This is a genomic window from Micromonospora rifamycinica, from assembly GCF_900090265.1.
In the GTDB taxonomy this organism is placed as follows: Bacteria; Actinomycetota; Actinomycetes; order Mycobacteriales; family Micromonosporaceae; genus Micromonospora; species Micromonospora rifamycinica.
Map to the genome: position 1 here is coordinate 6376747 of NZ_LT607752.1, position 57671 is coordinate 6434417.

A 57671-nucleotide genomic window follows, 5' to 3' on the forward strand; every position below is an offset into this window, starting at 1 on the left:
TGATCTCATAGCGTATGGGCATCGATCGATGGTCCGGAGTGCCCCGGACGACGGATGTCGATGACACCGCCCGACGGGTACGGTGGCGCTGCGTGACATTCCGTTCACCGGAGGTCGGGCATCATGCCACAGCCCATCTCGTGAGGAGCGCCATACCCCCGGCACATGTCGCCAGGTGGCGCGCCCTAGCATCGGCCCATGACACCCGGAGAGGGGAGTCCGTTGGTGACTGCTGATCATGCACACGCAGAGGGGGACGGGGCCGGTTCGGCGGCGTCCGGAAGCGTGCTCGACGAGATCCTGGCCGGCGTCCGCGAGGACGTGGCGCGGCGGCAGGAGCAGGTTCCGCTGGAGCGGATCCGCGAGCTGGCCGCCGCCGCGCCGCCGCCGCTGGACGCGTACGCGGCCCTGCGCAAGCCCGGCGTGGCCGTGATCGCCGAGGTGAAGCGCTCCTCACCGAGCCGGGGCCGGCTGGCCGAGATCGCCGACCCGGCCGAGCTGGCGGGGGAGTACGCCTCCGGCGGCGCCCGGGTGATCAGCGTGCTGACCGAGGGACGGTGGTTCGGCGGCTCGCTCGACGATCTGGCCGCGGTCCGTGCCGCCGTCAACGTGCCGGTCCTGCGCAAGGACTTCGTGGTCTCCAGCTACCAGGTGCACGAGGCCCGGGCGCACGGGGCCGACCTGGTGCTGCTGATCGTCGCCGCGCTGGAGCAGAACGCCCTGGTCGGGCTCCTGGAGCGGATCGAGTCGCTCGGCATGTGCGCGCTGGTCGAGGTGCACACCGAGGAGGAGGCCGACCGGGCGCTGGAGGCCGGCGCGCAGGTGATCGGGGTCAACGCCCGCAACCTGCGTACCCTGGAGGTCGACCGGTCCGTGTTCGAGCGGATCGCCCCCGGCCTGCCCAGCAGCGTCGTCAAGATCGCCGAGTCCGGCGTGCGGGGTCCGCACGACCTGATCCGGTACGCCTCGGCCGGCGCCGACGCCGTCCTGGTGGGCGAGGGACTGGTCACCCAGAAGAGCCCCCGTGAGGCGGTCGCCGAGCTGGTCAACGCCGGGAACCACCCGGCCACGCCCCGCCCGGCGCGCTGACCCGACGGGCAGATCCGCGCAGCGAGAGGACATCGCGATGAGCGAGCGTGAGCGATTCGTCACCGGCGACACGACGGCGCGTCGGCACGCGACCGGCCGGGGAGCGGCGGCATGAGCGCCGACGTGTCGACCCCGGCCGGGCAGTTCCCCGACTCCGCCGGCCACTTCGGCCGGTTCGGCGGCCGGTTCGTCCCCGAGGCGCTGGTCGCGGCGCTCGACGAGCTGGACGCGGCATACCGCAAGGCGATGACCGACGAGGAGTTCCGCGCCGAGTTCGACGCCCTGCTGCGCGACTACGCCGGCACCCCCTCGCTGCTGTACTCCGCCGAGCGGTTCTCCGCCAAGGTCGGCGCCCGGGTGCTGCTCAAGCGGGAGGACCTCAACCACACCGGCGCGCACAAGGTGCGCAACGTGCTGGGCCAGGCGCTGCTCACCCGACGGATGGGCAAGCGGCGGGTGATCGCCGAGACCGGTGCCGGCCAGCACGGGGTGGCCACCGCCACCGCCGCCGCCCTGTTCGACCTCGAGTGCGTGGTCTACATGGGCGAGGTGGACACCGAGCGGCAGGCGCTCAACGTGGCCCGGATGCGGATGCTCGGCGCCACCGTCGTCCCGGTGACCACCGGCTCGCGCACCCTCAAGGACGCGATGAACGAGGCGATGCGGGACTGGGTCGCCAACGTCGACGACACCCACTACCTGATCGGCACCGCCGCCGGCCCGCACCCGTTCCCGGAGCTGGTCCGGGACTTCGTGCGCGGCATCGGCGACGAGGCCCGCCGGCAGTGCCTCGACCTCACCGGGGGGCTCCCGGACGCGGTCCTCGCCTGCGTCGGTGGCGGCTCCAACGCGCTGGGCATCTTCCACGCCTTCGTCCCCGACACCGACGTGCGGCTGTACGGCTTCGAGGCCGGCGGCGAGGGCGTGGACACCGACCGGCACGCGGCCAGCATCACCGGCGGCACCCCGGGGGTGCTGCACGGCGCCCGCACGTACGTGCTCCAGAACGCCGACGGTCAGACCATCGAGTCGCACTCGATCTCCGCCGGCCTGGACTACCCCGGCGTCGGCCCGGAGCACGCCTGGCTGCACGACAGCGGCCGGGCCCGCTACCTGCCGGTCACCGACCGGGAGGCGATGGCCGCGTTCGAGCTGCTCTGCCGCACCGAGGGGATCATCCCGGCGATCGAGAGCGCGCACGCGCTGGCCGGCGCGGTGCAGGTCGCCCCGCAGCTCGCCGCCGAGCTGGGCCGGGAGCCGGTCCTCGTGGTCAACCTCTCCGGCCGGGGCGACAAGGACGTGCACACCGCCGGTGAGTACTTCGGCATCCTCGACAAGGAGCAGTGAGACCGTGAGCCGGATCGGGGTGGCCTTCGACAAGGCCCGTGCCGACGGGCGGGCCGTCCTGGTCGGCTGCATGCCGGCCGGGTTCCCCACCGTCGAGGGCAGCATCGCCGCGATGACCGCGATGGTCGAGGCCGGGGTGGACGTCATCGAGGTGGAGATCCCCTACTCCGACCCGGTGATGGACGGCCCGGTGATCCAGAAGGCCAGCGACATAGCGCTGGCCGGTGGGGTCCGCACCGCCGACACGCTGCGCATCGTCGAGGCGGTCGCGGCCACCGGCGCCCCGGTGGTCACCATGACCTACTGGAACCCGATCGAGCAGTACGGGGTGGACGCGTTCGCCCGGGACCTGGCCGCCGCCGGGGGCACCGGACTGATCACCCCCGACCTGATCCCCGAGGAGGCCGACGGGTGGCTGGCCGCCTCGGACGCGTACGGGCTGGACCGGACGTTCCTGGTCTCCCCGTCGTCGACCGACGCCCGGCTGCGGATGACCGTCGAACACTGCCGGGGCTTCGTCTACGCCACCGCCATCATGGGGGTCACCGGGGCCCGGTCGCAGACCTCGGACGCCGCGCCGGTGCTGGTCTCCCGGCTGCGGGAGGTCACCGAGCTGCCCGTCGGGGTGGGGCTCGGCGTCGGCACCGGCCCGCAGGCGGCCACCGTCGCCGGGTACGCCGACGGGGTGATCGTGGGCAGCGCGCTGATCCGCCGGCTGCTCGACGCACCGGATCTCGACGCCGGGCTGACCGCCCTGCGTACCCTCTCCGCCGAACTCGCCGAGGGCGTCCGGGCGGTCGGGTCGGGGGCGTGACCGGACCGGGGTGCCACGGTGGGGCGCCGCAGCGGTAGCCTGTGCACCCGTGACCCTCGTCTCGATGACGCCCCTGGCGGCGCTGCCCAGCCCGACGACCGCCGTGTGGCAGCTCGGGCCGGTCCCGCTGCGGGCGTACGCCCTCTGCATCGTCGCCGGCATCGTGGTCGCCTGTCTGGTGACCGAGTACCGGCTGCGCCGGCGCGGGGTGGCCCCCGGCGCGGTGCTCGACATCGCGGTGTGGGCGGTCCCGACCGGCATCATCGGGGCCCGGATCTACCACGTGATCACCTCGCCCGAGAAGTACTTCGGCACCGGTGGCGACCCGTGGAAGGCGTTCGCCATCTGGGAGGGCGGCCTCGGCATCTGGGGGGCGGTCGCCGGTGGCGCGGTCGGCGCGTGGATCGCCGCCCGGCAGCTCGGCATCCCACTCACGGTGGTGGCCGACGCGCTGGCCCCGGGCCTGCCGCTGGCCCAGGCGGTGGGCCGGCTCGGCAACTGGTTCAACAACGAGCTGTACGGCGGGCGGACCAGCCTGCCGTGGGGCCTGGAGATCCACCGGATGGACCCGGACAATCCCGGGCACGCGCTGCGCGACGACGCCAACCAGCCCATCCTGGAGCCCGGTCTCTACCATCCGACGTTCGCCTACGAGGCGCTGTGGAACCTCGGCGTCGCCGGCCTGGTGTTCGCCGTGGACCGCCGGTTCAAGCTGGGGCGCGGCCGGGCCTTCGCGCTCTACGTGATGGGCTACACCGCCGGCCGGTTCTGGATCGAGCTGATGCGCAGCGACGAGGCGAACCGCATCCTCGGCGTACGGCTCAACGTGTGGACCGCCGGGCTGGTCTTCGTCGGCGCGTTGATCTACTTCCTGCGGGTACGGGGGCCGCGCCAGTTCCTGATCCCGATCGAGGCTCCCGCCCCCGCCGTCGCGGCGACCGGCGCCGACGTCTCCCAGGTCGACCTGTCCCGCACCGGAAAGGGATCCCCGGCGGCGGTCGCCCCGGTGGGGTACCAGGTGGTCGACGAGGAGCAGTTCACCACGTACCGGGAGACCGGGGTGCGGCCCGACGAACCCGGCGCGGACGACGTGCCGGCGACCGGCGACGGGGTCGCGGAGCCGGCCCCGGACGACGCGGCCCGGACCTCGGTGACCACCGACCGCCCCGCGGACGCCGCCGACCCGTCCGCCGCGACGACCGACCCGTCCGTCGCGACCGGTGACGTCCCGACCGCCGGCGGCGACGGCCCCGCCGCCACCGGCGACCGGCCCACCGTCGGCGGCGACGGTTCCGCCGCGACCGGCGACCGGCCCACCGTCGGCGGCGACGGTTCCGCCGCGACCGGCGACCGGTCCGGTGCCGGCAGCGGCCCTGCCGGTGCCGGCGGCAGGGGCGACCGCCCCACCGACCGGGACAGCTGAGCGGGCGCGGCATGCGCAGCGCGGTGGTGGTCGGGGCGGGGCTCGGCGGTCTGGCGGTGGCCGGTGCGCTGGCCCGCTCGGGGTGGCAGGTCACCGTGCTGGAACGCGCCGACCGGGTGCGCCCGGAGCCCACCGCCGTGGTGCTCTGGCCCAACGGGGTACGCGCGTTGCAGGTGCTCGGCCTCGGGGCCGGTCTGGATGCCATCGCCACCCCGCTGCCCGACGGGGGCATCCGTCGCCCCGACGGCCACTGGCTGGTGCAGCCCCGGCCCACCCCGGCCGACCGGATGCCGGTGGTCGTCCACCGGGAGGATCTGCACGACGCCCTGATCGCCGGCCTCGGGGAACGGGTCGAGCTGCGGACCGGGGTCGGGGTGGACAGCGTCCGGGCGGATGCCGGGGAACGGCCCGGGGTGGGGTGCAACGGGCGGTTCGTCGAGGCGGACCTGGTGGTCGCCGCCGACGGCACGGACAGCGTGCTGCGCCGCCAGCTGGCCCCGGAGGCCTCCGTGGTCAGCTCCGGCTGTGCCGCCTGGCGGGCGGTGATCCCCTGGTACCGGGCGAGCCTGCCGGGCGACCAACCGGTCGGCGGTGAGGTGCTGGGCGCGGGCTACCGGTTCGTGGCCGCGTCGCTGGGCGAACGGGGTTCCTCCGGGGGGTCGCGTCGGGGCGGGATCTACTGGGTCGCCACCGCCGCCGGAGCGCCCCGGCCTGAGCCGCCCCGGACACAGCTCGCCCTGCTGAAACGCTGGTTCGCCGGCTGGCCCGCGCCGATCGGCGAGCTGTTGGCGGCGACCGAACCCGCCGACCTGGTCCAGCAGGAGATCCGCGAGCTGCGCCCGCTGCCCCGGTCGTACGGCTTTCCGGCCGGGCCGGGCGGGGTGGTGCTGCTCGGCGACGCCGCCCACGCCATGCCGCCGCACCTGGGACAGGGCGCCTGCCTGGCCTTCGAGGACGCGGCCACCCTGGCGTCGCTGCTGCGGGAGTCCCGTCTCCCCGACGCCGTGCAGGCGTACGACCGGTTGCGTCGTCCCCGCGCGGCCACCGTGGTCCGGCAGACCCGCCGGATGTCGGCGGTGCTCCAGACCCGGGGCCGGCTGGCCCTGCGCGCCCGGGACGCGGCCCTCGGCACCCTCAGCCCCCGCCTGCTCTCCGGCGCCGCCACCACCGCCGCCGCCTGGCGCCCCCCACCCTCCTCCTGACCCTCCCCGCGCCGCCGCTCCTTCCCCGCGCCGCCGCTCCTTCCCCGCGCCGCCGCTCCTTCCCCGCGCCGCCGGCCTCGGTGATCAAGAGCTTTACGTCACCCCACCCGCCCCAGGTGACCCGAACCTCTTGATCACCCGTTCAAGCCGGCTGGGTGCGGGGGTGATCAAGAGGTTCGGGTCAACCCGCCGCCCCCACGTGACGTAAAGCTCTTGATCACCTGCTCAGGCCGGCTGGGTGCGGGGGTGATCAAGAGGTTCGGGTCAACGCGCCGCCCCCACGTGACGTAAAGCTCTTGATCACCCGAATCCGGGCCGGCCGGCGGGGCGAAGGGTGGGGGGCACGGTGGGGGAGGACGAGGGGGTGGGGGGTCAGAGGAGGGCGGTGGGTTCGGCTATGCAGGCGGTACCGATGCGGCGGAAGCCGACGCGGAGGTAGACCCGGGCGATCTCCTCGCTGCCGGCGGAGAGGAACACCAGGTCGGTGCCGGCGTCGCGGAGGGCGTGGGCGAGGGTGGCGGTGACCGCCGAGGCGAGCCCGCGACGGCGGGCGGCGGGCAGGGTGGCCACCCCGGCGATCTCGGCGACGTCGTCGACCCGCATGGCCATGCCGCTGGCCAGCGCGCCGTCGGCGGGGGTGCCGGCGACGACCGACAGCCGCCGGCCGTCGGCGATCCGGAGCCGCTCCTCGTCCAGCGCGGCCACGTCGAGTTCGGTCATGGCGGCGTCGCGCTGCTCGGGGCCGGCGTCGCCGCGGGCGGTGCCGGCGGCGGAGAACCCCACCGCGGCGACCGCGCGCCGGGCCGCCACGTCGAGCGCGAAGCCGGGTGCGTCCGGGTCGAGCACCCGCACGGGTACGTCGGTGAGCGTCGCCGGGTCGGGCAGGGCGGCCGGATCGAGCACCATCAGCGGTGCCTCCAGCACGCTCAGCCCGGCGGCGCGGGCGGTGGCGAGCAGGTCCGGGGTGGTGTCGTGCACCCACTCGAACGCCTCCGGCAGGCCCAGCTCCCGTTGCCGTTCGCGGACGGCGTGCACGTCGGCCAGTGAGGGTGCCGTGGTGGTGTCGAGGCGCGGCCGGGCGTAGAACGGCCAACCCTCGCCATCCCGGACAAAGAGCACCAGCGCGCCGTGTTCCTCGGGGTGGGCGGCGTCCCGGGGCACCGCGTCGTAGAAGCGTTCCAACCGGTCGAACAGATCGCGGTGTGCAGGATCCACCGCGCGAGACTACACGTCCCAGAGTCTGGACGGTGTGATCAATCCGCACTGGCCCCGCCCGGGTCGCCCTAACGTAGACTCAACAGACTGCCAAGGGCCGACGTCGTCCCGACCATGAAACAACCTGAGTGACGACAGGAGACCCGGTGGCCCTTCCGTACCCGCACACCCCGCAGCCGGTCCCGTCCGCGACCGGTCTGTACGACCCGGCGCACGAGCATGACGCGTGCGGGGTGGCCTTCGTGGCCGACCTGTACGGACGGCGTTCCCATGCGGTGGTGGCGAACGGCCTCGGTGCGCTCTGCCGGCTTGACCACCGCGGCGCCCGGGGCGCCGAGCAGAACACCGGCGACGGCGCAGGAATCATGATCCAGGTTCCGGACGCGTTCCTGCGCGCGGTGGTGGACTTCCCGCTGCCGCCCGCCGGCCAGTACGCCACCGGCCTGGTCTTCCTCCCCGACGACGACGGCGGCGAGGCCCGCGCCCGTCAGGTGGTGGAGAAGTACGCCCTGGTCGAGGGGGCCGAGGTGCTGGGCTGGCGCGACGTGCCGACCGACCCGAGTGGGCTGGGCGAGACGGCGCTGGCGGCGATGCCCCGGATCCGGCAGCTCTTCCTGGCCGCGCACCGGCTCACCGACACCCCGGCCGGTCCGGCCGGCTCCGCGCTGGCCGGCATCGACCTGGACCGGGTGGCGTTCTGCGTGCGCAAGCAGGCCGAGCGGGAGACCGCCGAGCGGGGGGTGACGGCCTACTTCCCGTCGCTGTCGGCCCGGACGATGACCTGGAAGGGCATGCTCACCCCCGACCAGCTGCCGGAGTACTTCCCGGAGTTGACCGACGAGCGGGTCGACAGCGCGATCGCGCTGGTGCACTCCCGGTTCTCCACCAACACGTTCCCGTCCTGGCCGCTGGCCCACCCCTACCGGTTCATCGCGCACAACGGCGAGATCAACACGATCCGGGGCAACCGGAACTGGATGCAGGCCCGCGAGGCGCTGCTGCGCAGCCCGCACCTACCGGGCAACATCCGTCGGGTGTTCCCGGTCTGCACCCCGGCGGCCTCCGACTCGGCCAACTTCGACGAGGTGCTGGAGCTGCTGCACCTGGCCGGCCGGAGCCTGCCGCACGCGGTGCTGATGATGATCCCGGAGGCCTGGGAGAACGACCCGGCGATGCGCCCGGACAAGCGCGCGTTCTACCGGTTCCACGCCAGCCTGATGGAGCCGTGGGACGGCCCGGCGTCGGTCGCCTTCACCGACGGCGAGATCGTCGGCGCGGTGCTCGACCGTAACGGTCTGCGGCCGGGGCGCTGGTGGCATACCGCCGACGGGCTGGTGGTGCTGGGCAGCGAGGCGGGCGTGCTCGACCTCGACCCGGCCACGGTGGTCGCCAAGGGCCGCCTCCAGCCGGGCCGGATGTTCCTGGTCGACACGGTCAACGGCCGGATCGTCTCGGACGACGAGATCAAGACCGAGCTGGCCGCCGCCCAGCCGTACGACGAGTGGCTGCACGCCGGCCTGATCGAGCTGGACGACCTGCCGCCCCGCGAGCACGTGGTCTACACCCACGATTCGGTGCGTCGCCGGCAGCAGACCTTCGGCTACACCGAGGAGGAGCTGAAGATCCTGCTCGCCCCGATGGCCCGCACCGGGGCGGAGCCGCTCGGCTCGATGGGCACCGACACCCCGATCGCGCCGCTGTCGACCCGGCCCCGGCTGCTCTACGACTACTTCCACCAGCTCTTCGCCCAGGTCACCAACCCGCCGCTGGACGCCATCCGGGAGGAGCTGGTGACCAGCCTGGCGTCGACCATCGGCCCGGAGGGCAACCTGCTGGACCCGGGCGCGGCGAGCTGTCGGCAGATCGTGCTGCCCTATCCGGTGATCGACAACGACGAGCTGGCGAAGCTGCTCGACGTCGACGAGGACGGCGACCTGCCCGGCTTCAAGGCGGTCCGGGTCTCCGGGCTCTACCGGAGCCGCGACGGCGGGGCCGGCATCAAGGCCCGGCTGACCGAGATCTGCCGGCACGTCTCCGAGGCGATCGAGGACGGCGTACGCATCCTGGTGCTCTCCGACCGGGACTCCAACGCCGACCTGGCGCCGATCCCGTCGCTGCTGCTCACCGCGGCGGTGCACCAGCACCTGGTGCGGGAGCAGACCCGGACCCAGGTGGCGCTGATCGTGGAGTCCGGTGACTGCCGCGAGGTGCACCACGCGGCGGTGCTCATCGGGTACGGCGCGGCGGCGGTCAACCCCTACCTGGCCTTCGAGTCGGTGGAGGACATGATCGCCACCGGCGCGCTGGTCGGGGTGGAGCCGGGTAAGGCGGTCCGCAACTACGTCAAGGCGCTCGGCAAGGGCGTCCTGAAGATCATGTCCAAGATGGGCATCTCGACGGTGTCGTCGTACTGCGGGGCGCAGGTCTTCGAGGCCGTCGGCCTGGACACCCGCCTGGTCGACCGCTACTTCCGGGGCACTCCCAGCACCATCGGCGGGATCGGGCTGGCCGGGATCCACGCCGAGGTCGCCGCCCGGCACGGGCAGGCCTGGCCGACCCCCGGCACCGCCGGCTCCACCCGCCTGGAGGTGGGCGGCGAGTACCAGTGGCGGCGCGAGGGCGAGCTGCACCTGTTCAACCCGGAGACGGTCTTCCTGCTCCAGCACGCCACCCGCAGCCGCCAGTACGACGTGTTCCGCCAGTACACCGCCAAGGTCGACGAGCTGGCCGCCCAGGCCGGTTCGCTGCGCGGGCTGTTCACCCTGCGGACCGGGCTGCGCCCAGCGGTGCCGATCGAGGAGGTCGAGCCGGTCACCGAGATCGTCAAGCGGTTCGCCACCGGGGCGATGTCGTACGGGTCGATCTCGGCCGAGGCGCACGAGACGCTGGCCATCGCGATGAACCGGCTGGGCGGCAAGTCCAACACCGGCGAGGGCGGTGAGGACGTCGACCGGCTGCACGACCCGGCCCGCCGCTCGGCGGTCAAGCAGATCGCCAGCGGGCGCTTCGGGGTGACCAGCGAATACCTGGTCAACGCCGACGACCTCCAGATCAAGATGGCGCAGGGCGCGAAGCCCGGCGAGGGCGGGCAGCTGCCCGGCAACAAGGTCTGGCCGTGGATCGCCCGGACCCGGCACGCCACCCCGGGCGTCGGCCTGATCTCCCCGCCGCCGCACCACGACATCTACTCCATCGAGGACCTCGCGCAGCTCGTGCACGACCTCAAGTGCGTCAACCCGGCCGCCCGGGTGCACGTCAAGCTGGTCAGCGAGGTCGGCGTGGGCACGGTCGCGGCCGGGGTCGCCAAGCTCAAGGCCGACGTCATCCTGATCTCCGGGCACGACGGCGGCACCGGCGCGTCCCCGCTCAACTCGCTCAAGCACGCCGGCACCCCGTGGGAGCTGGGCCTGGCCGAGGCGCAGCAGACGCTGCTGCTCAACAAGCTGCGCGACCGGGTCACCGTGCAGGTCGACGGCCAGCTCAAGACCGGCCGGGACGTGGTGGTGGCGATGCTGCTCGGCGCGGAGGAGTTCGGCTTCGCGACCGCCCCGCTGATCGTCGAGGGCTGCGTGATGATGCGGGTCTGCCACCTGGACACCTGCCCGGTGGGCATCGCCACCCAGAACCCGGTGCTGCGGGAACGCTTCACCGGCCGACCGGAGTTCGTGGAGAACTTCTTCCTCTTCCTCGCCGAGGAGGTCCGGGGCTACCTGGCCGAGCTGGGCTTCCGCAGCATCGAAGAGGCGATCGGGCAGACCGAGGTGCTCGACGTCGTACCGGCGATCGAGCACTGGAAGGGCCACGGCCTCGACCTGGCCCGGGTGCTGCACACCCCGCAGCTGCCCGAGGGCGCGGCCCGGCGCGGGGTCCGCGCCCAGGACCACGGCCTGGCGCAGGCGCTGGACAACGAGCTGATCGCGCTGGCCCAGCCGGCGCTGCGCGACGGCAGCCCGGTCCGGGTGGAGGTGGCGGTGCGCAACGAGCACCGCAGTGTCGGCGCGATGCTCGGCGGCGAGGTGACCCGCCGGCACGGCGGTGCCGGCCTGCCGGACGACACTGTGGAGTTCGTGCTGCGGGGCACCGCCGGGCAGTCCTTCGGCGCGTTCCTGCCGCGCGGGGTGACCCTGCGGCTGCACGGCGACGCCAACGACTACGTCGGCAAGGGGCTCTCCGGCGGGCGGATCGTGGTCCGCCCGGACGCCGCCGCGCCGTTCGTCGACCCCGACGCCACCGCCGGGCAGCGCGCCGAGGACCAGATCATCGCCGGCAACACCATCCTGTACGGGGCCACCGGCGGTGAGCTGTTCCTGCGCGGCCGGGTGGGGGAGCGCTTCGCGGTCCGCAACTCGGGCGCGGTGGCCGTCGTCGAGGGCGTCGGCGACCACGGCTGCGAGTACATGACCGGTGGCACGGTGGTGGTGCTCGGCGAGACCGGCCGCAACTTCGCCGCCGGCATGTCCGGCGGTACGGCGTACGTGCACCGGCTGGACACCGGCCGGGTCAACGCGGAGCTGGTCGACCTGGCCCCGCTGCGCGACGCCGAGCGGGAGCTGCTGCACGACCTGGTGCAGCGGCACGTCGCGGAGACCGACTCGGCGGTCGGCGCGGAGCTGCTCAAGCGTTGGCCGGAGGCGGTCGGGGAGTTCACGGCCGTGGTCCCCCGGGACTACCGCCGGGTTATGGAGATCATGAAGGCCGCCGAAGCCGCCGGCCGCGACGTCGACGACGCGGTGATGTCTGCGCTGACCGCGTCGGTGCCGCCCGCCACGCGGGTGGTCGCCCAGGAGGTGGCTCGTGCCTGACCCGAACGGTTTCCTGCGCTATGACCGGCGGCTGCCGGCCCGTCGTCCGGTGGCGGTGCGGATCAGTGACTGGCGTGAGGTCTACCCGCCCGCCGGTGAGGAGCTGATCCGCGAGCAGGCCACCCGCTGCATGGACTGCGGCATCCCGTTCTGCCACGACGGCTGCCCGCTGGGCAACCGCATCCCGGACTGGAACGACCTGGTCCGCACCGGGACCTGGGACGCCGCGGTGGAGTCGTTGCACGCCACCAACAACTTCCCCGAGTTCACCGGTCGGCTCTGCCCGGCGCCCTGCGAGGCGGCCTGCGTGCTGGGCCTGGGTGGTCAGCAGCCGGTCACCATCAAGCAGGTCGAGGTGGAGATCGCCGACGCGGCGGTGGCCCGGGGCGGGCTGAACCCCCGTCCGGTGCCGGCGTCGACCGGTCGTTCCGTGGCCGTGGTCGGCTCCGGTCCCGCCGGGCTCGCCGCCGCCCAGCAGCTCGCCCGCGCCGGTCACGCCGTCACCGTCTACGAGCGGGACGACGCGATCGGTGGCCTGCTCCGGTACGGCATCCCCGACTTCAAGCTGGAGAAGCAGCACATCGACCGGCGGCTGGCCCAGCTCGCCGCGGAGGGTGTGCAGTTCCGCACCGGGGTGGACGTCGGCGTCGACGTGACCGCCGAGGAGCTGCGGTCCCGGCATGACGCGGTGCTGCTGGCCTGCGGCGCGCTCCAGGGTCGGGACACCCCGGAGACGCCCGGTCGGCAGTTGCGCGGCGTCCACCAGGCGATGACCCACCTGGTCGCCGCCAACCGGGTGGTCGCGGCGGCCGGCGGCGGCCGGCCCGCCCCGGCGGTGCTGCCCGACGGTACGCCGATCGACGCGGCCGGCAGGCACGTGGTGATCATCGGTGGTGGCGACACCGCCGCCGACTGCCTGGGCGTGGCCCACCGGCAGGGCGCGGCCGGGGTCCACCAGCTCGACCTCTACCCGGAGCCGCCGCACGGCCGGGACGCCGCGCGGGATCCGTGGCCGACCTGGCCGTGGGTGCTGCGTAACTACCCGGCACACGAGGAGGGCGGCGAGCGGGTCTTCGCGGTCGCGGTGCAGGAGTTCGTGGACGACGGCACCGGCCAGGTCAAGGGCGTCCGGATCGCCGAGGTGACGGTGGAGCGGCGGGACGGCCGCCGGATCGTCACCGCGCTGCCCGGCTCCGAGCGGGAACTCCCGGCTGACCTGGTGCTGCTGGCCATCGGCTTCGAGGGCACCGAGGAGCAGCCGCTGCTGGCCCAGTTCGGGGTGGTCCGCAACGCCCGGGGCGCGGTCGACGCCCGCCCGGACTGGCAGACCGACGCCGACGGCGTCTTCGTCGCCGGGGACATGCACCGGGGCGCATCGCTGATCGTCTGGGCGATCGCCGAGGGGCGGGCAGCCGCCGCGGCGATCCACTCCTACCTGGGCGGGGTCGGTTCGCTGCCGGCTCCGGTCGATCCGGCCCGGCAACCGCTCGCGGCCCGCTGACCCCCGCCCGCTGACCCCGACGGCTCCGGCCGGCGCGCTGGTCTGTCGGACCTGCTGGTCTGTCGGACCTGTGGTCTGTCGGACCGGCCCGCTGTTGCATCGTTTCCGGCAGTTCGATCGGTGGCCGTCAGCCGACCTGGTCTGCAGGTCGGCTGACGGTCCGCCCCTGCGGCTCCGCCGCCGTTCGCCGGTGCGCTGGGTCGACTCGGCCGCCGTTCGCCGGTGCGCCGGGTCGGCTCGCAGCCGCTTCCGCTGGCACGACCTGTCCGGGCTCCTGGTGTCGCGGGGCGTCGGGCCAGCTCTCCGGAAGCATGTGACTCCAGGAGGGGATATGCCTGGCAGGCATTTTTATGACCGCCAGGCATATTGCTCTCCGGAACCATTGTTCCGGCCAGGCTCGAGCCCGCTCCGATCGAGCCCGCTCCGATCGAGCCCGCTCCGATCGAGCCCGCTCCGATCGAGCCCGCTCCGATCGACGCCGCTCCGATCGACGCCGACCAGGGTCGGCCCGAACCTGACCCCGTTCTGACCTCGATGTCAGCCGTCCCGGGCCGAAGCGGTCCCGGGCCGAAGCCGTCCCGGGCCGAAGCCGTCCCGAGGGCCGAAGCCGACCCGAGGGCCGGAGGTGGCGGTTCCGGGCCGGTCCGGGCTGCCCGCCCCGGTGCCGGGGGCAGGCAGCCCGAACCGGGGTCGGTCAGCGCGCCAGCAGCTGGTGCGCCGACCGGATCCGTGACCACGACGTCGGCTGCGCCGGGGAGGTCGCGGTGCGGGTGGCGGTGGCCGGGGTGGGGCGGCCGGGGGTGAACAGCCAGGTGGTGAAGACCGGGTCCAGGTCGACGCCGGAGATCTGCTCGGCGAGCGCCTGGAAGTCGGCGATGCTGCCGTTGCCGTACCGGTGCGCGGCGGTCCAGGCCGGCAGGATCCGGAAGAACGCGTCGTCGCCGACGGCCAGCCGGATCTGGTGCAGGGCCATCGCGCCCCGGTCGTAGACCGCGTCGTCGAAGACCGCGCCGGCACCCGGGTTGCCCGGCGGGACCTGCCAGAACCCGTCGTCGGCCGGGTAGCTGGCGTAGGTGAAGTCGAACAGCTCCTGCGCGCTGCCCTCACCCTGCGCCTCCGACCAGAGCCATTCGGCGTACGAGGCGAAGCCCTCGTTCAACCAGATGTTGCTCCAGTTGGTCACCGAGACCGAGTCGCCGAACCACTGGTGGGCGTTCTCGTGCACCACTACGTACGGGTTGCTGCCGCGTCGCCAGAAGCCGGGACCGTACACCGGGCGGGTCTGCGTCTCCAGCGCGAAGCTGATGCCGTCGATCGGCCCGGCGACACCCCCCAGCGCCTCGAACGGGTACGGCCCGAAGATGCCGCTGGCCCAGTCGACGATCTCGGCGGTCCGCTCGATGCTGGCCCGGGCGGCCGGAGCCCGGTCGCCCAGCGTGGTGCTGTAGGCGTTGATCACCGGTAGCCCGCTCGGGGCGGTGTCGGTGACGATGTCGTACTGGCCGATCGCCAGGAACGCCTGGTAGGTGGCCCCGGGCCTGGTGCTGCGCCAGCCCCACCGCAGCCGGTTGCCGGCTTCGGCCAGCGGGGGCCGGGGCTGGACGCCGTTGCTGATCACCTCGACGCCGGTGGGCACCGAGACCGAGATGTCCCAGGTGGCCTTGTCCAGCGGGTGGTCGTTGGACGGGAACCACCACCAGGCCGACTCGGGCTCGTTGACGGCCAGCGCGCCGTCGGCGGTGCGGGTCCAGCCGGAGTAGCCGTCGACCAGGGTCTCCGACGGGACGCCGGAGTAGGTGACCACGATGGTCAGCGCCTGGCCGGTGCTGATGCCGCGCGGCGCGGTGACCGCCAGCTCGTGGACGCCCTCCCGGGCGAACTGGGCGGTCCAGCCGTTGACCCGCACCGACTCGACGTCGAGCAGGAAGTCGAGGTTGAAGCGGGAAAGGTCCTGGGTGGCGGTGGCCAGGATGGTGGTGGTGCCGCTGAGCCGGTCGCTGGCCGGTTCGTAGCGGAGCCGGACGTCGTAGTGGTCGACGTCGTAGCCGCCGTTGCCGTAGTCGGGGAAGTAGGGGTCGCCGAGCCCGGCGCTACCGGGTTTCGGGGCGGCCGAGACCGCGACCGACCGGCTCTTGCCCGGTCGGGCGTCGGCCTGGCCGGGGGTGCCGGTCACCAGGGTGCCGGCGGTGGTGACGGTCAGGGCGGCGATGGCCGCCGTGAAAACACGTCGCACGGGGTGGACTCCCTCCATCGGGGTGTTCGCACCGACAACCTAATCGACGCCGGTGGAACCATGCGCGCCGGACGGGTGGGGATCGGCTGTTCTCTTTGTGTCGATGTTTCGCTAGCATTACCGACTAGTAACAAAGCCTCACCCCCTTGGCCACGCGCGCGGTCCAGAGGCTTCACCGTTCCTGCCCCTGGAGGATCGTCATGCCCCACCGCGCCCTACCCCGCCGCGCCCTGGCCCGTGCCGTCACCGCGCTGACCGCCCTGCTCGCCACCGTCGTCGGCGTCGTGCTCGTCCCCACCGCCGCCCAGGCCGCCACCGTCCACTACGTGGCGCTCGGCGACTCCTACTCCTCCGGCGTCGGCGCCGGACCGTACGACCTGTCCACCTGCCTGCGCAGCCAGAAGTCGTACGCCCCGCTGTGGGCCGCCGCCAACGCGGTCACCAGCTTCGCCTTCCCCGCCTGCGGCGGCGCGGTCACCGCCGACGTGATCAGCAAGCAGCTCGGCGCGTTGAGCGCCACCACCACGCTGGTCACCATCACCATCGGCGGCAACGACGCCGGCTTCGCCGACGTGATCACCAGTTGCCGGTTCGGCAGCACGGCGAACTGCACCGCAGCGGTCGACAAGGCCAAGAGCTTCGCCACCGCCACGCTGCCCGGCCGGCTCGACGCCACCTACGCCGCGATCCGTGACCGGGCCCCGAACGCCCGGCTGGTGGTGCTCGGCTACCCCCGGCTCTTCGAGACCGGCTCCTGCGGTGTGCTGGCGATGAGCAGCTACAAGCGGACCATCCTCAACGAGGCCGCCGACGTGCTCGCCACGGTCACCGCCGCCCGGGCCGCCGCGGCCGGGGCCACCTTCGCCGACGCCCGCCCGTTCTTCACCGGGCACGGCGTCTGCGCCGCCGCCCCGTGGATCCGCGACGTCAGCGGCGTCATCGAGGCGTACCACCCGAACGCCGACGGCTACCGGTACGGCTACCTGCCCACGTTGGACGCCGCGCTGCGCTGACCGGCGCGGCCGGGGTCACCGGCGGCACCGCACCGGGCACGGTCTGTTGCCGACGTCGTCGACAATGGGAGGCCTGTGGTCTCCCGGACGACGGTGGAGGTGCCCGTATGCGCGAACCGGTGACCCCGCCGCCGCCCCGGCCGCCGGCCGCGGACGACCCGCAGCCCCGGCCGCCCACTGCGGACGGCCCCCCGGTCGGCGGCGCGGAGCTGCTCGCCCTGCTCACCCGGCTGCTGCGCCGGCCCCGCCGGGACGACCGCCGGCTGCCGGTGCTCTGGCTGGTCCGGGCGGCCACCGGCGGCGACCCTGGTCTCCTGCTGCGCCGGTTCGTCGGGCGGGGCGCGGGTCGCCAGGTGCCGCACGCCGTACTGGACCTGGCCGCCCGCCCCGACCTCGCCGACGTCCCGGCCCTGCTGCGGGAGCTGCGCCGACAGTTGTCGTTGGAGGCGTTCGGGGCGGCCCGGCTGCGGTTCCGGCACTATCCGCTGGCCGACTGGCTGATGCAGCAGACCCTCGAGGTGGGCGTCGACGGCGCCGGCAGCGGGCGGGCCAACCTGGTCCGTCGGCTGCGTGACCGGCGCGGTCAGCGTCCCGTGGAGGAGCCGCAGGTCAGCGGGGAGTCGGGGGTCGGCACGGCGCTCCAGGTGCTGCTCTGGCTGCTGCGCCGGGCGGTGCCGAGCGTGGTGTTCCGGATCGCCGTCTCCGGCCGGGTGCCGGCCGTCGGGAGCCAGTACCGCTGGTTCATGCGGCAGCAGTACCTGGCCCCCCGCCAGTCGGTGACCTTCCTCGGGTTCGCCGAACGCCTCACCGCCGGGTGGCGCGACGGCGAGCAACCGGCCCAGGTGGACAAGCTGCTGCTGCACGCCTTCCTGGAGGACCTGCGGCAGGCGTACCGGCGACGGGTCTGGCGGCCCGGGGACTGGCGGCGTACCGCGTACCCGGTGCTGCTGCTCGACGGGGTGACCGTGGGCGGCGTCGGGCACACCCTGGTCCGGCTGCTCAACGACGTCCGCAACGAGACCGGGCGCAACGATCCGCTGCTGGTCGTGGCGCTCGCCGCCGAACCGCCACCGGAAACGCCCGGCACCCGCCCGCTGCGGGAGGCGGACAAGGCGTGCGACGAGTGGGCCGAGGCGGTGTCCGAGACCCGCCGGTTGCGGCGGCCCGCCGCCTGGCTGGTGGTGCTGCGACCGGACGCCGACGACGCCACCCCGCCCCGCGGGGCGGTTCCGCCCGCGCTGGTCGCGCCCGACCCGCCGTGGTGGTCGCGCCGGTTCCTGCCGGCCGCCGTGGTGCTGGTCCTGCTGGCCGGGGTCGGGGTGTGGGCGGACAGCCGGTGGACGACCGACTGCCATCCGGCGCTGGCCGGTCAGGTGCGGGTGCGGTTGATCGCCGAGGAGTGCGTCGGCTACAGCGACCATGCGGCGCAGGTGTTCAACAGCGAACCCGGCCAGGAGCGGCTGCGGGCGGTGCAGCGGCGGATCTTCGCGCAGAACCGGGCCGCCGAGGAGGTGTGGCGGCGCAGCGACCACCGCCGCCCCTACCTCACCCTGGTCTACCTGGGCACCCTCACCGGCAACCGGACCCGGCCGGACGAGGAGTCGTACGTCTCCGAACGGGAGGAGCTGGAGGGCCTGGCCACCGCCCAGTACGCGCTGCTCAAGGAGTCGGCGGCGGCCGACGGCGCGGCCCTGCTGCACGTGGTGGTCGCCAACGGGGGCCGGCAGATGCGCCACGCCGGGCCGGCGGTGGCCATGCTGGAGGAGTTGGCCCACGACGATCCGACCGTGCTCGGGGTGGTGGGGCTGGTGGAGAGCCGGGCCAGCACCGCCTCGGCGTTGCGGGAACTCAACCGGGTGGGGCTGCCGGTGCTCGCGCCCACCCTGTCGGCCGACCGGATGTCGCAGAACTCCAGCCTCTACCTCCAGGTGTCCGCGCCGAACGCCGATCAGGCCCGGATGATCGAGGTGTACGCCCGGCAGGTGCTGCGGGTGACCGAGGCGCACGTCTACTACACCACCGGCGAGCGCAGCTCCCTGACCGAGGATCTCTACGTCGGCACCCTGGTCGACGGGCTGCGCCAGCGGTTCGGCACCCGGCTGACCCGGCTCGACGAGTGGAGTGTCGGGCGACGGTTGACCAGCGAGTGCGGCTACCAGGGTGTGCTGGTGTTCGCCGGCCGCTGGTCGGAGTTCGACGGCTTCCTGCGGGCGTTGAAGGAGTGCGGCGGCAACCCGCCCCGGCACCTGGTCGGCGACGACTCGGTCAACCGGTACATGGCCAACCCGGGGTTGCGGGTCAACGCCCCGGGCAACCTGCCCGTGACGTACGTGTCGAAGGCGGCACTGGCCACCTGTGCCGTGCTGCGGGCCGCACAGGCCGCCGGGGACGACGCCCGGGGCAGCTTCCTGAACTGGGTCGGCTCGGCCGACCTGCTCGACCCGCCGCGCTGCCGCGACGGTGCCGGCGTACCGGTCGGCGAGCGGGTCAGCCTCGCCTACGACGCGGCGATGATGATGGTGCGGGCGGTGGAGAGCCTGGCCGCCCGGCTGCGGCACGCCGACCCCGGCTGGCGCTGGGATCCGCACGCGGTCAACCCGGTCGGCGTGCACGCCGAGGTGCTGCGCCAGAACGCCGCCACCGGCTACCCGGGGGTGGCCGGGGTGATCCGGTACGCCCCCGACTCGGGCGAGCCGGTCGCCAAGCGGCTGGCGCTGCTGCGGGTGGCCCGGGTGCCGGACGTCGCCGCCGAACCGGTCGAGGTGTTCCACTGCGGTGCCGCCGACGGCGGGCCGGACCCGGGCTGCCGGCCGGTCTGACCGGCGGCGGGCCGTGCGTCGTGACCCGGCGGGGCGTTAGGGTTCCCTCGTTTCGTCCGCGCGTCGGTGGGGGGCAGTGGGTGGGCAGGCTCGCGTCCGCGTACGGGCAGGCGGTCGCCGTGCACCGGCAGGCCCGGCAGCGGTGGACGGCGGCCGGCGCGGCGCTGGCCCGGCTGTCCCGGCGGCCCGTCCCGGAAACCACCGCCGATCTGGTCGCCCGGCTGTCCCGGCTGGCCAACGTGCTGGCCGCCCCGTCGGCGTCCGGTGCGCCGGCACCGGTGCGGATCGGGGAGGCGTCCACGGCGGAGGGCCGGTTCCCGCTGCTGCTGCCGTTGGGCGCGGGCCGGCACCTGGCGGTCGACCGCGACGCCCGCGATCCCCGGGTGGCGGTGCTGCTGCGGCTGCTGGTGCTGCGGCTGCTCAGCACGGCCGCGCCGGGCACCGTGCGGGTGGTCGGCATCGACCCGGCCGCCTGGGGGGCCACCTTCCTCCCGCTGCGCCCGTTGCGGGACGCCGGGGTGCTCGGCGCCGTCGCCACCACCGGGGTGGAGATCGCCGCGCTGCTGGACGCCGCCGAGGCGCACGCCCACGCCGATGCGGGGGAGGCGGAACTGCTGCTGGTGGTGGCCGCGTCCGCGCCCGGCCCGAAGGAGCTGGCCCGGCTCGCCGCGCTCACCCACGCCGGGCCGGCGGCCGGGGTGTGCGTGCTGTTCGCCGGGCGCGCGGTGACCACGCCCGGCCAGGCCGCACCCGCGCTGGGCGGCACCACCGAGGTACGCCTCGACGAACGTTACGCCCGCATCGGCGACCCGCCGGGGCAGCCGTTCAGCGACGACGGCACCGGGTTGGCCGTACCGGTGCTGCTCGACGACGACCCGCCCGCCTCGGCGGTGCGGGCGCTGGCCGACCGGCTGGGCGCGCAGGTGCGCCGGGAGACCGCCGGGCACCCGGCCGACCCGCTGCCCGGGCAGCGCCGGACCGGGTCCACCCGGGCCGGTCACCAGCCCGGGGAGGGGCGCTGAGTGGCCGACTACGACGAGTACGCGGCGGCCGTCCGGCAGCTCTCGACGCGGATCCGGGAGGGCGGGTCAGGTGCCGCCGCCGAGGCGGAGCGCCGCCGTGCCCTGAGCGCCGGGGTCGACCAGCTGGGCCAGCGGCTGGCCGCCCAGGAGCAGCGCCTCGACCAGCTCGGCGCGGCGGCCGGCCTGTCCCCGGTCGTCGACGCCGCCGACCGTGGCCCGGCCGCTGACCGTGCCCCCGGCTCCGGTCCGGCGTCCGTCGCCGGTAGGGACATTGCCGCGACCGCCGGGGCGTCCGCCGCCGGTAGGGACGCCGCCGCGACCGTCGGGGCTTCCGCCGCCGGTAGGGACGCCGCCGCGACCGTCGGGGCGGACGGCGACGCGGACGGCGATCCGGCGGTCGCGTTGGCGCAGGCCCGCCGCCTGGTCGACGAGGCGGACCGGCTGGGTGGGCGGGCCGAGGCGCTGGCCCGGCGGCCCGCGCTGCTGCCCACCTGGTCGCCGACGGCCCGCGCGGTCGCCGTCTATCTGGGCTGTGCCGCCACCGGCGCGCTGGCCATGCTGGCGCTGGTGGTCGCCAACGGCTCCGGCCTGGTCGACGGCGTGACCCTCGGCGCGTTGACCTGCGCCGGGCTGCCGTTGATCTCCTTCGTCACCGGCTGGCTGGTGCTCGGGCGGTGGGGACGACCGGCCCTGGCCGGTGCCGACGCGTCCCGGTTCGCCCCGCTCGGCTTCGTGATCTGCGCGCTGCTGCTGCCGTCGACGTACTGCGTCGTCCTGCTGCTGGTCCGCTTCCTGGGCTGACCGGACAGCCGGCTTTCGTCCTGGGTGGACCGGTCGTGGGTCGCTCACCCGGCGGTACTGGAGCGGATCTGCGATGCTGACGGGCGTCGGCCCCCCACCACGGCCGGATGCTCGCGGCGGTGACGCCTGCCGGGCGTACGGCCACAGGGGAGGGACGGCCGGGGTCACGTCGACCACCGTGCCCCCGCCGTGTTCACCGCGATGAGACGAGAGCCCTATGCCATTGAGGAAAGTCATCGCCGCCGCGTCGATGGCGGCGGCGCTGGTGGGTGTCAGCGCCGTGCCAGCCCAGGCGGCGACGGGCTACAACCGTTGCCCGCAGTTCAGGATGTGTGTGTTCACCGGCCCCAACGGCTCCGGCACCATGGCGGCCTTCGCGGTCGGCGACGGTGACCTGGGTGACAGCAACGGCCCGACCGGTATGAACAACAACATCGAGAGCTTCTGGAACAACAGCGGTCACCACTGGGACTTCTGGGACCTGCCCGGCTACTCCGGTGACGTCCGGCACTCCGAGCCGTACGTCGGCGGCAAGAACTTCGGTTCCGCCTGGGACAACCGGGTCTCCTCCCTGCACGACTACTGACCGGCACCGCGCCCGCCCGCAGCCGGGGAAACACCCCGCGGCCGCGGGCGGGCCGCGTCCGTCTCGGAACGGGCCGCACCATCGTCGCCTTGCTCCCTTGTCCGACCCTCTATCGTGGACGGCGCACCACGCGGTGTGGCCAATGACCGTCCGATCCGGGTGGTGTCGATGAGGTGTCAGCGTGATTGACGGCGGTCGGCGTGAGAAGCTCCTCCGGGAGTTGTCGATATCGCTGGTCAGCGGACTGATCCTCGCCGTCGCGGGTAAGGCGTACGCGTCGTGGGCGGCCACCGCGTGGGCCAGGTCGGCCTGGCTGGTGCTGCCGGCGGTCGTCGCGGCCGCGGGGACCGCGTTCGCCGTCACCCGCTACCGCCATCACTCCGGCCGGCGACAGGTGTTCCTCCTGGTCTCGGCGTTCGTGCAGAAACACTGGGTCGCCGAGCTGGTGGAGAACCTGGTCCGGTCGCTGGACCGGCACGGTATCGACCTCGTCCTCAAGATCCCACCGTACGAGTACGGCGGGCACGGCCAGCTGCAACAGCTCGCTGAGCTCAAGCGGAACTCCCGGGCCTTCCTCGGTGGCTTCGTCATGGCCGCCGACAGCGCGGCCAACCGGGTCGAGTTCGAACGGTTCTGCCGGAGCCTGCGCATCCCGATCGTGTTCATCGACTCGTCGCCGTTCGAGCACGTGCGCGACTTTCCGCCGAACGCCGCCTTCGTCGGGTGCGAGGATGCCGAGATCGGTGCCCGGTCGGCCGAGTCGGTGGCCCGGATTCTGCGGGACCGGGGTGTGCCGTCGCCGAGCGTGCTGGTGGTCGGCAGCAACGAGCACTCCGGCCGGCAGGACGCCTTTGCCGCCCGGCTCCGGGCAGAGGTGGCAACCGTCGAGATCACCGTCAACGGCCAGGGCCGGTTCGATCGTGGGCGGGCCGCCGGGATAGTCGGCCAGATGTTGCAGGAGGCCCACCGCAGAGGCACCGCCGTGGACGTCGTGTTCTGCACCAACGACGAGATGGCTCTCGGGGCGGTGGACGCGGTGCAGAAGCGGGCGGCCGCGGGCGAAGGCATCGGTGATCCGGTCATCGTCGGGGTGGACGGCACCCGTGAGGCGATCGCGACGATCGACGCGGGCGGCACCCGGTTCCGGTCGACCGTCGTGCAGGAGTCCGGCCGGGTGGCCGAGGTGGCGGTGAGCAACCTGCTCAGGCTCCGGGACCATGAGCCGCTGGACGTCAGGACGTACATCCCCACGATGATCTATCCGCTCGGCGACGCCTCCACGGCGGTGTCCGGCCCGAGGGGTGTCAGGCAGCACGACGCGTCCTGAGCGGCGTACCGACCGGACAGGGTGGAGGAGATGGTGTGGTGGCGATGACCGGCCCGGGTGGGCGCGACGGTGGCGAGCTGGACGGGTTCCACGTCGGGTGGGTGCCGGCCGCGGCGGGCGACATGGTGTCGGACTTCGCGTCCGAGTGGGAGGACGTCACCTTCGCCACCCGGGTGTGGGAACGTGCGGTCGAGGACGGTTACCAGGTGGACCTGCGGGTGCACGTGCTGCGGGGGGACCGGCTGGCCGGCCTGGCGGAGCTGCGCGACTACCTGGCCGAATACCACGAGCGCGATCCCGTCGACTGGCCGCTGACCGGGTTCGACCACGGTCAGGGGGCCGGGTTCGTCGGTGACGGTGAGGCGTTCTGGCTGGTGGAGCCGGGCCTGGCGGTCGACGTACTGGTGGATGTGGAGCGGTTCGGCGCGGACGCCGCACGTGTCGTCGCCGCATCGGTGGTCACCACCGGCTGAGGGTCGAGCGCGGCGGTAGTTCCAGCGGCAGGCTCGCTCGCGATCGACGGAGATGCATGGTGTCGGAAACCCGATAACGTGCGGCTACCCGCAGAGGGATTCGCATTCATATCCTGACGTGTTCACCGTCGCATATGGACGTGGAGAGTCGTGGATCCTCGACAGGTACGCCGCCTGGCGGAGCAGTCTGCCAATTTCGGGTTCTTGACGAACCACCCGCTGCTGGTCTGGTACGGCGCGGGTGCCGAATCGCTGGTCTATGTCGATGCCCAGGCGGCGATGCTCAAGACGCGCAGCTTCGGTGAAGTGCTGGCCAAGGACCTGGTACGACGTACCAACGCCAAGGCGGTCAGTGGCAGGTTCGTCCACCAGGTCCAGGCGCTCAACGCCGACGGCACCCTCGTGCAGCATGTCCACGCCGCGTTCGAGCGGTTGCGTAACGTCGGCAACGAGGCGGCGCACGAGCACTTCAGCGAGGTCCGCGAGGCGTTGGTGCTGCTGCGTACCTGCTTCGAGTTGGGGTTGTGGTACCACCGCGCGTTGACCGACGACCGTACGCCGAGGGGGTTCGTGCCGCCGAGCCCGCCGGCGGCGCAGGTTCCCGCGTCCATCGCGGCGAGCCTTCAGGCCGAGATCGACCGCTACAAGCGGGAGCTGGCCGACGCCAAGCTGTTGCTGGCGGGTAAGCCGTCGCTGGCGCAGGCGCAGGCCGATGCGGTGCGTGACGCCGACGCGGCGGTGCGGGCCGCCGATGCCCGACGCGGGGAGACTGCCGCGCTGGTGGCGAGCCTGGAGCCGGCTGCCCAGGCGGCGCAGCAGGCGTTCGACAGCGCCCAGCCACGCCGGGTGTCCGCCGGTAAACGCGAGGAGTTCATCGCCCGCGCCCGCCGCGCCTCCCACGAGCCACTGAACGAGGTGCAGACCCGGATCGAGATCGACCGTCAGCTCACCGCCGCCGGGTGGCAGGTCCAGGACGAGAGCCAGCTCAACCTCTTCGCGGGCAGCGGCGTCGCGGTGCGCGAGGTGACCCTGGCGACGGGCCGGGCCGACTACCTGCTCTACGTCGACCAACGCCTGGTCGGGGTGATCGAGGCCAAGCGGGAGGGCACCGCCCCGCGCGGGGTGGAGGCGCAGCTCGACCGCTACCTCGACGGGTTGACCGCGGAACAGCGGCTCAGCGCCTGGCGGCGGGAGGCGGCGCTGCCCTTCGGGTACGTGGCCACCGGCACCGAGACCGCGTTCGTCAACCGGCTCGACCCGTTTCCGCGTACCCGGGAGGTGTTCGCGTTCCACCGGCCGGAGACGCTCGCCCGGTGGATGCGGGAGGCGGACGACGAGCCGGCCGCGCCGACGCTGCGCGCCCGGCTGCGCCGGATGCCGGCGCTGGACCGGCTGGGCCTGCGCCCGGCGCAGATCGACGCGGTCGAGGGTCTGGAACGCTCGCTGGCGGATGCCCGGCCCCGGGCGTTGATCCAGATGGCCACCGGGGCGGGCAAGACCTTCACCGCGGTCACCAGCAGCTACCGGCTGCTCAAGCACGCCCGTGCCCGCCGCATCCTGTTCCTGGTCGACCGCAACAACCTCGGCAAGCAGACCCTGCGCGAGTACGCCGGCTACCAGACCCCCGACGACGGGCGGAAGTTCACCGAGCTGTACACGGTGGACCGGCTCTCCGGTGCCGGCCTGCTCGACTCGTCCACCGTGGTGATCTCGACGATCCAGCGCCTGTACGGGGCGTTGCGCGGCACCGAACTGCCCGACGTCGACCTCGACGACCGGGCCTTCGACAGCTACGACCTCGACGAGCCGGCCGAGGTCGGTTACAACCCGCAGCTGCCGCCGGAGACGTTCGACCTGATCGTGGTGGACGAGTGTCACCGGTCGATCTACGGCAAGTGGCGGGCGGTCATCGAGTACTTCGACGCCTTCGTGGTGGGGCTGACCGCGACCCCGGTGAAGCAGACCCTCGGCTTCTTCCAGCAGAACCTCGTCTCGGAATACACCTACGAGCAGGCGGTCGCCGACGGGGTGAACGTCAACTTCGACGTCTACCGGATCAGGACCGAGATCACCGAGGGCGGGCAGAGGATCGAGGCCGGCACCGTCGTGCCGCTGCGCGACCGCCGCACCCGGGCCGAGCGCTACCAGGAGCTGGAGGACGACTTCACGTACGCGGGCCGCCAGGTCGGCCGGTCCGTGATCTCCAAGGGGCAGCTCAGGCTGGTGCTGGATACCTTCCGCGAGCGGCTGTTCACCGAGATCTTCCCCGGCCGTTCCACGGTGCCCAAGACGCTGATCTTCGCGTGCGACGACAACCACGCCGAGGAGATCGTCGCCATGGTCCGGGAGGTGTTCGGGCGCGGCAACGAGTTCGCCAGGAAGATCACCTATTCCTCCCGACGGGACGGCGACAACCCCGACACCCTCATCCAGGCGTTCCGCAACAGCCCGGAGATGCGGGTCGCGGTCACCGTCGACATGATCGCCACCGGCACCGACGTACGCCCGCTGGAGTGTGTGTTCTTCCTCAGGCCGGTGCGCAGCGCCACCTACTTCGAGCAGATGAAGGGGCGTGGGGCGCGCACCATCGACCCGGCCGACTTCCAGTCCGTCACGCCTGACGCGAGGGTGAAGGACCGCTTCGTCATCGTCGACGCGGTGGGGGTGACCGAGGCCGACCTGGACGAGGCGGTGCCGCTGCAACGGCACACCGAACAGCAGATCTCGCTGCGTGACCTGCTGCGCAAGGCCGGCACGCTGACCGCCGACGTCAACGAGGTGGCCACCCTGGCGTCCCGGTTGTCGCGCCTCGACCGGCAACTCACCGACGACGAACGCGCCGAGCTGGCGGAGCTGGGCGGGCAGCCGCTCACCGGCATCGTCCGGGGCCTGGTCGACGCGGTGGCTCCCGAGCAGCTCAACCCCGCCACCCAGGCCGGGCCGGACGCCGTCCGCGACCTGCTGGCCGGCGCACTGCGCCCGCTCGCCGCGAACCCGCAGCTCCGCGACCGCATCCTGGAGATCCGCCGCGCCCATGACATCACCATCGACGAGGTCAACGTCGACAAGCTGGTGTCGGCGGCCGGGGTGCCCGCCGCCGAACGCGCCCAGGTGACCGTGCGGAGCTGGCACGACTACCTGGAACAACACCGCGACGAGATCACCGCGTTGCAGGTGTTCTACGAGGGCAAGGGTCGGGTCAGCTACGACCAGCTCAAGGAGCTGGCGGCCCGGATCGCCCGGCCCCCGCAGGCGTGGACCCCGGATTCGCTGTGGCAGGCGTACGTGCTGCTCGGCCGCACCGCCGAGCAGGCCGGGTCGCGCGGGGTCACCGACCTGGTCGCCCTCATCCGCTACGAACTGGGCCTGGACCAGGAACTACGTCCATTTCGTACGGCCACAGAGGAGCGTTTCCGTGGGTGGCTGCTGCGGCAGGAACAGGCGGGCGCTACCTTCACTGCCGATCAGGTGTGGTGGCTGGAGAGGATCAGGGACGTGATAGCGGTCAGTGTGGAGATCACCCCCGACGACCTGGAAGGGGCACCCTTCACCGAACGCGGCGGCATCGACGGGTACGCGGGTGCCTTCGGCAACCGCGCCGAACCCCTCCTCACCGAACTCAACCAGGAGCTGTCCGCGTGACCGACCTTTCTCCGGGTTGGATTGTCGCGCCGCTGGGTGAGCTTGTCGACGTCCTCGATAGTCATCGGATCCCGGTCAGCGCCAAGGAACGCGTGGAACGGTCTGGTTCGGTGCCTTACTACGGGGCAGCCGGACAAGTAGGATCTATCGACTCTGCAATCTTTGACGAAGATTTGGTGCTGCTCGGCGAAGACGGTGTGCAGTTCTTTGATCCTCACAAAGACAAGGCATACCGGATTTCAGGTCCGGCATGGGTGAACAACCACGCCCACGTTTTGCGTCCAAGGGAGTTGCTTGAAATCAGCTACCTCCATCACTACCTGAACTCGTTCGACTATCGCGGCTATGCCAATGGAACGACCCGCCTCAAGCTGACGCAGGCGGCAATGAACCGGATTCCAGTCAGGCTGCCACCCCGCGCGGAGCAGCGGCGTATCGTCACTGCCCTCGACAGTCACCTCTCTTGCTGGGAGATGGGCTCCTCTCAGCTTGTCGGCACGCAACGAAGGATCAATCGCTTTCGGGATCAGGTGATGATGCTCGCCGGGGTGGGCGCGTTGGGACGTGACGAGCCCCAGTTCCGAGCGCTGCCCCCCGAGCCTGCGGGGGTGCAGGATGGCGAGTTGCCGGCAGTCCCGGACACCTGGCATTGGATGCGGTTGGAGGAGTTCGCGGAGGTCGTAGGTGGGGTCACCAAGGACAGCAAGCGGCAGTCCGATCCCGAGTTCGTGGAGGTGCCCTACCTGCGGGTGGCGAACGTGCAACGTGCCCGGCTCGATCTGTCGGAGGTAGCCCGCATCAAGGTGCCGCCGAAGAAGGCCGAGCAGTTGCGCCTCCGGCCGGGTGACGTGTTGCTCAACGAGGGCGGCGACCGTGACAAGCTCGGCAGGGGGTGGGTCTGGGAGGGGCAGATTCCCGGGTGCATCCATCAGAACCACGTCTTCCGCGCCCGGATCAAGGATGAGGTGCTGCACCCTAAGCTGCTGGCCTGGCACGCGAACGGCTTCGGTCGTCGGTGGTTCGAGGTGAACGGCCTCCAAAGCGTCAATCTGGCGTCGATCAGCCTCGGGAAGATGAAAAAGTTCCCGGTGCCGATTCCGCCTCGTGCCGAGCAGGACGCCCTCGTCCAGTCGGCTGAGAAGTACCTCTCCTTGCTCGATGGCATGGAGCGGGCGGTGACCTCGGCCCGCGAAAAGGCGAACCGGCTGCGGGCGTCGCTGCTCGCGGAGGCGTTTGCGGGGCGACTCGTGCCGCAGGACCCGGACGACGAGCCGGCCGCCGAACTGCTCGCCCGGATCAGGGCCGAGCGGGCGGCCACCATCCCGACGCAGCGGACGCGCTCCCGGCGTACCCCGAAGGAGTTGGCGGCACCGCCGACCAGGGTGACCGGCGACGACTATCAGCAGGAGACCTTGCCACTGTGAGCACTGTGGATTCGCGCCGTCTGGTGCAGAAGCTCTGGAACTACTGTGACGTGCTGCGCGACGACGGCGTGTCGACGATCGATTATGTGGAGCAGTTGACCTATCTGCTGTTTCTCAAGATGGCCGACGAGCGGGCCAGGCGGACGTTCCGGCCGGAGCAGATCGTGCCCGCCGAGCTGAGCTGGCAGACCCTGCTGGACGCCGAGGGCGACGACCTGGAGGTGCAGTACCGGCACATCCTCACCGGGTTGGCCCGGGAGGGCGGCACCCTGGGGACGATCTTCCGCAAGGCGCAGAACAAGATCCAGGACCCGGCGAAGCTCAAGCGACTGATCGTCGACCTGATCGACAAGCAGGAATGGTCGGGCACCGGGGTCGACGTCAAGGGCGACGCCTACGAGGAGTTGCTGGCCAAGGGCGCGGAGGACGCGAAATCCGGCGCGGGGCAGTACTTCACCCCGCGTGCGTTGACCGCCGCGATGGTCGACTGCATGCTGCCCACCCCCGACGACACGATCACCGACCCGGCCTGCGGCACCGGCGGATTCCTGCTCGCCGCCTATGACCACATCCAGCGTCACCACGGCAGCACCCTCACCCCCGACCAGCGGCGACGGCTCGCTGGCGGTGCGATCACCGGCACCGAGCTGGTCGACGGCACCGCCCGGCTGGCGGCGATGAACATGCTGCTGCACGGGATCGGCACCCCCAACGGCCCGTCGCTGATCGCCGTGCGCGACGCCCTCGGCCGGGAGCCTGACCAGCGGGTCAGCCTGGTGCTGGCGAACCCGCCGTTCGGGCGCAGCTCGTCGATCCGGATGGTGGGGGAGGACGGCCGGTCCTCCCGCGAGGAACGCGAGATCGAACGCAACGACTTCTGGGCCACCACCGCCAACAAACAGCTCAACTTCGTCCAGCACATCGCCGCGCTGCTGGAGATCGACGGCCGGGCGGCGGTCGTCCTGCCCGACAACGTGCTGTTCGAGGGCGGCGCGGGGGAGACCATCCGCCGCCGGCTGCTCAAGCAGTACGACCTGCACACCATGCTGCGCCTGCCCACCGGCATCTTCTACGCCGGTGGCGTCAAGGCCAACGTGCTGTTCTTCGAGCGTAAGCGTGCCCGCGAGGAACCCTGGACCCAGAACCTCTGGGTGTACGACTTCCGCACCAACCAGCACTTCACGCTCAAGCAGAACCCACTGCGCCGGGAACACCTCCAGGACTTCGTCGACTGCTACCTGCCCGGCAAGGACCGCGCCGAGCGGGTGGAGACCGAACGTTTCCGCCCCTTCCCGTACGACGAGTTGATCGCCCGCGACAAGGTGAACCTGGACATCACCTGGCTCAAGGACGCCTCCCTGGAGGACGCCGACGCGCTGCTGCCACCCGAGGTGATCGCCCAGGAGATCGTCGAGGACCTCCAGGCGGCCCTACGCGAGTTCGCCGCCATCGCCGAAGCCCTCGGCGCGACAGCCTCCCGGGTCGACACCGACTGACCGTGTATAGCATCAACTACATGCGATGGAACGACATCCGTGCCGAGCATGTGGAACGGGCCGGGGGTGAAGGAGCTGTCGAGGCCGGCAAGCGGGAGTTGCTCGCCGAGGTGGTCGGGCACCGCCTCGCCGAGGTGCGTCGTGCCCGCAGCCTGACGCAACAGCAGGTCGCCGACCGCATGGGTGTCACCAAGGGGCGCGTGTCCCAGATCGAGCAGGGTAGGGTCTCCGGACAGGACGTCCTCGCCCGCTATGCCGCTGCGCTCGGCGGTCGCCTCCATCAGGCGATCTACTTCGACGACGGGGACATTGCCGCCATCGCATAGCCCTCACTGCTCGGTAGGTCCGACCGGCTTCCGCCATATCGCTCGTATCAGCCACGATCGAACGTGTGCTGTGCTGTCGTGCGCCGGTTACTGCGGGGTGTCATTTCCGCTGGGGCGTACTGCTGGAAAAGCCCGGGTGTTCCGGTGGCCCTTCGGGTAGGGTCGCCGTCGCGCCTTGTGGTCGGCCTGTGGTAGCCGTGACCTGCCCGGCTTCCTTCCGGTTGCCGCCAGCCCGCCGTTTCGATGTCGTCGTCCAGCTGGAGCCGGAGGTCCCAAGATGGCCGAAAAGACCTATCAGGTCATCGTGCGCGGCAGGTTCGCGCCGCTCGATGACGTGCAGCGTGCCGCGCTGCTCGCCAGGGCGGACGAGCACGATGTTTTCCAGGCGAAGTTCACCGAAGAAGGCACCGTGACCTATGAGCGCTCCCTGCTCGGGTTCACCTTCCGCTGCCTGGTCCCGGCCACTCGGGAGGAGGCGGAATCGGTGGTGATCGGTAGGGCGGAAGCGCTGGCCGCCACCGCCGTCGCGGAGCTCGGTGCCGGCCACCGGGACCTCACGTCGGTCTCCACCGACCTCGACGACATCAAGATCCGCCACCGTGCACGCTCGTAACGGCCGGCCAGCCCTCAACGGCGTCGCCACGCGGCGAGCTGCTGTCTCCTTCGTGGAGAGTTGTTGTCGCCCTGGGCGCAACAAGTCTCCACAAACCTGGGCTGGTTGTCGGTGTGGGCTCCGGCGACCCCACCCAGGAGCAGATTGCCGACCGCCGGGGGTGGCAGAGGTGCGCGTCTCGTACGCGCTCCAGCAGGGCGGGCGGTTACTCCGGGGTGTCGTCCTCGGTGGGGCGTGGGGGCCGGTGCTTGGTGATCCACTCTTCGACGTCCACGGCCAGCCACACCTTCATGCCGCGTAGCTCCTGGTAGGGGCGCGGGAAGGTGGGATGCCGGGTGAGCTGCTGGAACCGCTGCCGCGAGACACCCATCCGCTGGGCGATCTCGTACGGACCCATCAGCAGCACCGGGTCACGACTCATGTTGCCAAGCGTAGTGATTCGCTGACTTTCCGATCGGCTATTGCCAGCTGACTAAACCTCCACCAGGGACCGTGTCGGTATGTCACGACGGGTGTCCTACCACGAGTATCTCCTCGCCACGGCAATGACGTTGGCGCGGCGGCACCGGCCGGCGTGGTCGTGGCGGCGGTGGCGGTTCGTCTGCCGGTGCGGAAACGAGCTGCCCTGCCGCTACCGGCACCGCATACCGATCAACCAACGGCACTGGCCGAGCCAGGACGGGCCGCGATGATCACGCTACGGGCCGGGGTGCTGGTGTACGTGACGCGCACGGCGAGCCCGCAGTTCGTCAAGCCGATCCTGTTCCGGCTGATCCGGGTCCGCACCGAGTGGATCACGTACGACGGTTGGGCCTGGCTCGACGGTTACCAGATCAACGCCAAGGGCGACGCGGTGGCTCGCCGGCTGATCTACGTCCAACCCGCCGAACTCCTGCCACCCGAGCCCACCCCGAAAGCCGCCCCGACCCGCCGGCCCGTCCCCGCCTCCCGCACCGCCACCTCCCGGCGCGTCCCGTCGACCCGACCGCCCCGCCCGCGGTGACAGGGAGCCGTCGACGAGCTGCCGTGATCATCCCTCCGCAGCGGGGAGCGGTTCGTTCACCTCGGTTCCGGCAGCCGCACGGCGCAACTCGTCAAGGGTGCGTCTGGCCGCCTGACGGCGTTTCTCGAAGGCCGCCGGTTCCGCCGCCGCGAGTTCGTCGAAGTAGCGGACACCCTCGGCGGTCAAGGCAATGATCTCTTCGGTCACGCTGCCAACCATGAGCCCGACGTATCCGACGCTCCACAGTGATATCGCTAGGTCGGGGAGGTGGGTGTCGCGGTTGGTGGTGGTGAGTTCGCGTCGGAGGTTGACGGCTTCGTTGCTGGTGGTGAGTGCGTCGGTGTGTCGTCCGGCTTCGGTGAGTCGGAGCGCGTGGTTGTTGAGCGATGTGGCGAGGTCGGGGAGGTGGGTGTCGCGGTTGGTGGTGGTGAGTTCTTGGTAGAGGTTGACGGCTTCGTGGCTGGTGGTGAGTGCGTCGGTGTGTCGTCCGGCTTCGGCGAGTCGGAGGGCGTGGTTGTTGAGTGACATGGCGAGGTTGGGGAGGTGGGTGTCGCGGTTGGTGGTGGTGAGTTCTTGGTAGAGGTTGACGGCTTCGTGGCTGGTGGTGAGTGCGTCGGTGTGTCGTCCGGCTTCGGCGAGTCGGACCGCGTGGTTGTTGAGCGACATGGCGAGGTCGGGGAGGTAGGCGTCGCGGTCGGCGGTGGTGAGTTCGCGTCGGAGGCTGAGGGCTTCGTGGCTGGTGGTGAGTGCGTCGGTGTGTCGTCCGGCTTCGGCGAGTCGGAGCGCGTGGTTGTTGAGCGACATGGCGAGGTCGGGGAGGTGGGCGTCGCGGTCGGCGGTGGTGAGTTCTTGGTAGAGGTTGACGGCTTCCTGGCCGGTGGTGAGGGCTTCGGTTCGTCGTCCGACTTCGGCCAGCCGTATCGCGTGCTCGTCCATCCACAACGCCTGAACGTCGGGCGGGGTGTCCGGGGTGAAACCAGTGACGATGCGGGTCGTCAGCGTCACTGCCAGCCGCCCCAACTCCGTCGTCGGATGGGGCACGAGGTCGGCGACCCGCCGCGCCCATCCGAGATCGATGTCCGCATCCGCCAGCAGCCGCACCGCGCCCGGCGTGAACACCCCCGGGAACTGCACCCCGACCCGGATCACCGCCTCGACCATCCGGGGCACGTCCACCCCCAGCGCCACCTCGATCAGCGTCGCCGCGTCGGCCTGGTGCGTCCTCGCCCGGCCGAGCACCGTCAGCGCCCGTACCGCCTGCGCCCCCGTCAGGCCGGTGAACACCCGCGCCCGGTCGGCGGCCGGGTAGTCCCGCAGCACCCGTACCGCCAGCGCCTCCGCCAGCAGGTCGGGCTGCACCACGCCGAGCCCGGTACCGTCGGCGGCCGGATACAGGTCGGCCAGCCACGCCGCGTACCGGTCCACCCGCTCCGGCTCGGCGGCCACCAGCGCGGGAACCCGCCGGATTAGGCCGGCGACCTCGTCCGGTCCGTCCGCGCCGAGCAGCGCCGCTACCCCGACCACCTGCCGCAGCAGCGCGTCCGACGCCGGGTCGTCGGCGGTCAGCAGGCCCGCACGGCGGGCCGCGAACCGCCAGTAGCGGGCCTCGTGCCCCAACACCTCGGTCAGCACGTCGTACCGGCCGTGCCGGGGTTTCCCGTCCAGGACGGTCAGCAGCGCCTCGGCGTGCAGGCGCAGCACCGGTGTGTCCGCCGGGCGGTCGCAGGGCTCGACCGCCGGCACCGGTCGCCCGAGGTGGGCGGCGAAGTCCCGCGCCGCGAGGGCGACGATCTCGCCGGGTTCGCTCTCCTCGATCCGGGCCGGCAGCTCCACCACCTGCGACCGGCCGGTCACCGCGTCGAGCAACTGCGCCTGCTGCGGGTACGCCGCCGACAGCGTCTCCCACCACAGCCCGGCACCCCGGGCGATGAGCAGCACGCGTACCCGTACCCCGGTGGCCCGCTGCGCCGCGCAGACCAGCGCCGCCACCCCGGCCCGGTCCCGCGTCTCGGCGTAGTCGACCACCACGAGCAACCGCGACGGTACGCCGCCCGAGGCGATGAGGGTGGCCGTCTGCTCCTCGGCCCCGGCGTGGATCCACTCGCACCGCCAACCGGGCAGCCGGCCGGCGTACTCCCGGGCCAACCGGGTCTTGCCCACCCCGCCCGCGCCGGTCAGCAGCCGTACCGCCACCGCGCCGGGGTCGGCTGCCCAGGACTCCAACTGGCGCAGCACCCAGCCGCGACCGAGGAAGTCGACCACCTCCCGGCTCGGGTGCAGCAGCCAGGCCACCGACTCCGGCAGCTCGGCCGACGTCACGCCGCGCAGCGCGTCCTCGCCGCGCCGCCGGGCCTCCCGCTTCGCCGCCAGCCGGTCGGCCACCGTCGGCCCGAAGCCCCCGACCACCCCGGCGGCGGCAGCGGAGACGACGGTCCATCCGGTCTTGTCGTCGGCGACGGCCGCCCACGCGCCGAACCCGGCGACCACGCCCGGGATGCCCACCCACCACGCATGCCGCCGCCAGGCACCCCGGTCCATGCGCGACACCCTACCGAGGGTCACCAACAGGACACGAAACGATCTTCACGGGTGTCGGGGTTGGTCCGCCGCCAGGTCGATATCAAGAATCGAGAAGCATCGATTGACAGAAGTTTGTCCGATCGGGACACTCGATGAAACATAACCGTGCGTGCAAGGCGTGGCGCTGCCGCTCCGGGAGGACCAGATGAGGCTCGTACACCGGCGGTCCCTGCTCGCGGGAGCACTCGCCGCCACCACCCTGGTCGGCGTGGTCGGGGTCGCCAGCTCGGCCTCCGCCGCCACCGGCTGCCGGGTGACCTACACCGTCACCAGCCAGTGGAGCGGCGGCTTCGGGGCCAACGTCGCGGTCACCAACCTCGGCGACCCGATCAACGGTTGGCAGCTCACCTGGTCGTTCACCGCCGGGCAGCAGATCACCCAGTACTGGAACGGCACCGCCAGCCAGAACGGCGGCCGGGTCACCGTCGGCAACACCACCTGGAACGCCGCGCTCGGCACCGGGGCGAGCACCTCGTTCGGCTTCAACGGCTCGTGGAACAACGTCAGCAACCCGGCACCGACCGACTTCGCGTTCAACGGCACCCCCTGCACCGGCAGCACGACGCCCACGACACCGACCACACCCACCCCGGGCACCCCGCCCCCCACCACGCCGCCGCCCACCCCGACGACCCCGGCACCGACCACACCGGCACCCACCACCCCACCGCCACCTACCCCGAGCACCACCCCGAGCGGCGCGGAGGCGACCATCGTGCCCGACCCGTCCTGGACCTGCGGCCGGTCCACCGGCCTCGTGCCGCCCACGCGCGGCCGGCTGGTGTTCCGGGCCACCGCCCAACTCGGCGCGATCCGCGACGTCGGCGTCACCCAGTACGGCCACCGCCGGATCCTCGACATCCGGGGCGGCACGGTCACCGGGGACCGGATCAACGGCACCATCCTCACCGGCGGCCTCGACCTCGAACTCACCCTCGGCACCGGCGCGACCGAACTGGAACAGGTCGCCATCCTGCGCACCACCGACGGCACCCCGATCTACCTGCGCACCTGCGGGGTCGCGCCGGCCGGCGACGCCACCGTGCGGATCGTGCCCGACTTCGAGGCCCCGAACTCCAGCGCGTACGCCTGGTTGAACACCGGCACCTACGTCGGCACCCGGACGGTCGACACCGCGACGAACACCCTGAGCCTGGCCGTCTACGACGTCGCCGGGGTGTCCCCGGCCGACCCGCGCGTGCAGCTACGCGACCCGGCCGGTACGGCCAACCAGCCGTGGGACTGCCTGACCGGCAGCGGCAGCCGGGGCGCGGCGGTGTTCACCGAGACCGTCACCCTCGGGGCCAGCGTCTCGGTCGGGGCCAGCAAGCGCGGCACCCGCAACATCATCCCCATCACCGGCGGCACCGTGACCGGCCGGGTGACCGGCACCGTCCTGCCCGGTGGCGCGGACTACCAGCTCATCGGCGCGACCAGCACGCTGGACGCCCGGTACGTGCTGTCCACCAACGACCGGGAGCTGATCCTGGTCCGCAACTGCGGGGCGTTCGGTCGGCTGGTGCCGACCTTCGAGGCCCGCGCCGCCGGCCCGTACGCCTTCCTCAACGCCAACAGCTGGCTGAGTTCCGACCCGGGTTCCGCCCCGGGCGGCGTGAGCATCACCTTCTACGAACGCCGGTGACGTGGGGGAGGGCGGTGGACCGTCCTCCGCCCCGGCACCCGGCCCCGCCCCACGGTCCCCACCTGGTGGGGCGGGGCCGGGTCGCACCCCGCCCGGCCGGTCAGCCGTCCAGCGCCAGCCGGGCCACCTCGTCCGCGCAACCCCAGGCCAGGGTCACCCCCGCGCCCCCGTGACCGTACGCGTGCACCAGCCGCCGTCCCGGCGTCGAACCGGCCTGCACCGCCACCCTCGGCCCACCGTGCCGGGCCGGGCGCAGCCCCACCCGCACCCCGAGCACCGGAGCATCGGCCAGCTCCGGCACCAGCGCCACGCACCGGTCCCGGATCGCCGCCGAGGTGGCCGGATCCGGGCCGGTGTCCCACTCGCCAGGCTCGAAGGTGCCGCCGAGCACCACGTCGTGCCGGCGCGGGTGCACGTAGGTGATGCCGGCCGGGTTCTCCTCGTCGCGTACCGAGGTGGTCAGGCCGGGGTTCGCCACCAGCACCAGGTGCCCGCGTACCGGGTGCACGGCCGGATCGTCGGCGAGCCGGCCGGCGGCCAGGCCGGTGGCGTTGACCACGGTGGGGGCGAGGGCGAAACCGTCGTCGAGCCGGTCCAGCCGGCCGGTCCTCACCACCCCGCCGGCGGCGGTGAACCGGTCCCGCAGCCAGCGCAGGTAGGGCGGCATCTCCACGGTTGGCGCGGTGAACCGCAGCTCCGTCGCGTACGGCCCGGAACCCGGGCCGGTGACCAGGTCACCGGTGGCCGCCGCCCACCACGGCGGGCCGCCCCCCGGCCGGCGCAGCAGCATCCGGGTCGGCCGGGCCACCACCCCCGGCACCCCGGTGGCGGCCTGCCAGCTCAGCTCCGCGTGGGTCTCGACGGCCCAGCGCAGCACCCGGGGATCGGCTTCGGTGTGGCTGGGATACCAGACGGCGGCAGCCACCGCCGACACCGTGTCGTCGGGCGGGTCGGCCGTCAGCAGGGTCACCCGGGCACCCCGCTCCCGCAGCCGCACCGCCGCCGTCAACCCGATGATCCCGCCCCCGACCACCAAGACCTGTGTATCCATCGTCGACCTCCCCGTCGGTGCCGCCCCGGGCCGGGCGGCCGGACCTGGATCGTCTCGCCGGGCCGACGGTCCGGTCCAAGACAGAACCGGCGGCCGGCGATAAGCCGCACTTATCGTTACCGGGATGGGGACCTCACCGACCGGCGGCCCGGCCCGGCCGGAGCGGGCCTGGCCGGAGCGGGACCGGCCGGATCGGGACATGCCGGCGCATGGTCGGCCGCCGGGCGGCCCGGCCGGGCGGCAGCCGGCACCCGACGGCGGGGACCTGCGCCGGTGGCGGTACTTCGTGGTACTCGCCGAGGAGTTGCACTTCACCCGGGCCGCCGCCCGGCTGCGGATCGCCCAACCGGCGCTCAGCCAGCAGATCCGCGCCCTCGAACGGCAGCTCGGGGTGACCCTGCTGCACCGCGACAGCCACGGCTGCACGCTGACCGGGGTGGGTGCGCAGGTGGCCGGGGAGGCCCGTCGGCTGCTCGCCGAGGTGGACGCCGCGACCGCCCGGATCCGCGACCTGGTCGGTGGGCGCGGCGGCCGGCTGCGGCTGGCGTACACCCGGTCGGCCCGGGGCGGTCGGGTCGACGCGCTGGTGGCCCGGTTCCGGGCGGCCCATCCCGAGGTGGAGGTGGTCCCCGAGACCGGCTGGACGGCACCGAACGTGACCGGACTGCTCACCGGCCGGCTCGACGTCGCCTTCGTCCGCCCGCCGTTGCCGGAGGCGGGCCTGACCTGCCGTACCGTCGACCGGGAGGAGCTGTTGTTCGCGGTGCCGGCGGGGCATCCGCTCGCGGCCGGTCGCGGCCGGGTGCGCCGGGCCGAGGTGGTCGACCTGCCCGCGGTGATGTGGCCCCGGGAGAACGGCCCCGGCATGTTCGACCGCACCATCGCCCAGGTCTGGCCCGACGGCGGCTTCCACCTGGTCCGGCAGGAACCCGACGACGAGCAGTTGCTGCGCGCGGTGGCCGACGGCGACGTGGTCGCGGCCGTGCCCGCCGGCCGGGCCCGCGCCCTGAAGGTGCCGGGGGTACGCCTGCGGCGCTTCACCGCCCCGGTGCCGACCGTCGACGTGGCCCTCGCCTGGCGGACCGACACCGCCAACCCCGCGGTCCGCCGACTCGCCGCGCTCCTCGCCGCCCTCTGATCCGCCGACTAGCCGGTCCTCACCGCTCGCTGCCCCGCCGCGTCGCCGTGCTCCTTGCCGCTGTCTGATCCGCCGGCTCGCCGTTGTCGGATCCGGTGGGCACCGGCGCGCTCGGACGGATATCCGACAATGGGCCGGCACGCCGGTCGAGCGGGCGAATGTGAATCGCCGGCCGCATTCGCAACGAGTAATGTGCTGCCTCCCACGGCCGTGACGGACCACCGTGTTCGTGGAATCGTCCCACCCTGTTCATGGGTCGTTTCGCCGTGTCCCCGGAATCGTCCTGCCGATCGGCAGGAGACGCTGTAGTCGAGGAGCCCCGACGTGTCCGACATGGACAGCGCCCCGCAGTTCAGCAGCGGGGCCGATCCCGCCCCGGCGCAAACCCGGACCGAGACCCCGGCCGCGCCGGCCGCCGCGCCACCCACCGCATCGCCCGCCGCGCCACCCACCGCGTCGCCCGCCGACGACGCCGGTGACCGGTTCGCCTATCGGCCGCCCGGCTATCCCAGCGCCCTGGTCTGGCTGCGGGCCGGCATCGTGCGTGACTGGCGGGGGGTGCTCGGCTCGTTCCTGGCCACCTGGCTGTACGTGCCGTTGGCGCTGGTGTCGGCGGTCTGGTGCGGCCTCGCCCTCGGCCTCTACGGGCTGATCGCCGGGGGCACCCAGTCCGAGGAGGCGGTGCCCGAGCTGCTGCGGGACGCGCCGCTGGTCGGGCCGCTGCTGGACGCCTTCGTGACGCGCTCCGGCGGGGTGGTCGGCGGATTCGCCGGATTCGTGGTGGGCGCGCTCGCCGGTTTCCTGGTCGTGCTGGTGCTGCCCTGGCGCAACGCCTTCGACGAGCCGGCGAACCTGTTCACCGGGCTGGCCGGAATGGTGGTGGCCGCCGGCCTGGTGGGGGTGCTCTACACCGTCGGGCGGGTGCTGCTGGAACCGTGGCTGCTGGGTGTCTCCGGCGCGCGTCCGCTCAGTCGCCGCGAGGCGGAACGGTTGCGTCCGCTGCTGACCGACTGCGCGGCCCGGCTCGGCCTGCCCGGTGAACCCCGGCTGCTGATCGAGGACGACCCGGTGCTCACCAACGCCCGCGCGTACGCCCGGCACGTGGTGGTGAGCACCGCCGTGCTGGACTGCACCGACGAGGAGATCGCCGCGCTGCTCAGCCACGAACTCGTGCACTGGCGGACGGGCGACGAGGTGACCAGCGCGTTCATCCGGGGCGTCGGCCTGCCGCTGGTACTGGTGCACGCGCTGCCGGCCTGGCTGATGCGCCGCTTCCCGCACCCGGCCACCGACTTCGTGGTGTTCCTGTTCTTCTGGCCGGTGCTGCTCACCATGCGCTACCTCGTGCTGCCCTGCCACCGCCGCGACGTGCGGGCCGCCGAGTACCGGGCCGACGCCGGTGCGGTGCTCGCCGGGCACCGGGAGGGGATGCGCGCCATGCTGGAGCGACGGCGCTCCTTCGAGACCGGCCGCAGCGGTTGGGACGAGGCGGTCTGCGCCACCCACCCGCCGTCCGAGCTGCGCCTGGACCGGCTGGACCGGCCCGCCCCGGACCCGGCCACCGACCCGGCGGCCACCGCGCGCGGCCTCGACGGGCTGTTCGGCGCTCCGACGACGACGGCGATCGGCTCCCGCCGGGCGCTGCTGCTGGTCGGGGCGCTGGTGCTGGTGAGCTGCCTGGGCGGTGGGTTGACGGCGGCCCAGTGGGCGTTCTTCCGCCCGCAGGCGGTCGTGAGCGACTACTTCGAGGCCCTCGACGACCACGACGGCGAGGACGCGCTCGCCCTGCTCACCCCCGAGGCGCGGGCCGTGGTGGGCGACGGCGGGCAGCTCGCCCGGATGGTGTCGGCCAAGGGCTACCAGCCTCCCGCCGCGGTGTCCGTGACCGCTGTGGAGCGCGACGGCGACGAGGCGGTCGCCACTGTCGCGTACACCCTCGGCGGGCAGAAGCTCACCGCCGAACTGCCGTTGCGCCGCGACGACTCGGCCGTGCTCGGGCTGTTCCACCGCTGGCGGATCGACGCCGCCCCGGCGACCCTGAGCCTGCCCGGCGGCCCGGCCCCGCTGACCGTCAACGGGGTGCCCGCACCCACCGGTGACGAGCAGGTGGCGGTGCCGCTGCTGCCCGGGGCGTACACGGTGGCGGGGGAGAGCACCGTGCTCAGCGAGACGGCTTCGCGGGAGGTCTACGTCGTACCCGGGCAGCAGAGCGTGAGCGGCGCGGAGCTGACGCCCACGCTGCGACCCGAAGCGCAGGCGGCGGCGGAGCAGAGCGTGCGGTCCTACCTGGACGCCTGCGCGGCCCAGGCGGTGGCCGCGCCGCCGGGCTGCCCGCTGCGCTACTACACCGGCGGTACGACGGTGAAGAAGATCTCCTGGAAGATCACCGAGTACCCGACGATCGAGCTGACCCTGACCGGCCCGACCACCGCCCGGGTCTCCACCGCCTACGAGGCGCAGGGGTCGGCGCGGGCGACCGGCAGCACCGTCGGCTACTTCGGGACGACCCCGTTCACCGAGAACGAGAGGTTCGGGGTCAGCGGCGTGCTGTCGGTGGTCGACGGCAAGCTGACCTTCCAGCCCGGCGACGACTGAGCCGTCCGGCGAGGACCACCCCGCAGGCGACCACCGAAACGGAGACCGAGATGACCGCCCCCCGCTCCGACGCGCCGGCCCGGCTGGTGCTGGCCCCGCGCGCCGCCGGCCCGCAGCGGACGCCGCTGCTGACCTGGCTGCACCGTGACCCGAGGTACCGCGCCGTGGTACGTGACGCGGGGCGGGGTGACGGTCGGGCCGGCTTCAGCGACGCGGTGATCATCGCGGTGGTCGCCCAGGGGCTGCTGCCCGGACTGTTCAACCTGGTGCAGAGCTGGGTGGACCAGCAGCGTACCGAGGTGAGCATCCGGTTGCAGGTCGGCGACTCCGAGGTGGAGCTACAGGTCAGCGGTCGGACCGACCCGACGAAGCTGCTGGACCAGGCGCAGCGGGCGCTGGACCCGGACCGGGCGCGGCGGGCGTTGGACTCGGACGGGGCGCAGCGGGCGTTGGAGTCCGACCGGGCGCAGCGGGCGCTGGACCGACAGGGACAGGCGGGGGACGCCGCCGACCGGTGAGGCGGCGGGGGCACGGCCGGGGCCGTCGTCCCTGCTGCGCGTGGGCGGCGACCTCGGCCTGGTGTTCGACGGCGGCACACACCCGGTGGTCCGTCAGGCGCTCACCGACGTCACGATCCGAGCGGAGGCGGCGATGCGGTGGTCGCGTGCCGTGAACCTGGGCCGGGGATGTCTTACCAAAAGAGTTCTCATGCCTGTCAGGCATAAATATGCCTGACAGGCATGAGGGTCGCTCGGCAAATGGTAGTCCGGCGCGACACGCCGGCACGAACCGCCGGGCGAACCGCTGGCGCGACACGCCGACACGAACCGCCGGCGCGATGCGCCGACACGAACCGCCGGCGCGATGCGCCGACACGAACCGCCGGCGCGATGCGCCGACACGAACCGCTGGCGCGACACGTGCCGTCGGCCGCCCGCCGCGTCGGGTCAGGCGGCCTTGGCCAGCGCCTCGTACTCCGCGTCGGTGAGCTGGACCTGCGCGGCGGCCACGTTCTCCTCCAGGTGACCGACCGAGGACGTACCCGGGATGGGGAGCATGACCGGCGAACGGCGCAGCAGCCAGGCGAGCGCGAGCTGGGCGGGCGTCGCCTCGTGGTCGGTGGCGATGGCGTCCAGCGGGCCGCCCGGCTTGGCCAGGTTGCCGGTGGCGATCGGGAACCACGGGATGAACGCCAGGTCGTTGCGCTCGCAGTACTCCAGGACGTCCTCGGCGCTACGGTCGGCAAGGTTGTAGAGGTTCTGCACCGACACGATCGGGGTGATCCGCCGGGCCGCCTCGATCTGCTCGACGGTCACCTCGGAGAGCCCGATGTGCCGGATCTTGCCCTCCTGCTGGAGCAGGGCCAGCTCGCCGAGCTGGTCGGCCAGCGGCACCTTCGCGTCGATCCGGTGCAGCTGGTAGAGGCCGATCGACTCCAGCCCCAGGTGCCGCAGGCTCAGTTCGCACTGCTGGCGCAGGTACTCCGGCCGCCCCACCGGCCGCCAGTCGCCCGGCCCGGAGCGGGTCAGGCCGGCCTTCGTCGCGATGACCAGGTCGTCGGCGTACGGGTGCAGCGCCTCCCTGATCAGCAGCTCCGAGACGAACGGCCCGTACGAGTCGGCGGTGTCGATGAACGTGACCCCCAGCTCGTACGCCCGGCGCAGCACCCGGACCGCCTCGGCCGGGTCCTTCGGGTCACCCCATACCCCCGGCCCGGTGATCTGCATGGCCCCGTAGCCGAGCCGGTCCACCTGGAGGTCGCCCCCGATCCGGTAGGTGCCGGACGCCTTCGCGGGCTGTGCGCTGGAACCCATGAGTCTTACCCCGATCCTGTGCGTTGTCGTCAGCGGCAAATCTAGCCACCGCTTCCCTGGCTTTCCCGAAGATCGCCGTCGGGAACACCCACGGGACCGATGTGGGCACCGACACCTCACCCCGCGTGCCGGATGACCACCAACGCCTGGTCGTCGTCGGAGCCGGAGAGCTTGCTCAGGATGGTGTCCGCGATGACCTCCACCGGCTGGTCGCGCACCGGCACGATCACCTCGTGCAACGCCGCCACCCCGGTCTCGTACGCCTGGTCGCGCCGCTCCACCAGCCCGTCGGTGTACGCCACCAGCAGGTCACCCGGGCCGAACGCCACGGTGGTCACCGGCACCGGGTCGCGGACCAGCCCCAGCGGCAGCGAGTGCCCCGTCCAGACCGTCTCCGGCGGCTGCCCCGGCCGCAGCAGCACCGGATGGGGGTGCCCCACCCGGGCGACCTGCGCCACCCCGGCGACCGGGTCGACGACCATCGCCAGGCAGGTGCCGAGGAACCCGGCCCCGAGCAGGCCGGTCAGCCGGGGGAACACCTCGGCCAGCGGCACCCCGGACCGGATCAGGGTGTTCACCACCGTCCGGAGCTGGGCCATGTCGGCCGCCGCCTCGACCTGGTGACCCACCACGTCGCCGACCACCACGCCCAGCCGGCCCTCGTCGAGGTCCACCAGGTCGTACCAGTCCCCGCCCAGGTGCAGGCCGCTCATCGCCGGCTGGTAGCGGGTGGCCAGCTCCAGGCCGGGGGAGCCGACCGTGTCCGAGGCCCGCAGCCGACCCGCCAACCGGGTCACCAGGTTGTGCTCGGCGGCGGCCAGTCGGACCCGTTCCAGGGTCTGCTCGCACAGGTCGGCGATGGTGTCCAGCAACGCCAGGTCGTCGTCGTGCAGCGGCCGTTCCCGGGGCCAGCCGAAGCCCAGCGCGGCGATGGGCCGCCGGGAGGCGTCCAGCAACGGCAACGCCACCGTGGTCACCATGCCGTACTCCCCGGCCGGGTCTGGCAGGCCGGGATGGCGGGCGGCGAACTCGGCCCGGTTGCGCAGGATGATCCGCTCACCGGTGCGCAGCGCGCGGGCGATCGGCCGCGGATCGTCGATGGTCAGGTCGTCGAAGGTGGCGACCAGCCCGCTCGGCAGCTCACCGTGCCACAGCCGCAGCCGCCGGCCCTCGTCCCGCATCGCCAGGCCGGGCAGGGCCGCGCCGAGCGCCATCGGCGCGGCGTCCAGGATCACCTCGATCGCCTCGGCGGTCGACCGGGTGACGCTGAGCCGGGCGGCGAACTCCGCCATCGCCCGCGCCGAACCGGTCAGCTCGGCCCGCCGCAACGCCTGGCTGCACAACCCCGCCACCGCGTCGAGCAGGGTACGACGGGCCTCCTCGTCGGCGACCGGCCCGGACCACCGCACCTCGAGCGCGCCGAGCACCGCCCCGCCGCCGTCCCGCAGCGGCAGGCAGACCCCGTCGGGCAGCGGCACGGGCGTCTCCTCGCGGACCACCCGGGCCAGCGGCTCGTCGTCGGCGACCGCCAGCCGGGACGGCCCGTCGCCACCGACCACCGTCAGGTCCAGCGCGCCCGCCGTGGCCACCGCGACCCGGACCTGGGCCGCGCCGACCAGCGCCGGGGTGACCGTGGTGACCACTTCCGTCACCGCCGCCCGGTTCCCGGCGGCGCTGAGCGCCCCGGCGAGCCGGGCCAGCCCCTCGGCCTGCCGCAGCGCCCGCCGCCGGTCGCCGGCCCGCTGCGCGGGTACGTCGGCCGCCGGGGTGTCGGTGACCGTGGTGAAGACCCCGCCGGGGCGGCCGAGCGCGTCGACGATCGGCCCCGACGAGCAGACCAGCCGGCGTCGACCCGTACCGGCGTCGACGTCACGTTCGTGCCGGCAGGTGACCCGGGCGGCGGTCAGCACCTCGGTCAGCGCGGGTACGGCGTCCGGCCAGACCGCCGTGCCCGGCCGCCCCGGCGACTCCCGCCCGGCCGGGTCGAACAGCGCCAGGTACCCGTCGTTGGGCAGCAGCACGAGTTCCGGACCCCACCAGACCGCCGCCGGGGTCGGGGTGTGCAGGCAGATGGTCAGGGCGGTGCGCAGGCTCTGCGGCCAGGAGTCCAACGGCCCGAGCGGGGTGGCCGCCCAGTCGTGCCCGACGATTCGCCGGCCGGCCCGACCGCCACAGGAGAGGAGTTCCCGCCAGCGGGTGTCGTCCGGCGGCCGGGGGTCGACGGTGGCGGAGCGAGTCATGTCGGGACCTCCGCTCGGCGGATCGAGCCCTTCCCCATCAACCGGACCGTACCAGCGTCCGCCGACGCCCACGCTGGTCGATCCCCGGGCAGTTGCCCCGACCACCCGCCGGGGGCGGCCGGCTCGTGGGACGCTGGCCGGGTCCGGGGGAGCACGGCGGTCCGGGGGAGCACGGCGGTCCGCGGCAGCGCGGCGGGTCCGACGCCGCCACGTCGCCCCGGGCGGGTCGACGACCGGCGCGGTGGGGCGCCGACGCGCAGGGGGAGCCATGACGGGTACGCCGCAGCTGGACTTCGCGCTCGACACGTACGAGTGCATCGTGCTCTATCCCGGTCCGGCCGGTCGGGTGCTGCCGCCGGAGACCGTGCAGCGGCTCCAGGCCGAACACACCGCGCACATGCGGGCGCTGCAACGGCGGGGCCTGGTGCTGGTGGCCGGGTCGATCGACGGTCCGGCCCGGGAGCCCGCCCCGCCGATCGGCATCGGCCTGGCCCGCACCGGTTCGGTCGACGACGTACGCAGCGTGATGGAGGCCGACCCGGCGGTACAGGCCGGGCTCTACACCGTCGACGTGCTGACCTTCCTGTGCCCGGCAGGCTCGCTGGAGTTCCCGCTGGTCAAGACCGACAGTTAGCGGTCCGTGCGGGCCTGTGTCGGGCGGTGGCCGCCGATCGGGCCGGTGTCGGGGCGGCCGCGCCCGGGAGCGCGCGGACGACGATGGCCCCCGGGCGGTACGATTCCCGGCGCGCGGTCGCCGATGCCCGCGCCGCTCCGACGGCCCCGGCGTGGCCCGTGTCCCGCCGGCCACGCGCCCACCCCGCGCGTCGTCGGACCCCTGTTCCTCAGTCCGCAAGGGGTCGGCCAGCAGGTCGACCCGGAGGAGAGACTAGCCTGATGGGCGTGACACGCCGCGCGAAGATCGTCTGCACTCTTGGCCCTGCCACCTCGTCCCCGGAGCGGCTCCGGGGGCTGATCGAGGCGGGCATGAACGTGGCCAGGCTGAACTTCAGCCACGGTAGTCACGCCGACCACGAGTCGGTGTACCGGATGGTCCGCGAAGCAGCCGAGGCGGTCGGCGTGCCGGTCGCCATCCTGGCCGACCTCCAGGGCCCCAAGATCCGGCTCGGCAAGTTCGCCGACGGGCCGCACGAGTGGCGTACCGGCGACTCGGTGGTGATCACCAGTGACGACATCCTCGGCACCCGGGACCGGGTTTCCTGCACCTACCGCAAGCTGCCCCAGGAGGTGAAGCCGGGCGACCGGCTGCTGATCGACGACGGCCGGGTCGCCGTCGAGGTCAGCGACGTCACCGGCAACGACATCCGGTGCCTGGTCACCGAGGGCGGCCCGGTCTCCAACAACAAGGGCGTCTCGCTGCCGAACGTGGCGGTCAGCGTCCCGGCGATGTCGGACAAGGACGCCGAGGACCTGCGCTTCGCGCTCGGCCTGGGTGTCGACCTGATCGCGCTCTCCTTCGTCCGCACCGCCGAGGACATCAAGCTCGTCCACAGCATCATGGACGAGGAGGGCGTGCGCCGTCCGGTGCTGGCCAAGGTCGAGAAGCCCGAGGCGGTCGACCACCTGGAGGCGATCGTGCTCGCCTTCGACGGCGTCATGGTGGCCCGGGGCGACCTCGGCGTCGAGATGCCGCTCGACCAGGTGCCCCTGGTGCAGAAGCGGGCCGTGCAGCTCTGCCGGGAGAACGCCAAGCCGGTCATCGTGGCCACCCAGATGCTCGACTCCATGATCGAGAATTCCCGGCCGACCCGGGCCGAGGCCTCCGACGTGGCCAACGCGGTGCTCGACGGCGCGGACGCGGTGATGCTCTCCGGCGAGACCAGCGTCGGCAAGTACCCGGTGCTCACCGTCAGCACCATGGCCAAGATCATCACGACCACCGAGGCCGGCTCGATCGGGGTGCCCCGGCTCCAGCACGACCCGCGTACCCACGGCGGCGCGCTCACCGTGGCCGCCTCCTCGATCGCCCGCGCCATCGGGGCGAAGGCGCTGGTGGCCTTCTCGCAGACCGGCGACACCGTCAAGCGGCTCAGCCGGCTGCACTGCGACCTGCCGCTGCTGGCCTTCACGCCGGTCCCCGAGGTGCGCAGCCAGCTCGCGCTCTGCTGGGGCGTGGAGACCTTCCTGATGCCGTTCGTGCAGCACACCGACGACATGTTCCGGCAGGTCGACCAGGCGCTGCTCGGCCTCAACCAGGCGACCCCCGGCGACTACGTGGTGATCGTCGCGGGCAGCCCGCCCGGCACCCCGGGCTCCACCAACACGCTGCGCGTGCACCAGCTCGGCTCCCTGGTCGACGCCGCCTCCGCCCGGGCACTCCAGTGAGCACCCCGGCACGGCTGACAGCGCCCGGCCGGTGAGCACGATGGTGCGGCGGACCGGGACAGCGCGGTGAACGGGCGTCCGGCGGTGACCGGCCAGGCCGCGGTCGACCAGCTCCTCGAGGTCCTCGACCTCGATCACACCGGCGAGATGACCTTCCGGGGGATGAGCCCCCGGGTCGGTCCGCAGCGGGTGTTCGGAGGGCAGGTCGCCGGCCAGGCACTGGTCGCCGCCGGGCGCACCGTCGACCCGGAGCGGTTCGTGCACTCGTTGCACGGCTACTTCGTCCGCCCCGGCGATCCGGCCGAGCCCATCGACTACCAGGTGGAGAACGTCCGGGACGGGCGCTCCTTCTCGGTGCGCCGGTCGGTGGCGGTGCAGCACGACAAGCCGATCTTCTTCATGTCGGCCTCGTTCCAGCGGCAGGAACAGGCCCTGGAACACCAGGCCCCCACCCCGCCGGACGTGCCCGGCCCGGACGACGTGCCGACCATGTCCGACCGGCTGGCCCGCTACCCGGAACGGCTCGGCATCTGGGGGCAGATCCCCCGCCCGATCGACGTCCGTTACGTCGGCGAACCGGGTTGGGTGCGTCCGGGGGACCGTCCGGCCGACCCCCACCAGCGGGTCTGGATGCGTATCGACGGCAAGCTGCCCGACGATCCGCTGCTGCACGCCTGCGCCCTCACCTACGCCTCCGACCTGACCCTGCTGGACTCGGTCCTGTCGGTGCACGGCGAGGTCTGGGGGCCGGGCGGCCTGGACGGGGCGAGCCTGGACCACGCGCTGTGGTTCCACCGGTCGTTCCGCGCCGACGAGTGGTTCCTCTACGACTGCTGGAGCCCGTCGGCGTCCGGCGCGCGGGGCCTGGCCACCGGCCGGATGTTCACCGCCGACGGCCGGCACATCGCCAGCGCCGTCCAGGAGGGCCTGCTCCGGCGCGTCGGCGACTGACCGACCGCCTCCCGGCCGGCGCGGCCCCGCCGGCCGCGGCTGACGGTCGCCCCCGACCCCCCGACCCCGCCGACCTCCCGGCCGTCGGTCTGCCCCGGCCCGTCCGGTGGCCGGGGCGTGGTCAGAAGCTGCTGACCACCTTGACCAGGGCGTCGTCGATGGTGGCCGGGTCCTTCGCGTCGAACGCCTTGCCGGCCGACGCCTTGGCGATCCGGTCCAGGGCGGCCAGGTCCGAGTCCTGGTCGAAGGCCACGCAGAAGACCTTGACCGGCTTCTTCGGGTCCAGCGCGATGTCCCGGAGCAGCCGGTCCAGGTCGCTGTCCTTCTGGTACTCGTTCTTGCCGTCGGTGAGCACCACCACCGCGTTGATCCGCTTCGGGTCGTAGCTGTCGAGCATGCTGCGGTGCGCCGCGCGGACCGTCGCGTACAACGCGGTGTTCCCGCCGATGCGCAGGCCGGTCAGCTTGCGGTTGAACCCGTCCCGGTCCAGCGGCGCGAGCCGGACCTCCTCGCTGTAGGGCCGCTTCGTCCGTTGCGGGGTCTCGCTGGAGAACGACCAGAGCGCCACCTGGTCGGCGGAGTTCAGCAGCCCGATCGCCTTGCTCGCCGCGTCGGTCGCCGCCTGGAACCGGGTCTGGTCCCCGACGCTGGCCTTCATCGAGCCGGAGGTGTCCACGGCGAGCAGGATGTTCGCCTTCTTGCGCAGGGTGTCCCACCCGCCGAGGATCGCGCCTACCACCTCCGGGGTGGGCGGGTCGAAGTAGGTGAGCCGGTCGCCGCCCGGCCCGGCCACCGTGGCCAGCAGCGACTCGGCGGGCCGGCGCTCGTCGTCCCGGAACCCCAGGGCGGCGAAGCTGCGCTGCTGTGGCCCCTCGCGGAGGAAGCCGAGGAAGTCCTCGGCGGCCTCCCGCTGCGCCGGGTCGGCCGAGGGGAGCACCACGTACGGGTGGTCCAGGTTGAAGGTGCCCTCCTTCGGGTGCACCGCCACCAGCGGTACCCGGGGCTTGCTGCCGGTCGGGCTGAGCTGCCCCTGGTTGTAGAGGTAGACCAGCTCCTCCTGAAGGACGATCGCGCTCATGTCGGTCGCCGGGGCGTCTCCGGTGGCGGTGGCGTCGGCCTCGGCCAGGCTGCGCAGCAGGTCCACCGAGTCGTCGCTGTAGTGCGAGACGTTCGCCTCGATCCGCCGGACGAACTGGGTCACCGCGGGCTGGGCGAGATCCTCGCTGGTCAGGTCGCTGGCCCGGTTGACCGCCGCGTAGTAGGTGGCGATGGTGGCGGCCAGGCCCGAGGTGGACAGGTGCGGATTGTCCTTGCCGAAGGTGAACCGGCCCCACTCGGGTTTGCCGAACGCCGCCCAGCCGGTGTCGCCGGACAGGCCGAGGATGTCGGCCCAGCCGAGCGGGCCGCGCTGCTGCACCAGCTCGCCCTTGTCCCTGGGCATGGCGATGACCAGGGGACTGTTGGCGATCGACGGGTGCTGTCCGGGGGTCTGCGCCGGGCGGCCCGCCGCCGAGTCCAGCAGGCGTAGCTGCCCGGTCCACAGCGACGAGGTGGGCAGCCACACCTGTGGCTCGGCGACCTGCGGCTGGGTGAGCGACCACCCGCCGGCCAGTGCCTCCATCGCCTCGCCCGAGTTGAGACCGTGCACGGTCACCTGCGCGCACCGCCCGCCGAAGCGCCGGCCGGCGGCGTTGTAGCGGTCGGCGAGCTGGGCGACCAGCGCGCTCTTCTCGGTGGAGGAGCTGACCTCCAGCGGTACGCAGTCGGCCCGGTCGGTGCCGGGGTCGGGCCGGACGTACAGGTAGGCCGCGGCGATCACCGCGAACCCCGCGACGACAGCGGCCGTGTACGGCAGCCATGACCGGGCGGGACGCTCACCGGTGGCCATCGGCTCCTCCAGGGGTTGGTGCGGCGTGGGTCAGGCGTCGGTACGGGGTGCCGGCCCGCCCGCTCCGGTGGGCTCCGACCGCCCGGGCTCTGCGGCGGACGGGGTGAGCGCGGCGGCGACCAGCAGACGGACACCGTAGACCACGACGAGGGTGACGGAGCCGACGGCGGCGGCGGTGCCCACGGCCGTCGTGGCGACGTACCCGGCGGCGCTGCCCAGCGAGCCGAGGAAGATGGCGGTCGACACCCCCCACGGGTCGGTCCACTGCTGGCGCAGCCGCCGCCCGAAGCCGTCCCGCCCGGCCGGCGGGGTGGCGGCCGTGGTCGGTCGGTCCGTGGTCGGTCGGTCCGGGCCGGGGACGGCCGCCCGCCCGCCGGGCGGTGTCGCCGGCTCGGCCGGGCCGGTCCGGTGCGTCGCCGGTGGGGTCGAGGCGGACCAGGCCTGCGCCGGTGGGGTAGGGGTGGGCCAGGCGGTCGCCGGTGGGGTCGTCGCCGGGCCGGTCGGGGCGGATGGTGCCGGGAGGACGGTCGACATGGTCGGCCACGGGTCGACCGCCATCGGGACCGGGCCGTCCGGTGCGGCCGGGGTGACCGGCGGGGACACCGGCGCGACGGTGGACAGGGTACGGGGCAGCTGCTGGGTGGCGGCCGCGTCGGTGCCGGCCCGGAGCACCGACTGCAACGGCACGGCGGTGCCCGGGTGGGTGTCCCGGCCGAGCAGGCGGAGCAGCACCTCCTGGGCGGTCGGCCGGGCCCGGTGGTCCTTTTCCAGGCACTGTCCGATCAGGACGGCCAGCGGGCCGGAGAGCCCGATCAGCTCCGGCGGGTCGTGCAGGACCCGGTGCATCACCGCCGCGACCGGACCGGTGCGGAAGGGGGGCTGTCCGCCCGCGGCGAAGGCGATCGTCCCCGCCCAGGCGAAGACGTCGCTGGCCGGGCCGACCTCGTCGTCCCGGAACCGTTCCGGGGCCATGTAGGGGGCGGTGCCCATGATGCGGTCGGTCATCGTCTCGGTGACGTCGAGCGCGCGGGCGATACCGAAGTCGATCACGCGCGGACCGTCCGCCCCGAGGATCACGTTGTCCGGCTTCAGGTCGCAGTGCACCACGTCGGACTGGTGGATCGCGGCCAGCGCGGTGGCGGTGCCCACGGCCAGCCGGTGCAGCGCGTTGCCGCTGATCGGACCCTGCTCGCGGACGTGCCGTTGCAGGGTGACGCCCTCGATGAACTCGCTGACCACGTACGGCAGATCGCCGTCCACGTCGGCGAAGAGGATCTGCGCGGTGCAGAACGGCGCGACCCGGCGGGCGGCGGCGATCTCCTTGGCGAACTGGGACTTCGCCTTCGGGTGCTGGCGCAGGTCCACGTTGATGACCTTGACCGCGACCCACCGGCCGTGGTCGTCCCGGCCCAGGTAGACCACACCCTGCCCGCCCGCGCCGAGCCGGCCGACCAACTCGTACGGGCCGGCCTGGCGCGGATCCCGCGTGGTCAGCGGTGTCACGTCCGGCATCGCTGTCGCTGCCCCTATCGGCCGGTGCTCCATTGCGCTGGTGCGTCGTGGATCGGCGACCCTGCCGGACGACAGGGGTATGGTGCCACGTCCGTGCCACCGTTGGCACCGCCGGCCGTCGGCGGGGAGGGCGCGCGGCGGTCGTCCGCGACGCCGCTCGGCCGTTCGGTGGAGGGTGGCGACCCGGCCGGCCGGTTCGGCGACTAACCTTGCGGCCATGCGTCTCTCCGCTCGGGTCGACTATGCCCTCCGTGCGGCCGCCGAGCTGGCCTCGGTGGCCGACGGCGCGGAGGACGGCCGGTCGCGGCCCGTCACCGCCGAGCAGATCGCCCGCTCCCAGGACATTCCGCCGAAGTTCCTGGAGAGCATCCTGCTCCAGCTGCGCCGGGGTGGCGTCGTGCACGCGCAGCGCGGCCCGGAGGGTGGCTACTGGCTGGCCAGGCCGGCGGCGGAGATCTCCCTGGCCGAGGTGATCCGGGTGATCGACGGTCCGCTGGCGCACGTCCGCGGGCAGCGCCCCGAGCAGCTCGGCTACCACGGCGCGGCACGGGCGTTGCAGGATGTCTGGATCGCCCTGCGGGCCAGCGAGCGGGAGATCCTGGAGCAGGTCAGCGTCGCCGACGTGGCGGCCGGGGTGCTGCCGGGGCGGATCAACGAGCTGGCCGCCGACCCGCGCGCCTGGAGCTAGCGCCGGGAGTCACCCTCCGCCTGGAGCTGAGCGCCGGGAGTCACCCCGCGGCCTGGAGCCGACGGTCGGGAGCTGACGGTCGGGAAGCGTCCCGTGCGCAGTGGTGGGCGGCGGGTGGCGTCCCGCGCGCTGGGAGCTGAGCGTCCGGAATCGTCCCGCGCGCCGGGAGGACGGTGGAGCGGTCCGGCGGTAGTCGTCGCAGGTGTCGGGCCGCCCGTCCGGCGGGGTGACCGGCCGGCCGGGCCGGCGCGGCCGTCGGCGCGTCCCACCCACCGATCAGGGGGTTGACCCACGGGCCGTCATGCCGCATTGTCGACCAAGTTGATAGGAGATGCCGAGAAGTTCGGAGGGGTACGTGCGCAAGCTTCTGGTGCTCGCCCTGGTGGGCCTGGCCGCGCAACTCGTCGATGGTGCCCTCGGCATGGCGTACGGGCTGACCTCGTCGACCCTGCTGCTCTTCGTCGGCGTCGCCCCGGCCGCCGCCTCGGCGTCGGTGCACCTCGCCGAGATCGGCACCACCCTCGCCGCCGGTGTCGCGCACTGGCGGTTCGGCAACGTCGACTGGCGGGTGGTCACCCGGATCGCCCTGCCCGGCGCGGTCGGCGCGTTCGTCGGGGCCACCTTCCTCAGCTCCATCTCCACCGAGAACGCCGCCCCGTGGATGGCCGGCATCCTGTTCACCCTCGGGGCGTACCTGCTGGTGCGCTTCTCCCGGCCGCTGCGCCAGCGTCCCGGTGCCGGGCGGCTGCGCGGCCGGTTCCTCGGCCCGCTCGGGCTGGTCGCCGGGTTCGTCGACGCCACCGGTGGCGGTGGATGGGGTCCGGTGGCCACCCCCGCGCTGCTGGTCTCCGGCCGGATGGAGCCGCGCAAGGTGATCGGGTCGGTGGACACCGCCGAGTTCGTGGTCGCCGGGGCGGCCAGCATCGGTTTCCTGATCGGCCTGGGCAGCGAGGGCTTCCTGCTGCCCACCGTCGCGGCGCTGCTGATCGGCGGCCTGATCGCCGCGCCGGTGGCCGCCTGGCTGGTCCGGATCGTCCCCGCCCAGCTGCTCGGCGCCACCATCGGCGGGGTGATCGTGCTGACCAACGCCCGGATCCTGCTCAACGCCGGTGACGCCGGGTCGACCACCCGCCCGGTGGTCTACGTGCTGCTCGCCGCGGGCTGGCTGGTCGCCCTGGTGCTGGCCGTCCGCGCGCTGCGCCGGACCCGCCATGCCCGTGCCATCGTCGACGCCCACGTCGCCGGCGCCGGGGTGGGGGCCGCCGCGGACGCGCCGGCCACCGCCGATGCCGGTGGGCGCGGTGGCCAGGACACCCACGGTGCCGCCGACGGCCCTGCCGGGGTCGACGGCCCTGCCGGGGTCGACGGCCGCGCCGCCGAGACGGCACCGGTTCCGGTCGGGTCCGCCCCGGGCACGCCCCCCGACCTGCTGGCCAGGGTCGAGCGCTGACCCCGACCGGGTACGCCGGCAGCTCGGCCCCCGGCTCCGCCGCAGCGCAGCCCGTAGCTCGGCGCCCGGCTTCGCCGCTGGCTCAGTCCCCGGCCAGGATGTCGGTGGCGGCGGCCGACAGCAGGTCCCAGGCCCGGTCCACGTGCTCCGGCCGGGTCAGCGGTGAACCGACGGCCAGCCGCAGGGTGTACCGGCCGTTGACCCTGGTGTGGGTCAGGTGCACCTGCCCGCTGTCGTTGACCCGGGCCAGCAGCGCCGCGCTCGCCTCGTCGCCGGCCCGCAACCGGAACGTGACCAGCGAGAACGGGTGCGGGGCGGCCAGCGCGAACCGGTCGTCGGCGCGTACCCGGGTGGCGAACCCGTCGGCCAGGGCGATCCCGGAACGCAGGTGCGCCCGCAGCCCCTCGACGCCGTACCAGCGCAGGACGAACCAGAGCTTGAGCGCCCGGAACCGGCGGCCCAGCGGGACCTGCCAGTCCCGGTAGTCGATCACCGCACCCGATTCGCTGGCGGCGTTGCGCAGGAACTCCGGCATGACGGTCAGCGCCTCGATCAGCTCGCCCCGGTCGGCCACCCAGAAGGCGTCGCAGTCGAAGCCGGTGAGCAGCCACTTGTGCGGGTCGAAGCAGTACGAGTCGGCGTGCTCGACGCCGGCGTGTGACCAGCGCAGCTCGGGGCAGATCGCCGCCGCCCCGGCGTACGCGGCGTCGACGTGCAGCCAGACGCCGTACTCGGCGCAGATCGCGCCGATCTCCGGCAGCGGGTCGACGGCGGTGGTGGAGGTGGTGCCGATCGTCGCCACCACGATCGCCGGCACCTCGCCGGCGGCCAGGTCCGCGACGATCGCCGCGCGCAGCGCCGCCGGCCGCATCGCCTGGGTCTGCGGATCCACCTCGACCGTCCGGACGCCCTGCCCGCCGAGGCCGGCGATGCGGGCCGCCTTCTCGATCGAGGAGTGCCCGTGCGCCGAGGTGTACGCCCGGTACCGGCGGTCGACGCCCACCTCCCGCCAGCGGCCCCCGCTGGCCCGGTGCAGGGCGGCCAGGGTGGCGACCAGGGTCGCCGAGGAGGCCGAGTCCTGGATGACCCCGCCGCCGGGGCCGGTGGAGCGGAACGTCGCCGGCAGGTCCATCAGGTCGGCCAGCCAGTCCAGCACCACCGTCTCGAGTTCGGTGGCGGCGGGGCTGGTGGCCCAGAGCATGCCCTGGGTGCCGAGGCCCGAGCTGACCAGGTCGGCCAGCACGCTGGGGCCGCTGGTGTTGGCCGGGAAGTAGCCGAAGAAGCCGGGGTGCTGCCAGTGGGTGAGCCGGGGTACGACGATCCCGTCCAGGTCGGCCAGCATCGCCGCGACCGGCTCGCCGTGCGTGGGTGGGGTGGTCGGCAGGGCGGCGGTGACCGTGCCGGGCGGGTCCTGGGTGGTCACCGGGCGCTGGTCCAGCGTCCGCCAGTAGTCGGCGATCCAGTCGACCACGGCGTGACCGGCGCGGCGGAACTCCTCGGGGTCCATGTGCTCTGCCATGGGCCGAGTCGATCAGGTGGGCCGCCGGTGGGCAAGAGCGGCTCCGCCTTGTGCTGTCGGAAAGCGTTGTCCTACGATCCAGCTGCGCGGAGTCAAGCTATGGACGTCGATGTAAGGTGTCCCGTCACCACCGTCAATGCGGGCGCAGTCCTCCGCCGGCTCGGGCAGGCCGGCGTCACCGCCCTGCGCTGACCTCTGTGAAAGGCGTTCCCGTGCACCTGAGTCCCACCCGTCGGCGAGCCGCGCTGCTCGCGGCCGCCGCGGCCACCACCCTCACCGCCGGCACCCTCACCGCCGTGACGGCCTCGGCCGCCGCCGCCGGCTGCCGAGTCGACTACAAGATCAGCAGTCAGTGGGGCGGCGGCTTCGGCGCCGACGTCACCGTCACCAATCTCGGCGACCCGCTCAACGGGTGGACGCTGACCTGGTCCTACACCGCCGGTCAGCAGGTCACCCAGGCGTGGAACGCCACGGTCACCCAGTCCGGCGCGCAGGTCAGCGCCAGGGACGCCGGCTACAACGCGGCGCTGGGCACCAACGGCGCGGCGAACTTCGGCTTCAACGCCTCGTGGAACGACGCCAGCAACCCGGTGCCGGCGAGCTTCGCCCTCAACGGCACGACCTGCACCGGCGGCACCGCGCCGACCACCGCGCCCCCGACGACACCGCCGCCGACCACGCCCCCACCCACCACGCCGCCGCCGACCACCCCGCCTCCGACGACACCGCCGCCGACCACGCCCCCGCCGACCGACCCGCCCGCCGGGGCCAAGCAGATGGAGGATCTCGACCGGGGGCTGATCAGCGTGCGTTCCGGCAACGGGAACCTGGTCTCCTGGCGGCTGCTCGGCACCGAGACCTCCGGGGTGTCGTTCAACCTCTACCGGGGCTCCACCAGGGTCAACGCCTCGCCGCTCACCGGTGCCACCAACTACCTCGACAGCGGGGCGGCGGCCGGCTCGGCGTACACCGTGCGGGCCGTGGTGAACGGTGCCGAGCAGGCGGCGTCCGCGCCCGCGCTCCAGTTCACCAACGGCTACCTCGACGTGCCGATCCAGCCGCCGGCCGGGGGCACCACCCCGAGCGGGGAGGCGTACAGCTACTCGGCCAACGACGCGAGCGTCGGTGACCTCGACGGCGACGGCGACTACGAGATCGTGCTCAAGTGGGATCCGTCCAACGCCAAGGACAACAGCCAGTCCGGCTACACCGGCAACGTCTACGTCGACGCGTACACCCTGACCGGCAGCCGGTTGTGGCGCATCGACCTGGGTCGCAACATCCGGGCCGGGGCCCACTACACCCAGTTCCAGGTGTACGACTACGACGGCGACGGCCGGGCCGAGGTGGCGATGAAGACCGCCGACGGCACCCGCTCCGGCACCGGTCAGCTGATCGGCTCGTCGTCGGCGGACTACCGCAACTCCAGCGGCTACGTGCTCTCCGGCCCGGAGTACCTGACCATGTTCAACGGGCAGACCGGCGCGATCGCCTCCACCGTCAACTACGACCCGCCGCGCGGCACCGTCTCCTCCTGGGGCGACTCGTACGGCAACCGGGTCGACCGGTTCCTCGCCGGCACCGCCTACCTGGACGGGCAGCGGCCGTCCCTGATCATGGCGCGCGGCTACTACACCCGGGCGGTCGTCGCCGCCTGGGACTTCCGCAACGGCGCGCTGACCAAGCGGTGGACGTTCGACTCGAACGCCTCCGGCAACTCCGCGGCGGCCGGTCAGGGCAACCACCAGCTCTCCGTCGCCGACGTGGACACCGACGGCCGTCAGGAGATCGTCTACGGCGCGGCCACCATCGACGACAACGGCCGGCTGCTCTACTCGACCGGCAACGGTCACGGCGACGCCCTGCACGTCGGTGACCTGGACCCGGGCCGGTCCGGCCTGGAGGTCTTCAAGGTCGACGAGGACGCCAGCAAGCCCAGCTCGTACTTCGCCGACGCGCGGACCGGCCAGATCATCTGGAAGAGCCCGGCCAACGGCGACAACGGCCGGGGCGTCTCGGCCGACATCTGGGCCGGCAGCCCCGGTGCCGAGTCGTGGTCGGCGGCGGTCGACGGGCTGGCCAACACCCG

40 protein-coding genes (1 of these 40 running past the window's edge) are annotated in these 57671 nt (G+C 73.1%); 30 read left to right on the plus strand and 10 right to left on the minus strand.

What is annotated here, in order from left to right; all coding sequences use genetic code 11:
• The first annotated feature begins 285 nt into the window (after positions 1-285).
• The 5 genes from trpC to GA0070623_RS27135 all read left to right on the plus strand — a co-directional run bounded on the left by trpC (position 286) and on the right by GA0070623_RS27135 (position 5875).
• Positions 286-1089: an indole-3-glycerol phosphate synthase TrpC gene (gene trpC, locus GA0070623_RS27115; RefSeq protein ID WP_172898565.1), complete on the plus strand. Its 804-nt coding sequence runs from the start codon at positions 286-288 to the stop codon at positions 1087-1089.
• A gap of 111 nt (positions 1090-1200) precedes the next feature.
• The gene (trpB, locus tag GA0070623_RS27120; RefSeq protein ID WP_067315507.1) at positions 1201-2436 is read left to right on the plus strand and encodes a tryptophan synthase subunit beta; all 1236 of its coding nucleotides are present in this window, start codon (positions 1201-1203) and stop codon (positions 2434-2436) included.
• Between the two features lie 4 nt (positions 2437-2440).
• On the plus strand, positions 2441-3250 hold the full coding sequence (gene trpA, locus GA0070623_RS27125; RefSeq protein ID WP_067315504.1) for a tryptophan synthase subunit alpha: 810 nt from the start codon (positions 2441-2443) through the stop codon (positions 3248-3250).
• Between the two features lie 49 nt (positions 3251-3299).
• Positions 3300-4673, plus strand: a complete 1374-nt coding sequence (gene lgt / locus GA0070623_RS27130; protein ID WP_231932563.1) for a prolipoprotein diacylglyceryl transferase — start codon at positions 3300-3302, stop codon at positions 4671-4673.
• Between the two features lie 11 nt (positions 4674-4684).
• Positions 4685-5875, plus strand: coding sequence for an FAD-dependent oxidoreductase (locus tag GA0070623_RS27135; protein WP_067314581.1), 1191 nt, complete (start codon positions 4685-4687; stop codon positions 5873-5875).
• 372 nt (positions 5876-6247) lie between these two features.
• Here the strand turns inward: GA0070623_RS27135 and GA0070623_RS27140 are convergent, their stop codons facing one another.
• The gene (locus GA0070623_RS27140; RefSeq protein ID WP_067314579.1) at positions 6248-7090 is read right to left on the minus strand and encodes a GNAT family N-acetyltransferase; all 843 of its coding nucleotides are present in this window, start codon (positions 7088-7090) and stop codon (positions 6248-6250) included.
• 146 nt (positions 7091-7236) lie between these two features.
• On the opposite strand from GA0070623_RS27140, the gene gltB reads away from it, so the two are divergent.
• Positions 7237-11892 carry a glutamate synthase large subunit gene (gene gltB, locus GA0070623_RS27145; RefSeq protein ID WP_067314577.1) on the plus strand — a complete coding sequence of 1552 codons (4656 nt, stop codon included), beginning with the start codon at positions 7237-7239 and terminating at the stop codon, positions 11890-11892.
• Entirely contained in the window at positions 11885-13393 is a 1509-nt protein-coding gene (locus GA0070623_RS27150; RefSeq protein ID WP_067314574.1) for a glutamate synthase subunit beta, read from the plus strand. Before gltB ends, GA0070623_RS27150 begins: the two co-directional genes overlap by 8 nt.
• A gap of 694 nt (positions 13394-14087) precedes the next feature.
• Here GA0070623_RS27150 and GA0070623_RS27155 read toward each other — a convergent pair.
• Complete coding sequence (locus GA0070623_RS27155; RefSeq protein WP_067312613.1) at positions 14088-15626, minus strand: M1 family metallopeptidase; 1539 nt, start codon at positions 15624-15626, stop codon at positions 14088-14090.
• Between the two features lie 200 nt (positions 15627-15826).
• On the opposite strand from GA0070623_RS27155, the gene GA0070623_RS27160 reads away from it, so the two are divergent.
• The 12 genes from GA0070623_RS27160 to GA0070623_RS27215 all read left to right on the plus strand — a co-directional run bounded on the left by GA0070623_RS27160 (position 15827) and on the right by GA0070623_RS27215 (position 31168).
• A complete protein-coding gene (locus GA0070623_RS27160) occupies positions 15827-16639 on the plus strand; it encodes an SGNH/GDSL hydrolase family protein (protein WP_067312611.1) in 813 nt (270 codons plus the stop codon).
• A 107-nt stretch (positions 16640-16746) separates the two neighbouring features.
• The gene (locus GA0070623_RS27165) at positions 16747-19458 is read left to right on the plus strand and encodes a type 1 periplasmic-binding domain-containing protein (RefSeq protein WP_231932564.1); all 2712 of its coding nucleotides are present in this window, start codon (positions 16747-16749) and stop codon (positions 19456-19458) included.
• An 80-nt stretch (positions 19459-19538) separates the two neighbouring features.
• The gene (locus GA0070623_RS27170; protein WP_067312609.1) at positions 19539-20480 is read left to right on the plus strand and encodes a hypothetical protein; all 942 of its coding nucleotides are present in this window, start codon (positions 19539-19541) and stop codon (positions 20478-20480) included.
• Positions 20481-21281: a hypothetical protein gene (locus GA0070623_RS27175; RefSeq protein WP_067312607.1), complete on the plus strand. Its 801-nt coding sequence runs from the start codon at positions 20481-20483 to the stop codon at positions 21279-21281.
• A 217-nt stretch (positions 21282-21498) separates the two neighbouring features.
• Positions 21499-21867, plus strand: coding sequence for a peptidase inhibitor family I36 protein (locus GA0070623_RS27180; protein ID WP_084261487.1), 369 nt, complete (start codon positions 21499-21501; stop codon positions 21865-21867).
• Between the two features lie 181 nt (positions 21868-22048).
• Entirely contained in the window at positions 22049-23194 is a 1146-nt protein-coding gene (locus GA0070623_RS30180; RefSeq protein WP_067312604.1) for a substrate-binding domain-containing protein, read from the plus strand.
• Positions 23195-23238: 44 nt separating this feature from the next.
• The gene (locus GA0070623_RS27190; protein WP_067312621.1) at positions 23239-23667 is read left to right on the plus strand and encodes a hypothetical protein; all 429 of its coding nucleotides are present in this window, start codon (positions 23239-23241) and stop codon (positions 23665-23667) included.
• Positions 23668-23871: 204 nt separating this feature from the next.
• Positions 23872-27309, plus strand: coding sequence for a DEAD/DEAH box helicase family protein (locus GA0070623_RS27195; protein ID WP_197700015.1), 3438 nt, complete (start codon positions 23872-23874; stop codon positions 27307-27309).
• Positions 27306-28733, plus strand: coding sequence for a restriction endonuclease subunit S (locus GA0070623_RS27200; RefSeq protein WP_084261486.1), 1428 nt, complete (start codon positions 27306-27308; stop codon positions 28731-28733). Before GA0070623_RS27195 ends, GA0070623_RS27200 begins: the two co-directional genes overlap by 4 nt.
• A 5-nt stretch (positions 28734-28738) precedes the next feature.
• Positions 28739-30229 (plus strand): type I restriction-modification system subunit M, encoded by a 1491-nt coding sequence (locus tag GA0070623_RS27205; protein WP_197700016.1) that lies wholly within the window; start codon positions 28739-28741, stop codon positions 30227-30229.
• Between the two features lie 20 nt (positions 30230-30249).
• Positions 30250-30555 (plus strand): helix-turn-helix domain-containing protein, encoded by a 306-nt coding sequence (locus tag GA0070623_RS27210; RefSeq protein WP_067312617.1) that lies wholly within the window; start codon positions 30250-30252, stop codon positions 30553-30555.
• 277 nt (positions 30556-30832) lie between these two features.
• Entirely contained in the window at positions 30833-31168 is a 336-nt protein-coding gene (locus GA0070623_RS27215; protein ID WP_067312598.1) for a DUF6204 family protein, read from the plus strand.
• 205 nt (positions 31169-31373) lie between these two features.
• On the opposite strand, the gene GA0070623_RS27220 is transcribed toward GA0070623_RS27215, so the two are convergent.
• The gene (locus GA0070623_RS27220; RefSeq protein WP_231932565.1) at positions 31374-31589 is read right to left on the minus strand and encodes a helix-turn-helix transcriptional regulator; all 216 of its coding nucleotides are present in this window, start codon (positions 31587-31589) and stop codon (positions 31374-31376) included.
• 267 nt (positions 31590-31856) lie between these two features.
• On the opposite strand from GA0070623_RS27220, the gene GA0070623_RS27230 reads away from it, so the two are divergent.
• The gene (locus GA0070623_RS27230) at positions 31857-32171 is read left to right on the plus strand and encodes a hypothetical protein (RefSeq protein ID WP_067312596.1); all 315 of its coding nucleotides are present in this window, start codon (positions 31857-31859) and stop codon (positions 32169-32171) included.
• Positions 32172-32198: 27 nt separating this feature from the next.
• On the opposite strand, the gene GA0070623_RS27235 is transcribed toward GA0070623_RS27230, so the two are convergent.
• Complete coding sequence (locus GA0070623_RS27235) at positions 32199-34709, minus strand: tetratricopeptide repeat protein (RefSeq protein WP_089004198.1); 2511 nt, start codon at positions 34707-34709, stop codon at positions 32199-32201.
• A gap of 187 nt (positions 34710-34896) precedes the next feature.
• On the opposite strand from GA0070623_RS27235, the gene GA0070623_RS27240 reads away from it, so the two are divergent.
• A complete protein-coding gene (locus tag GA0070623_RS27240; protein ID WP_084261657.1) occupies positions 34897-36393 on the plus strand; it encodes a DUF3237 family protein in 1497 nt (498 codons plus the stop codon).
• Between the two features lie 100 nt (positions 36394-36493).
• Here the strand turns inward: GA0070623_RS27240 and GA0070623_RS27245 are convergent, their stop codons facing one another.
• Positions 36494-37444 carry an FAD-dependent oxidoreductase gene (locus tag GA0070623_RS27245; RefSeq protein WP_067315448.1) on the minus strand — a complete coding sequence of 317 codons (951 nt, stop codon included), beginning with the start codon at positions 37442-37444 and terminating at the stop codon, positions 36494-36496.
• 124 nt (positions 37445-37568) lie between these two features.
• Between GA0070623_RS27245 and GA0070623_RS27250 the strand changes: the two genes are divergently transcribed.
• The 3 genes from GA0070623_RS27250 (at position 37569) to GA0070623_RS27260 (ending at position 41695) form a co-directional block, all read left to right on the plus strand.
• Positions 37569-38582 (plus strand): LysR family transcriptional regulator, encoded by a 1014-nt coding sequence (locus GA0070623_RS27250; protein WP_231932566.1) that lies wholly within the window; start codon positions 37569-37571, stop codon positions 38580-38582.
• Between the two features lie 333 nt (positions 38583-38915).
• On the plus strand, positions 38916-41177 hold the full coding sequence (locus GA0070623_RS27255) for a M48 family metalloprotease (RefSeq protein WP_231932872.1): 2262 nt from the start codon (positions 38916-38918) through the stop codon (positions 41175-41177).
• Positions 41178-41227: 50 nt separating this feature from the next.
• A complete protein-coding gene (locus GA0070623_RS27260) occupies positions 41228-41695 on the plus strand; it encodes an effector-associated constant component EACC1 (RefSeq protein WP_067315441.1) in 468 nt (155 codons plus the stop codon).
• Positions 41696-42124: 429 nt separating this feature from the next.
• Here the strand turns inward: GA0070623_RS27260 and GA0070623_RS27265 are convergent, their stop codons facing one another.
• Positions 42125-42991, minus strand: coding sequence for an aldo/keto reductase (locus tag GA0070623_RS27265; RefSeq protein ID WP_067303959.1), 867 nt, complete (start codon positions 42989-42991; stop codon positions 42125-42127).
• Positions 42992-43107: 116 nt separating this feature from the next.
• The gene (locus tag GA0070623_RS27270; protein ID WP_067303962.1) at positions 43108-45231 is read right to left on the minus strand and encodes a PP2C family protein-serine/threonine phosphatase; all 2124 of its coding nucleotides are present in this window, start codon (positions 45229-45231) and stop codon (positions 43108-43110) included.
• Positions 45232-45499: 268 nt separating this feature from the next.
• Here GA0070623_RS27270 and GA0070623_RS27275 point away from each other — a divergent pair, with 268 nt between their 5' ends.
• From GA0070623_RS27275 to GA0070623_RS27285, 3 genes are all read left to right on the plus strand, one after another.
• Positions 45500-45865: a YciI family protein gene (locus GA0070623_RS27275; RefSeq protein ID WP_067303965.1), complete on the plus strand. Its 366-nt coding sequence runs from the start codon at positions 45500-45502 to the stop codon at positions 45863-45865.
• Positions 45866-46125: 260 nt separating this feature from the next.
• The gene (pyk, locus tag GA0070623_RS27280) at positions 46126-47574 is read left to right on the plus strand and encodes a pyruvate kinase (protein WP_067303967.1); all 1449 of its coding nucleotides are present in this window, start codon (positions 46126-46128) and stop codon (positions 47572-47574) included.
• 66 nt (positions 47575-47640) lie between these two features.
• Positions 47641-48525 (plus strand): acyl-CoA thioesterase, encoded by an 885-nt coding sequence (locus tag GA0070623_RS27285; protein ID WP_067303970.1) that lies wholly within the window; start codon positions 47641-47643, stop codon positions 48523-48525.
• Between the two features lie 121 nt (positions 48526-48646).
• On the opposite strand, the gene GA0070623_RS27290 is transcribed toward GA0070623_RS27285, so the two are convergent.
• On the minus strand, positions 48647-50413 hold the full coding sequence (locus GA0070623_RS27290; RefSeq protein ID WP_067303973.1) for a vWA domain-containing protein: 1767 nt from the start codon (positions 50411-50413) through the stop codon (positions 48647-48649).
• A 30-nt stretch (positions 50414-50443) separates the two neighbouring features.
• Complete coding sequence (locus GA0070623_RS27295) at positions 50444-51925, minus strand: serine/threonine protein kinase (protein ID WP_067303975.1); 1482 nt, start codon at positions 51923-51925, stop codon at positions 50444-50446.
• 217 nt (positions 51926-52142) lie between these two features.
• Here GA0070623_RS27295 and GA0070623_RS27300 point away from each other — a divergent pair, with 217 nt between their 5' ends.
• Complete coding sequence (locus tag GA0070623_RS27300; protein ID WP_067303978.1) at positions 52143-52613, plus strand: RrF2 family transcriptional regulator; 471 nt, start codon at positions 52143-52145, stop codon at positions 52611-52613.
• 355 nt (positions 52614-52968) lie between these two features.
• Positions 52969-54063, plus strand: coding sequence for a sulfite exporter TauE/SafE family protein (locus GA0070623_RS27305; protein WP_084261126.1), 1095 nt, complete (start codon positions 52969-52971; stop codon positions 54061-54063).
• 82 nt (positions 54064-54145) lie between these two features.
• On the opposite strand, the gene GA0070623_RS27310 is transcribed toward GA0070623_RS27305, so the two are convergent.
• Positions 54146-55582, minus strand: a complete 1437-nt coding sequence (locus tag GA0070623_RS27310; RefSeq protein WP_231932567.1) for a pyridoxal-dependent decarboxylase — start codon at positions 55580-55582, stop codon at positions 54146-54148.
• A gap of 212 nt (positions 55583-55794) precedes the next feature.
• Here GA0070623_RS27310 and GA0070623_RS27315 point away from each other — a divergent pair, with 212 nt between their 5' ends.
• On the plus strand, positions 55795-57671 hold the 5' portion of the coding sequence (locus GA0070623_RS27315; protein ID WP_067303983.1) for a rhamnogalacturonan lyase family protein. The gene runs 424 nt beyond the window's last position; only the first 1877 of its 2301 coding nucleotides appear in the window; it begins with the start codon at positions 55795-55797; the stop codon falls past the right edge of the window.

Coding starts and splice junctions, on each gene's coding strand:
- GA0070623_RS27310 (WP_231932567.1), bottom strand. CDS start 55,582: ATGGCAGAGCACATGGACCCCGAGGAGTTCCGCCGCGCCGGTCACGCC.
- GA0070623_RS27180 (WP_084261487.1), top strand. CDS start 21,499: ATGCCATTGAGGAAAGTCATCGCCGCCGCGTCGATGGCGGCGGCGCTG.
- GA0070623_RS27300 (WP_067303978.1), top strand. CDS start 52,143: ATGCGTCTCTCCGCTCGGGTCGACTATGCCCTCCGTGCGGCCGCCGAG.
- GA0070623_RS27255 (WP_231932872.1), top strand. CDS start 38,916: ATGGACAGCGCCCCGCAGTTCAGCAGCGGGGCCGATCCCGCCCCGGCG.
- GA0070623_RS27165 (WP_231932564.1), top strand. CDS start 16,747: ATGCGCGAACCGGTGACCCCGCCGCCGCCCCGGCCGCCGGCCGCGGAC.
- trpB (WP_067315507.1), top strand. CDS start 1,201: ATGAGCGCCGACGTGTCGACCCCGGCCGGGCAGTTCCCCGACTCCGCC.
- GA0070623_RS27290 (WP_067303973.1), bottom strand. CDS start 50,413: ATGGCCACCGGTGAGCGTCCCGCCCGGTCATGGCTGCCGTACACGGCC.
- GA0070623_RS27295 (WP_067303975.1), bottom strand. CDS start 51,925: ATGCCGGACGTGACACCGCTGACCACGCGGGATCCGCGCCAGGCCGGC.
- pyk (WP_067303967.1), top strand. CDS start 46,126: ATGGGCGTGACACGCCGCGCGAAGATCGTCTGCACTCTTGGCCCTGCC.
- GA0070623_RS27160 (WP_067312611.1), top strand. CDS start 15,827: ATGCCCCACCGCGCCCTACCCCGCCGCGCCCTGGCCCGTGCCGTCACC.
- GA0070623_RS27215 (WP_067312598.1), top strand. CDS start 30,833: ATGGCCGAAAAGACCTATCAGGTCATCGTGCGCGGCAGGTTCGCGCCG.
- GA0070623_RS27245 (WP_067315448.1), bottom strand. CDS start 37,444: ATGGATACACAGGTCTTGGTGGTCGGGGGCGGGATCATCGGGTTGACG.
- GA0070623_RS27235 (WP_089004198.1), bottom strand. CDS start 34,709: ATGGACCGGGGTGCCTGGCGGCGGCATGCGTGGTGGGTGGGCATCCCG.
- GA0070623_RS27230 (WP_067312596.1), top strand. CDS start 31,857: ATGATCACGCTACGGGCCGGGGTGCTGGTGTACGTGACGCGCACGGCG.
- GA0070623_RS27135 (WP_067314581.1), top strand. CDS start 4,685: ATGCGCAGCGCGGTGGTGGTCGGGGCGGGGCTCGGCGGTCTGGCGGTG.
- GA0070623_RS27250 (WP_231932566.1), top strand. CDS start 37,569: ATGGGGACCTCACCGACCGGCGGCCCGGCCCGGCCGGAGCGGGCCTGG.
- GA0070623_RS27260 (WP_067315441.1), top strand. CDS start 41,228: ATGACCGCCCCCCGCTCCGACGCGCCGGCCCGGCTGGTGCTGGCCCCG.
- GA0070623_RS27265 (WP_067303959.1), bottom strand. CDS start 42,991: ATGGGTTCCAGCGCACAGCCCGCGAAGGCGTCCGGCACCTACCGGATC.
- GA0070623_RS27190 (WP_067312621.1), top strand. CDS start 23,239: ATGACCGGCCCGGGTGGGCGCGACGGTGGCGAGCTGGACGGGTTCCAC.
- GA0070623_RS27270 (WP_067303962.1), bottom strand. CDS start 45,231: ATGACTCGCTCCGCCACCGTCGACCCCCGGCCGCCGGACGACACCCGC.
- GA0070623_RS27210 (WP_067312617.1), top strand. CDS start 30,250: ATGCGATGGAACGACATCCGTGCCGAGCATGTGGAACGGGCCGGGGGT.
- GA0070623_RS27220 (WP_231932565.1), bottom strand. CDS start 31,589: ATGAGTCGTGACCCGGTGCTGCTGATGGGTCCGTACGAGATCGCCCAG.
- GA0070623_RS27240 (WP_084261657.1), top strand. CDS start 34,897: ATGAGGCTCGTACACCGGCGGTCCCTGCTCGCGGGAGCACTCGCCGCC.
- GA0070623_RS27275 (WP_067303965.1), top strand. CDS start 45,500: ATGACGGGTACGCCGCAGCTGGACTTCGCGCTCGACACGTACGAGTGC.